Origin of the sequence: Coraliomargarita parva (assembly GCF_027257905.1) — a bacterium.
Classification (GTDB): domain Bacteria; phylum Verrucomicrobiota; class Verrucomicrobiia; order Opitutales; family Coraliomargaritaceae; genus Coraliomargarita_A; species Coraliomargarita_A parva.
Map to the genome: position 1 here is coordinate 1 of NZ_JAPZEI010000001.1, position 57,671 is coordinate 57,671.

49 protein-coding genes and 1 other RNA gene (1 of these 50 running past the window's edge) are annotated in these 57,671 nt (G+C 56.1%); 31 read left to right on the forward strand and 19 right to left on the reverse strand.

The annotated features are described in order from the left end of the window. The 3 genes from O2597_RS00005 to O2597_RS00015 form a co-directional block, all read left to right on the forward strand. Window positions 1–494 (forward strand): IS3 family transposase (locus tag O2597_RS00005; protein WP_269522078.1); only part of this gene is annotated, 494 nt, incomplete at its 5' end. Window positions 495–749: 255 nt separating this feature from the next. Further along, window positions 750–1,277, forward strand: a complete 528-nt coding sequence (locus O2597_RS00010) for a hypothetical protein (protein WP_269522080.1) — start codon at window positions 750–752, stop codon at window positions 1,275–1,277. Window positions 1,278–1,731: 454 nt separating this feature from the next. Then, entirely contained in the window at window positions 1,732–2,889 is a 1,158-nt protein-coding gene (locus O2597_RS00015) for a substrate-binding domain-containing protein (RefSeq protein WP_269522082.1), read from the forward strand. Between the two features lie 79 nt (window positions 2,890–2,968). Here the strand turns inward: O2597_RS00015 and O2597_RS00020 are convergent, their stop codons facing one another. After that, on the reverse strand, window positions 2,969–4,987 hold the full coding sequence (locus O2597_RS00020) for a GH92 family glycosyl hydrolase (RefSeq protein WP_269522084.1): 2,019 nt from the start codon (window positions 4,985–4,987) through the stop codon (window positions 2,969–2,971). A gap of 70 nt (window positions 4,988–5,057) precedes the next feature. After that, window positions 5,058–5,645: a hypothetical protein gene (locus O2597_RS00025; protein WP_269522086.1), complete on the reverse strand. Its 588-nt coding sequence runs from the start codon at window positions 5,643–5,645 to the stop codon at window positions 5,058–5,060. 498 nt (window positions 5,646–6,143) lie between these two features. Here O2597_RS00025 and O2597_RS00030 point away from each other — a divergent pair, with 498 nt between their 5' ends. Genes O2597_RS00030 through O2597_RS00050 form a run of 5 tightly spaced genes read left to right on the forward strand, consistent with a single transcriptional unit; the run spans window position 6,144 to window position 13,390 of the window. Further along, the gene (locus tag O2597_RS00030) at window positions 6,144–9,776 is read left to right on the forward strand and encodes a hypothetical protein (RefSeq protein ID WP_269522088.1); all 3,633 of its coding nucleotides are present in this window, start codon (window positions 6,144–6,146) and stop codon (window positions 9,774–9,776) included. 2 nt (window positions 9,777–9,778) lie between these two features. Next, window positions 9,779–10,555, forward strand: a complete 777-nt coding sequence (locus O2597_RS00035) for a hypothetical protein (RefSeq protein ID WP_269522090.1) — start codon at window positions 9,779–9,781, stop codon at window positions 10,553–10,555. A 58-nt stretch (window positions 10,556–10,613) separates the two neighbouring features. Further along, a complete protein-coding gene (locus tag O2597_RS00040; protein ID WP_269522092.1) occupies window positions 10,614–11,633 on the forward strand; it encodes a glycoside hydrolase family 130 protein in 1,020 nt (339 codons plus the stop codon). A gap of 9 nt (window positions 11,634–11,642) precedes the next feature. Next, a complete protein-coding gene (locus O2597_RS00045) occupies window positions 11,643–11,801 on the forward strand; it encodes a hypothetical protein (protein ID WP_269522094.1) in 159 nt (52 codons plus the stop codon). Between the two features lie 35 nt (window positions 11,802–11,836). Further along, on the forward strand, window positions 11,837–13,390 hold the full coding sequence (locus O2597_RS00050; RefSeq protein WP_269522096.1) for a glycoside hydrolase family 5 protein: 1,554 nt from the start codon (window positions 11,837–11,839) through the stop codon (window positions 13,388–13,390). Window positions 13,391–13,751: 361 nt separating this feature from the next. Here the strand turns inward: O2597_RS00050 and O2597_RS00055 are convergent, their stop codons facing one another. After that, window positions 13,752–14,594 carry a PEP-CTERM sorting domain-containing protein gene (locus O2597_RS00055; RefSeq protein ID WP_269522098.1) on the reverse strand — a complete coding sequence of 281 codons (843 nt, stop codon included), beginning with the start codon at window positions 14,592–14,594 and terminating at the stop codon, window positions 13,752–13,754. Window positions 14,595–14,796: 202 nt separating this feature from the next. Here O2597_RS00055 and O2597_RS00060 point away from each other — a divergent pair, with 202 nt between their 5' ends. From O2597_RS00060 to O2597_RS00070, 3 genes are all read left to right on the forward strand, one after another. Further along, window positions 14,797–15,417 carry a DUF445 domain-containing protein gene (locus tag O2597_RS00060; protein ID WP_269522100.1) on the forward strand — a complete coding sequence of 207 codons (621 nt, stop codon included), beginning with the start codon at window positions 14,797–14,799 and terminating at the stop codon, window positions 15,415–15,417. A gap of 511 nt (window positions 15,418–15,928) precedes the next feature. Continuing rightward, window positions 15,929–17,275, forward strand: coding sequence for a hypothetical protein (locus tag O2597_RS00065; RefSeq protein ID WP_269522102.1), 1,347 nt, complete (start codon window positions 15,929–15,931; stop codon window positions 17,273–17,275). A 47-nt stretch (window positions 17,276–17,322) separates the two neighbouring features. Beyond that, complete coding sequence (locus tag O2597_RS00070) at window positions 17,323–18,288, forward strand: DUF1570 domain-containing protein (protein ID WP_269522104.1); 966 nt, start codon at window positions 17,323–17,325, stop codon at window positions 18,286–18,288. Between the two features lie 29 nt (window positions 18,289–18,317). Here O2597_RS00070 and O2597_RS00075 read toward each other — a convergent pair whose 3' ends face one another. Together O2597_RS00075 and O2597_RS00080 are read right to left on the reverse strand one after the other, a co-directional pair. After that, window positions 18,318–19,091, reverse strand: a complete 774-nt coding sequence (locus O2597_RS00075; protein WP_269522106.1) for an RluA family pseudouridine synthase — start codon at window positions 19,089–19,091, stop codon at window positions 18,318–18,320. A gap of 23 nt (window positions 19,092–19,114) precedes the next feature. Beyond that, window positions 19,115–20,044 carry an SDR family NAD(P)-dependent oxidoreductase gene (locus tag O2597_RS00080; RefSeq protein ID WP_332108352.1) on the reverse strand — a complete coding sequence of 310 codons (930 nt, stop codon included), beginning with the start codon at window positions 20,042–20,044 and terminating at the stop codon, window positions 19,115–19,117. Between O2597_RS00080 and hpf the strand changes: the two genes are divergently transcribed. Then, window positions 20,033–20,398, forward strand: a complete 366-nt coding sequence (gene hpf / locus O2597_RS00085) for a ribosome hibernation-promoting factor, HPF/YfiA family (protein ID WP_269522108.1) — start codon at window positions 20,033–20,035, stop codon at window positions 20,396–20,398. The two genes, O2597_RS00080 and hpf, sit on opposite strands and share 12 nt — an antisense overlap. 959 nt (window positions 20,399–21,357) lie before the next feature. Here hpf and O2597_RS00090 read toward each other — a convergent pair. Beyond that, window positions 21,358–21,597 carry a SlyX family protein gene (locus O2597_RS00090; protein ID WP_269522110.1) on the reverse strand — a complete coding sequence of 80 codons (240 nt, stop codon included), beginning with the start codon at window positions 21,595–21,597 and terminating at the stop codon, window positions 21,358–21,360. 60 nt (window positions 21,598–21,657) lie between these two features. Next, window positions 21,658–22,896: an anaerobic sulfatase-maturation protein gene (locus tag O2597_RS00095; RefSeq protein WP_269522112.1), complete on the reverse strand. Its 1,239-nt coding sequence runs from the start codon at window positions 22,894–22,896 to the stop codon at window positions 21,658–21,660. Window positions 22,897–23,010: 114 nt separating this feature from the next. On the opposite strand from O2597_RS00095, the gene O2597_RS00100 reads away from it, so the two are divergent. Next, on the forward strand, window positions 23,011–24,522 hold the full coding sequence (locus O2597_RS00100; RefSeq protein WP_269522114.1) for a pyruvate carboxylase subunit B: 1,512 nt from the start codon (window positions 23,011–23,013) through the stop codon (window positions 24,520–24,522). A gap of 137 nt (window positions 24,523–24,659) precedes the next feature. Beyond that, window positions 24,660–25,994, forward strand: coding sequence for an apiosidase-like domain-containing protein (locus tag O2597_RS00105; protein ID WP_269522116.1), 1,335 nt, complete (start codon window positions 24,660–24,662; stop codon window positions 25,992–25,994). Between the two features lie 518 nt (window positions 25,995–26,512). On the opposite strand, the gene ssrS is transcribed toward O2597_RS00105, so the two are convergent. Next, window positions 26,513–26,691, reverse strand: a non-coding RNA gene (gene ssrS, locus O2597_RS00110) — 6S RNA. 160 nt (window positions 26,692–26,851) lie between these two features. Beyond that, window positions 26,852–27,094, reverse strand: a complete 243-nt coding sequence (locus O2597_RS00115) for a hypothetical protein (protein ID WP_269522118.1) — start codon at window positions 27,092–27,094, stop codon at window positions 26,852–26,854. 161 nt (window positions 27,095–27,255) lie between these two features. Between O2597_RS00115 and O2597_RS00120 the strand changes: the two genes are divergently transcribed. After that, window positions 27,256–28,605 carry an MATE family efflux transporter gene (locus O2597_RS00120; protein ID WP_269522119.1) on the forward strand — a complete coding sequence of 450 codons (1,350 nt, stop codon included), beginning with the start codon at window positions 27,256–27,258 and terminating at the stop codon, window positions 28,603–28,605. A 40-nt stretch (window positions 28,606–28,645) separates the two neighbouring features. Then, window positions 28,646–29,131 (forward strand): hypothetical protein, encoded by a 486-nt coding sequence (locus tag O2597_RS00125; RefSeq protein WP_269522120.1) that lies wholly within the window; start codon window positions 28,646–28,648, stop codon window positions 29,129–29,131. Window positions 29,132–29,349: 218 nt separating this feature from the next. Here O2597_RS00125 and O2597_RS18580 read toward each other — a convergent pair whose 3' ends face one another. Further along, window positions 29,350–29,652 carry a GxxExxY protein gene (locus O2597_RS18580; RefSeq protein WP_345782990.1) on the reverse strand — a complete coding sequence of 101 codons (303 nt, stop codon included), beginning with the start codon at window positions 29,650–29,652 and terminating at the stop codon, window positions 29,350–29,352. A 281-nt stretch (window positions 29,653–29,933) separates the two neighbouring features. Here O2597_RS18580 and O2597_RS00130 point away from each other — a divergent pair, with 281 nt between their 5' ends. The 3 genes from O2597_RS00130 to O2597_RS00140 all read left to right on the forward strand — a co-directional run bounded on the left by O2597_RS00130 (window position 29,934) and on the right by O2597_RS00140 (window position 31,433). After that, complete coding sequence (locus O2597_RS00130) at window positions 29,934–30,818, forward strand: DNA-3-methyladenine glycosylase family protein (protein ID WP_269522121.1); 885 nt, start codon at window positions 29,934–29,936, stop codon at window positions 30,816–30,818. Then, the gene (locus tag O2597_RS00135; RefSeq protein ID WP_269522122.1) at window positions 30,757–31,113 is read left to right on the forward strand and encodes a type II toxin-antitoxin system RelE/ParE family toxin; all 357 of its coding nucleotides are present in this window, start codon (window positions 30,757–30,759) and stop codon (window positions 31,111–31,113) included. The genes O2597_RS00130 and O2597_RS00135 overlap by 62 nt, the downstream gene beginning before the upstream one ends. Before the next feature lie 62 nt (window positions 31,114–31,175). Further along, window positions 31,176–31,433, forward strand: coding sequence for a HigA family addiction module antitoxin (locus tag O2597_RS00140; RefSeq protein WP_269522630.1), 258 nt, complete (start codon window positions 31,176–31,178; stop codon window positions 31,431–31,433). Window positions 31,434–31,435: 2 nt separating this feature from the next. Here the strand turns inward: O2597_RS00140 and O2597_RS00145 are convergent, their stop codons facing one another. Then, window positions 31,436–32,350 carry a phosphatidylserine decarboxylase gene (locus O2597_RS00145; protein WP_269522123.1) on the reverse strand — a complete coding sequence of 305 codons (915 nt, stop codon included), beginning with the start codon at window positions 32,348–32,350 and terminating at the stop codon, window positions 31,436–31,438. Between the two features lie 73 nt (window positions 32,351–32,423). On the opposite strand from O2597_RS00145, the gene O2597_RS00150 reads away from it, so the two are divergent. After that, window positions 32,424–33,872, forward strand: a complete 1,449-nt coding sequence (locus O2597_RS00150) for a hypothetical protein (RefSeq protein ID WP_269522124.1) — start codon at window positions 32,424–32,426, stop codon at window positions 33,870–33,872. On the opposite strand, the gene O2597_RS00155 is transcribed toward O2597_RS00150, so the two are convergent. Further along, on the reverse strand, window positions 33,869–35,248 hold the full coding sequence (locus O2597_RS00155) for a voltage-gated chloride channel family protein (RefSeq protein WP_269522125.1): 1,380 nt from the start codon (window positions 35,246–35,248) through the stop codon (window positions 33,869–33,871). The two genes, O2597_RS00150 and O2597_RS00155, sit on opposite strands and share 4 nt — an antisense overlap. A gap of 295 nt (window positions 35,249–35,543) precedes the next feature. Between O2597_RS00155 and O2597_RS00160 the strand changes: the two genes are divergently transcribed. Next, on the forward strand, window positions 35,544–35,702 hold the full coding sequence (locus tag O2597_RS00160; RefSeq protein WP_269522126.1) for a small basic protein: 159 nt from the start codon (window positions 35,544–35,546) through the stop codon (window positions 35,700–35,702). A 600-nt stretch (window positions 35,703–36,302) separates the two neighbouring features. On the opposite strand, the gene O2597_RS00165 is transcribed toward O2597_RS00160, so the two are convergent. Next, window positions 36,303–37,298 carry an adenosine deaminase family protein gene (locus O2597_RS00165; protein ID WP_269522127.1) on the reverse strand — a complete coding sequence of 332 codons (996 nt, stop codon included), beginning with the start codon at window positions 37,296–37,298 and terminating at the stop codon, window positions 36,303–36,305. A gap of 147 nt (window positions 37,299–37,445) precedes the next feature. On the opposite strand from O2597_RS00165, the gene O2597_RS00170 reads away from it, so the two are divergent. From O2597_RS00170 to O2597_RS00180, 3 genes are all read left to right on the forward strand, one after another. After that, window positions 37,446–37,934 (forward strand): EF-hand domain-containing protein, encoded by a 489-nt coding sequence (locus O2597_RS00170; RefSeq protein WP_269522128.1) that lies wholly within the window; start codon window positions 37,446–37,448, stop codon window positions 37,932–37,934. A 504-nt stretch (window positions 37,935–38,438) separates the two neighbouring features. Next, entirely contained in the window at window positions 38,439–40,067 is a 1,629-nt protein-coding gene (locus tag O2597_RS00175; protein ID WP_269522129.1) for an ABC-F family ATP-binding cassette domain-containing protein, read from the forward strand. Window positions 40,068–40,172: 105 nt separating this feature from the next. Next, window positions 40,173–40,652: a dihydrofolate reductase gene (locus O2597_RS00180; protein ID WP_269522130.1), complete on the forward strand. Its 480-nt coding sequence runs from the start codon at window positions 40,173–40,175 to the stop codon at window positions 40,650–40,652. 14 nt (window positions 40,653–40,666) lie between these two features. Here O2597_RS00180 and O2597_RS00185 read toward each other — a convergent pair whose 3' ends face one another. The 3 genes from O2597_RS00185 to O2597_RS00195 are packed head-to-tail and all read right to left on the reverse strand — an operon-like array spanning window position 40,667 to window position 43,578. Continuing rightward, the gene (locus tag O2597_RS00185) at window positions 40,667–41,731 is read right to left on the reverse strand and encodes a Gfo/Idh/MocA family protein (protein ID WP_269522131.1); all 1,065 of its coding nucleotides are present in this window, start codon (window positions 41,729–41,731) and stop codon (window positions 40,667–40,669) included. 10 nt (window positions 41,732–41,741) lie between these two features. Continuing rightward, the gene (locus O2597_RS00190) at window positions 41,742–42,416 is read right to left on the reverse strand and encodes an ABC transporter ATP-binding protein (RefSeq protein ID WP_269522132.1); all 675 of its coding nucleotides are present in this window, start codon (window positions 42,414–42,416) and stop codon (window positions 41,742–41,744) included. A gap of 1 nt (window position 42,417) precedes the next feature. Then, window positions 42,418–43,578 carry an ABC transporter permease gene (locus tag O2597_RS00195; protein WP_269522133.1) on the reverse strand — a complete coding sequence of 387 codons (1,161 nt, stop codon included), beginning with the start codon at window positions 43,576–43,578 and terminating at the stop codon, window positions 42,418–42,420. Between the two features lie 193 nt (window positions 43,579–43,771). Here O2597_RS00195 and O2597_RS00200 point away from each other — a divergent pair, with 193 nt between their 5' ends. From O2597_RS00200 to fbaA, 3 genes are all read left to right on the forward strand, one after another. After that, entirely contained in the window at window positions 43,772–45,280 is a 1,509-nt protein-coding gene (locus O2597_RS00200; RefSeq protein ID WP_269522134.1) for a DUF1800 domain-containing protein, read from the forward strand. Between the two features lie 9 nt (window positions 45,281–45,289). Continuing rightward, window positions 45,290–46,525 (forward strand): DUF1501 domain-containing protein, encoded by a 1,236-nt coding sequence (locus tag O2597_RS00205; RefSeq protein ID WP_269522135.1) that lies wholly within the window; start codon window positions 45,290–45,292, stop codon window positions 46,523–46,525. A gap of 655 nt (window positions 46,526–47,180) precedes the next feature. Then, window positions 47,181–48,212, forward strand: coding sequence for a class II fructose-bisphosphate aldolase (gene fbaA / locus O2597_RS00210; protein ID WP_269522136.1), 1,032 nt, complete (start codon window positions 47,181–47,183; stop codon window positions 48,210–48,212). Window positions 48,213–48,577: 365 nt separating this feature from the next. Here fbaA and O2597_RS00215 read toward each other — a convergent pair whose 3' ends face one another. Then, complete coding sequence (locus O2597_RS00215; protein ID WP_269522137.1) at window positions 48,578–49,927, reverse strand: endonuclease/exonuclease/phosphatase family protein; 1,350 nt, start codon at window positions 49,925–49,927, stop codon at window positions 48,578–48,580. Between the two features lie 312 nt (window positions 49,928–50,239). On the opposite strand from O2597_RS00215, the gene O2597_RS00220 reads away from it, so the two are divergent. The 4 genes from O2597_RS00220 to O2597_RS00235 all read left to right on the forward strand — a co-directional run bounded on the left by O2597_RS00220 (window position 50,240) and on the right by O2597_RS00235 (window position 54,642). Continuing rightward, window positions 50,240–51,370, forward strand: coding sequence for an NAD(P) transhydrogenase subunit alpha (locus O2597_RS00220; protein ID WP_269522138.1), 1,131 nt, complete (start codon window positions 50,240–50,242; stop codon window positions 51,368–51,370). Between the two features lie 100 nt (window positions 51,371–51,470). Beyond that, window positions 51,471–51,749: an NAD(P) transhydrogenase subunit alpha part 2 gene (locus O2597_RS00225; protein ID WP_269522139.1), complete on the forward strand. Its 279-nt coding sequence runs from the start codon at window positions 51,471–51,473 to the stop codon at window positions 51,747–51,749. A gap of 43 nt (window positions 51,750–51,792) precedes the next feature. After that, window positions 51,793–53,196, forward strand: a complete 1,404-nt coding sequence (locus O2597_RS00230) for an NAD(P)(+) transhydrogenase (Re/Si-specific) subunit beta (RefSeq protein WP_269522140.1) — start codon at window positions 51,793–51,795, stop codon at window positions 53,194–53,196. Window positions 53,197–54,102: 906 nt separating this feature from the next. Then, window positions 54,103–54,642 (forward strand): DUF4190 domain-containing protein, encoded by a 540-nt coding sequence (locus tag O2597_RS00235; RefSeq protein WP_269522141.1) that lies wholly within the window; start codon window positions 54,103–54,105, stop codon window positions 54,640–54,642. Between the two features lie 65 nt (window positions 54,643–54,707). Here the strand turns inward: O2597_RS00235 and O2597_RS00240 are convergent, their stop codons facing one another. Both O2597_RS00240 and O2597_RS00245 read right to left on the reverse strand, forming a co-directional pair. After that, window positions 54,708–55,526 (reverse strand): hypothetical protein, encoded by an 819-nt coding sequence (locus tag O2597_RS00240; RefSeq protein WP_269522142.1) that lies wholly within the window; start codon window positions 55,524–55,526, stop codon window positions 54,708–54,710. Further along, window positions 55,516–57,671: the 3' portion of a hypothetical protein gene (locus tag O2597_RS00245; RefSeq protein WP_269522143.1), read on the reverse strand. The gene runs 1,555 nt beyond the window's last position; the window shows 2,156 of its 3,711 coding nt (coding positions 1,556–3,711); its start codon lies beyond the right edge, outside the window — the gene reads right to left on this strand; it ends in the stop codon at window positions 55,516–55,518. Before O2597_RS00245 ends, O2597_RS00240 begins: the two co-directional genes overlap by 11 nt.

Below are 57,671 nucleotides of genomic sequence, written 5' to 3' on the forward strand. Positions count from 1 at the left end.
TCGAGCGCAGTAATCAGGTCTGGTGCACGGACATCACCTACATCCCCCTCGGTGAGACTCACGTCTACCTGACGGCTGTGATGGACTGGTCGAGCCGCTACGTGATCAGTTGGAAGCTCAGCAACAGTATGGACGAGGCCTTCTGCGTGGAGTGCCTGCAGCAAGCACTACAGGTCGAAGGTATCCCGGAGATCTTCAACACCGATCAGGGAAGCCAGTTCACCGGCGAGGCCTTCACCGGGGTGCTCAAAGCGCATGAGATTAAAATCAGCATGGACGGGAAGGGGCGCGCCCTGGATAACGTCATGATCGAACGGCTCTGGCGCACGGTGAAGTATGACGACATCTACATCCGGGGCTACGAGACGATGGCCGAACTCTATCAGGGGCTGTCCGCGTTCTTCCGCAAATACAACACACGCAAACACCAGAGCCTGGGAATGAGTCCCGAGCAAAAGTATCGCAGCGGATTTAAAATGGAGGATGCCGCGTGAGAAACAATCCGCCACAGCTGCCGTCGCTCCGCTCCGGCCTTGCCGCTCCGCGGCACCCCTTCGGGGACGGCCTCCACTACGCGAAGGCAGCTGCCCACCACCAATAACAACATCCAACAACCTTCCAGTCTGGACTTCCATCCGAAGCTCCACTGGACTACATCTAAACAATCACTGCAACCTGTCCAAGGTTCGGGTCCACTTCATGAGCCTACGGCTCAGCGCGTCTATCATCGACGTTCGGCATTAAATAGAATGAAAAAGATAATCTTGATAGTCGCAGTGGCCTTTATGGCTATTAGCTGCTCCAAAGAGGACTCCCATCCTGGAATTCAGATAAATGATTCCGAAATGTATATATCGGCAAGTCCCATCGTCGATAAGCCAGTCACCTTCTGGCATAGCCTTTCTGGCCCCCGTGTAGAAGTATTGAGAGAGGCACTTTCATTGCGTAATGGTCCACCTGGGATTAGCATCGCGCCAGAAGGAAAAGATCCTATCGATCTCTGGAAAGTCGAGGTAACAGATGCAAGGTTGAGCAGGAAGGTTGAAATCAAACAGGGAGACAATGTCCTGTATAGAAGAGAACAGGATATTACGCAGACGAATTTGAACAGCCTCACCTCATGCACAATTAGCTCACATGACTGGAATGAAATTACATTAAGCAACGAGGATATTTTGTTTTCGGTAGATTATTGGTGGTATTATGAGTCGCCGCATGGAAGCGGAGGTTATTCTGTTGTCAGTGATCTCGTGATGATACCTGTCCGCAAAGAATAAATATGAATCCGAACCAGAGTGAGTGAGCAACGGCATTCGCCGCGCTCATCACTTGAGTAGCCTTTACGATATGGGAAAGAATTGAAGAACCACAGATGACACAGATGGCACGGATCAGGGAGAAAACGAATGAAAGGAATCTGTGTCCATCCGTGTAATCCGTGGTTAAAAACGTAAGCCAGGGGTCGATATAAAAATCAGCAGCTTGGCAATAGAGGCCTCGGTGCGTCGGACGGATCAAGTCGTGCCTGCGGGGTGACGACAACATCAGCGCAGCTTAAGGCCATCTTCCACCAAATCAAACCCACAGGCGTAGTTCGCCTCGGGTCGGACCAACTCACCCGCCCAAATACCTCCACAAGCCACAACATCCCTTCCAGTTACACAGGAATGGCACAAATTCAGTTTACAGGCGGACGTGTAAACTATAGCAAAATTATCAATTGCTATTTTCATGAGCCGCAAACAACTCAAATTCGAACAAGTCGAAAAAGAGATTCGACAACTGACACGCACCCTGCCGATCGGCTCGAAGATTCCACCAGAACGCCACCTGGCCGTTTCCTACGACTGCAACTTCCTGACCGTTCGCAAGGCGCTGAAGACGCTCGTGGACGAGGGCATCATCACCCGCAAGATCGGAAGCGGCACCTTTATCGCCAAACACCCGAAGGCTACGCCTGTGGAGGTGATCAAGCCTCCTAAGCAGAACCACAACCAAATTGGGGTGATGGTTTACCGCAACGGCAATGCTTACGCTTACAAGGTCTTACAGAGCCTGGCCCACTCGGGCATGGAAATGGGCCTCGATCTGCGCCCCACCTGGGTAAAGGGGTATGGAGACGAAACCCTGAAGCAAGTGCAGTCCATGGCCAATGAAGGTTGCGTCGCACTCGTCCTCCCTTGGTTCCCCCATGACATGGCCGAAGAGATCAGGCAGTTCGTGGACAAGTGCCCGATCCCCGTCAGTATTCCCCTGCTCATCTCCGGATTGGAAGCCAACTACTTCGGAGACCCCGAGCAATTCGGGAAAAACCTGCTCCGCCCCACCCTAGCACTTTGCGGCTACCTCCATACTTTAGGGCATAGCAAAATCGCATTTTTAGGTCCAACGACACCGGAGGACCCGATTCTTCAGCGCATGCTCACGGCCTATTCTTATTTCACCTCGGAAAAAGACATGCCAAACCTCTCCGCCCTGGTAAAGCATGGGAGTGGGCAGATGGACAAATTCGCCAACAAGTTGAAAGAATATGCCGGCGATCTCGGCGTGCTTTGCTACGACGATGAACACGCGTTACGCTTCATGACCGCCATGCACAAAATAGGGCTGCGCGCACCGAAAGACTACAGCATCATTGGCCACAACGATACCGAGGCCGGCCGCTTCAGCGACCCTCCGCTGACTACAATCAGCCAGGACTTCGAAAACATCAGTAACGGCTTGCTTCGCAATGCCATTGCCTTGACCCGGAACTCCAGCGACCACTCGGAATCCACCCTGAAGCTGAAGCTCATCGTTCGCGGAACCTGCGGCGGTCGAGGCAAGATAACCGATGAATTTCACACAAAGTTCCCGGCCATCAGCTTTGTCGAAGACAGTGCAGACTAGCGGGTGTGCCCTATCCGGTTTTACACGATCCGGAATACAAGGAGCCACGCCTCCCATCGCCGTAATCCGCAAAGCGGAATCAGACGCCCGATCCGACGACGGAACGTTGCAGCAGTTCATCATGGCTAATGCGCAGCGTATCCGAATGATGGACTCGTCCGAGTAAAAGAGGCGGGCCGTCCGGCAGGTGTATTTTAAGCTTTTTCAGAAGCGGCTCGAAGCAGACATACTCGGCCTTCCCCGGGCATTGCGGAAAGAGCCCCAGACATGCCCAGATATACCACGCCGACATTTCGCCGTTATCCTCATCTCCTGGAAACTTATCCGGACTGTAAAGCTCTTTACAGACACGATGTACCCATTCGACTGTCTTTTCAGGCTGCCCCATTAAAGCGTAGAGGAAGAGAAAGCCATGCACCGGTTGGTTGGAATGCGCATACTGCCCGAAATCGGCCGCAGCCATCTCCGAAGCCTCGTGGATCTCGAAGTCATAGCTACCGGCCTCGAAGCGCGGTTCGATGGAGAGCATCGTGTCGAGCTTTTGGCACAAAGCCTCGGGACCTCCGAGGAGTTCGGCGAGGCCTTCCGGGTCATGCGGCACGTTCAAGGTATGTTGCCAAGTGCTGCCTTCGATGAAAGCGCCGCCCCATTCAAATTCACGAAACGGTTCCAGCCAGGTCCCATCGGCATTCCGACCACGCATGAAGCCCACCGCGGGATCGAATACATTACGGTAATTCCGAGCACGTCTCAGCAACATGTCCGCCTCCTCCGTTTTCCCGAGGAAACGTGCGACCTGGGCCACACAAAAATCATTGTAGGCATAATCCAACGTGCAAGCCGCAGCATGGTCATGACGATCGGCAGCAACATACCCCAAGTCGGAAAAGTCCTTCAGGCCTTCCCGCCCGAAATGCGGATCATCCGATTCCCTGGATGCATTTTTCCAAAGATATTCGAATGCGGCTTCCACATCCCAGTCAGTAATGCCCTTGGCCACCACATCAGCCACAAAGACATCGAAATGCGTGCCGATCATGCAGAGACGCGGGCCCGGGCTCGGCCACTTCGGCGCCCATCCGGACTCCCGGCAAGCACTCAACCAGCCATCCAACATGCGTCGCAACACCTCCGGATAGACAAGGACCAACAGCGGGTAGAGTGTCCGGTAGACGTCCCAGAAACCACTGTCTGCACACAAACTGCCTGAACGGACTTTACCATCATAAGGACTCCGGTGATACGTTTCTCCGGAAGCATCTAATTCATCGAGAAAGCGAGGAAACAAGAGGCAACGGTACAGACAGGAATAGAAAATACGCTCCTGCCTCTCGGATTCATCCTCAATCTCGATGCGCCCGAGAAGCTCATTCCAGATCGCTGCCCCGGTTGCTTCGATATCCTCAAAGGAACGACCGCCGAGCTCACGATCCATGGCGAGGCGAGCTTGGTCGGTATCAATGAAGGAACCGGAAAAACGCAGTTCGACACGACGCGTTCCCGCTGCGAATTCCGCATAGCCACCCCACCCGCACCTTACAACACGAACCGGCTTTTCGGAAAATTCACCGATAAAGGACAAGCCGTATCCCTCCGGAACAGGCTCCTTGCTATAACCACTGTAGCCGGAAACACCGAAATCTCCGACAGCCTGCAAATCATGCGTACCATCGAAATAAAATCCAACCTTCGGGGCATCATCCCCGCTGAATTCAAAAATAAAGATCGCGCCTCGCTCCGTCGGCGACATCTTGAAACGGACGCCGTAGCGCAACAAAGTCGCCTCCAGATAATTCGGCTGGATCACTGCATCTTTCAGACGGTATGATGACGCTTGCCTTTCGGCGCTATCATAAGCACGACCGCTGAAGGGAAGGATCGTCATGCAGGCATAGTCCTGCATCCATGGGCTCGGCTGATGCGTCAACCGGATGCCCTGAAGACGCTTATGCCGGCAATTGAAGACCCAGGGCGTGCGCCCGGACTGTAGGGACCAGTGGTGCATCCCCCAGGGACGAGCAACGATGGGCAATGTATTGCCGGTGGAAAAATCGTGGGCTGAATCGGTGCCCTGAAGCGGATTAACCTTGGAAATCATATATCAAAAATTCGCAGCGTTGTAATAACTGGCTCGGAGACGTCGCGCGGGAAGCCCACGACGACATCAGCTATGGCGTATCAGGTGTTACCGGTTTCACCGTGATGCTCGCGATATCGAGCGTGCCGGCATTCACTTGAAGCAATGAAGGCATGATTGCCATGAAGACAGCCCCATCGGGAACAGGGATCGTCACAGTGCGCTCCACCCATCCGTCCGTATCGCGCCCAAAAACAACCGGCTTGAAATCCTTGATCTTTTTACTGCCGGAGTCACGGAAGTCCCCCATGATCCGGACATCAAACCAACTCTTCGGCCCTTTCACTAATCCAGTGACCCGAGCCTTGATCGTCATTTCCACCGCCTGCGCACCATTCAGCCCGATCTGCTGGTAGAACAGCACGGTCTCAAGCGGTGTGGTGGAGGTCATCCGGATAAAACGTTCTCCGGCTTCATCTCCCCACTCATAGCTCCCCTTGTTCGGCTTGCCGATTTTAGCGGGCCAAGTCCCGGCACTGTTGGGTGTATTAAATTCGCCGTTTGGGAACAAATTACCGCTTTGGGCAAAGCCGATACCGGCAGTAAACGCCACAAGCACGGCCAGAATCATGGAACGGCTCATGGAAGATACGTAGAGGACTCGGGATGGAATATTCATAATATTGTGTGGGTTGAACAAAACAAGGGAGACTCCGCATCCGCCCTGCACGCCGCCACATGGCACTAATTGAGCAATAGGAGTATTCGAAAACCGGACAGTGAGGTGATAAATCAATTTTTCACACCGAGTTACATTGATTTCAAAAAGTATGCAACTAAAATATAGCATTTTGCTATTCTTTTAAATCTTACATTCCGACTCTACCCCCTCCCCACGGAACCAGCAGACATAAGGAAAAACGATGAAAACCGCATAAAATTGACCCCACAGAGAAAAGCAGCACATTCATGCAACACTAAAGAAGTTGCTAAATATTGCTTGATGATTGCTATGCTTCTTGACATACGATGCAGATTCGGAGAAGCAAGCCCGACTCCCCACAGACCGAAACCTCCCCCATGCATCCCGAGGCGCAGCGCTTTCACAAGCTAAGACTACCGAGCCAAACCCGGCAGGCCTTCCGCACCTCGTGAGCGACTCCCACACATGTGAACGATGCCATCCGCAAACAAGTTTTCGAACAATTCGACCCGACACCAGCTGACCAAGTCGACAAAGGGACAGCGTAGCGGCTTTGCGCTCATCGTCGCACTGAGCCTGACCGCGCTCGTCGTGCTTTTACTCCTTTCGATTACAGCAGTCGCGCGGATCGAGGTAGAAGCCTCATCGAATGCGAAAATACTTCTGAAAGCGCGACAGAATGCGCTACTGGGATTGCAAATCGCGCTAGGCCAACTGCAAAAGGCAACCGGCCCCGACCAACGCACCACCGCCACCGCCGACATCATCATTCCCGCCCCTACGAGCGTGACAAGAACGTCCACCGGCAGCGAAATCGCGGATAATTTAAATACCTACTGGAAAGCAAACCGCAACCGCTACTGGACGGGCTCATGGAGTAACGGAAACACCAGCAGCTTCGACCCGGAAAACCCTGCCGCCTACAACCCCACCCCAAGCCTGGAAGGCTGGCTGGTCAGTGGCTACTTCGAAAATCCAGATGATTTCCAGCCGACAACCCCAGTCAACGGCGTCACCGCAGCGAGCTCCCCGGGGGAAGTTTTTTACGACGCCAGCGGAAATGCCTATACCATCCTAGTCAAAAACAGTGCAGGCGTCAAAAGCACGGATGACCTGGACCGCCTCGTCACCGCCCCCGTCGTCGACATTGAGAACGCGAATTCAAGCGCCGACGGTTACGCATGGTGGGTTGGAGACGAGGGAATAAAAGCACGGGTCAACCTGATCGATCCGTTTGTTGACGATACAACCGACAATGGCCTCCTACGCCGGCGCTCAAGTGCACAACACGTCGCCATCGAAGCAATTTCCGAGAAGACCGGGGAAGGCTTCGACCTCTATCCGGGAAATGACACTATTCTCAGTAAAATTTCAACAAATCCACAGTGGGGCGATCTGATCGATAACACCTCCTGGAAAAACGCCACCGTGGAGCATTATCACGACACTACCATTTGGTCGAACAGCGTGCTCGCCGATATGCGGCACGGAGGACTGAAGCAAGACCTCAACTATATCCTGGGACAAAGCACACGGCAGGACTTTGCCAATGCACTCAATGCTGCTTACGGCGAAGCAATCATCACTTCACTCAGTGATACCCATAGCGTCATTAATGAAAAAACAAGTCCCTACGGAGAGCTCCCCACAAGCTATGGAAGCAGCCTTCTCACATACAGCGCCACCTGGGAGCAACTCTGGTCCTACTACAATATGGGCAATCAAAATACAGAGATCCCTGCCGGCATTTTCAACTCTGAAGGCGAGGTGATCCCCCGCCCACAGACAGAAGATGAACAAGGCATTAGCCCGCTCATCATCCAAGCCAAAATCTTTTATGCCCTGCGCATTGTGAACGGAGAAATTTTTGTGGATAGCATGCCAATGATTGTATTGGGAAATCCGTACACGGTTCCGCTCGCTGCGACTGATTATGTTTTCGAATTCAGCGACCCTTCCCCCTATCTAAGGTTTGGCGAAGAAAACCTGACAGGTCTCAGCGAACCGCTTTTAATGAAAGCATACAAAGATATTTTCGGCCAGAGCCCCAAGAGGCCGGAAAAAGCATACGTCTCGAAATTCACAAAAATGATCCTCAGGTCCGAGGGGATACCGGCCGGTGAAGCCCGCATTTTCTCCATCGATTCATCTAGCAGCGTCAATCCGGACATCAATGGCAGCTATCTTGAGATTCAACCAACCGACAACCCAGCGACGACAGTAATACTTACAAATTCCTATGATCCCAATATTTGGCTGAGCTATAATTTTTCGTCCGCCAACGGACTAGGCAACAAGTTGCCAACTTACACTTACACAGATAGTGACGGCGCCCCACAAAGCGTTCAAATGACACACGTCGCGCTCCAACTGAACAACAGGCCCGGCATAAGCGCGACTCTCAGACTGCCGGACTACTCGAATAAGATGGTCCATTACATATACGGACATGGCTACTCCAAAGATAAGAATGCATTCCTAGTAAACCCAACAAGCAATGGCACTCAGATTGGTGGTGGTCTATCACTCTATCTTAACGATATTCCAACCGGCGAGACCAGTTCACCACTACCACAGCAAGCGCCCTTTTCCCAAGTAAACTACCGAAGCACGATAATAAATTTTTATGGTGGCTCCAGCGGCTCTCAAGGTCACCTACTGGAATGGGCTTGGACCCATGTCAAAAACGGAGACAGCGCCGGAGGAGGCAATCTAAACCCATACCTGCAGTCGAATCTAATGTTCTCAAACGATGGGGATTCCGATTTCGAGAAGGTCCGCTGGGGCAGCGTGAATGTCGGTGCAGGGAACTACGAGCACACTGCACCAGAATCGATCGGGGGAGAGAGTTCACAAACCGGATTCGTCAATCTGCTTTACGATACACCTTCTCCAGATCAAGTGCTCAATTCAATCGGCCAATTACAGCATTTCAATACCGTCGGCTACATTCCATCCGGAACAAGTTGGTCCAGTTCCTCTATACTCGCCCACATGTGGCAAGTGAACTACCCGATCGCGAACTCCTATCCGCATCCACGCATTTCCCGCGAGAAGGTATTCGACAACCTCGGATCAGGCTATGGCACACACTATGACGGCTCCTATATTTGGAACGATATCTTATCAGACCGATTCTTTTTCTCCTCCTATCCGACAACCGGCGATTTCGACTTTGAAACGGATCACCTGGTGAACAGTCGCTATCGCCCATTCCGCGAAGAAGACGAAGTCGCATGGGATGATACGGAAGCATACCGAGGCGATGAAAACTCAAGCACAGCATCGAATAGCCGCATGGCAGCAACCAACCTGATGCTCGAAGGCGGATTCAACGTTAATTCCACCTCGACCAATGCTTGGAAGAGCATCTTGTCCAGCTTGCGTGAGGTCTCTGTCGGCGGCGAAACCAGCCTGGGCAACTTGACCGCCCCCTTTGCCAGAAGCCTGAACCAAACAGGCATGGCAACCGACGCGGACAAGGGTAACACAGCAAATTCCTGGAACGGCATCCGCAACCTAACTGACTCGGAAATCAACGAACTTGCAGAAGAAATTGCCCTTCAAGTTCGGCTGCGCGGCCCTTTCCTTTCATTTGCGGACTTCGTAAACCGCAAGCTGATCAGCAAAAACGAGGACACCTATGGATTGGCTTTAGGCGGCACACTACAAGTCTCGACGGACAAAGCAGTCAACAAGCTAACCAACCTCGATAAAGCCTATCAAACAACAGCTATCGATTTTGTCTCCGGCGTCAATTCCGCGAAAATGGCAGAGAAGGAATACGTCATGCCGGCATCAATCGCAGGCTTTCCGGGGCATCTATTACAAGCCGACATGCTGACAATCCTCAGTCCGTCCCTGACCGCGCGCTCCGACACATTTACGATCCGAGCCTATGGGGAAAGTCGCAATCCGGTCACCCAGGAAACTGAAGGACGGGCGTGGTGCGAAGCTGTCGTCCAACGCCTGCCTGACTACGTCGTTCAGAACGACGGGAGCAAAGGAAATGAAGCGTATGAAGACCCCACCGACCGCACCAACGCCACCTTCGGCCGCAGGTATACGATCCTTAGTTTCCGATGGCTCAACTCGGAAGAGATTTAAAGATGAATAAACTAGATTTATCCAAGACCTACAAGACCTTGACGATTCTGGGATGCTTACTGGGCGGAATGATCATGAGCACCGCGAAAGCGACTGCCCAGCCAGCGGATTCCGAATCACCGAAAATGGAGCTGCGCTTCCTCTTTTTAGACGAAAGCCCCGGAGCCTACTACCTAAAGAAAGAGGATACCTTTTCGGTCTTGAGCGACTCGCCTTATAAAATCAGCCCGGTCATCCGCCCGCTGACCGAAGAGCTGCTCGAAATCTACAAGGAGCTCCCCAACCCCGAAGCACCGGAAACAATGCAACGCATTCAGATCGGGAAGTTAACCGCATCACTTGAAATGGGCAGCTCACTCATCGTCCTAACTCCAATCAAGAACATGGCCGCAGATACTTCGCGACCAAAGTATCAAGTCAATGTGTATGGCAGTGACAGCAACGAATTTCCCAAAAATTCCATCCGCATCTTGAACTTATCCAATGCTCCTTTCGCCTGTGAATTCAATAAGGACAGGCAGCTCATCGCCCCTTATAGTTCAAACATAATAAAGCCGGATACGGATTCCAAAAACCGACTAAGATATAAGGTCGCGGCCCGAAAAGCAGAAGGCTGGGAACTACTGGACAACGGCGTGATGCTACTACGTGCCGATGAACGCGTAACGGGCGTCCTGATCTACTCCCCAAGCGGGATGCGCCATACGTTTTCAGAATCTGAAATGGAATTTTTCGGAGAACCTAAACCAGGCTACTACTGGCTGACTTACACCGACTAACATACACTTTTCCTATCGCACAGCAAACTAAGATAAAACGCTTTTCGATTACGCACACATGAACACAAAGCCACTGCTTCAACGCCGCAGCAATAACCCGATCCTGCAGGACTCAGACATCCCCTGGGACTGCATGTCCGTCTTCAATGCCGGCATCTCTAAATGGAACGGACAATATGTAATGCTCTTTCGAACCGACTCAGGACCGAAAGACGCACCAATCCCGGCGCTCACACGTATCGGACTCGCCCACAGCAAGGACGGCTATACTTGGGAAATCGAAAAAGAACCGGTATTCGACCGCGATAAGATCCGCGTGTGGCTGAAAGACCAATACGAGGAACGCTTCGGTAGCGAAGAAATCGTCCGCGTCTATGATCCCCGCATCACGGTGATCGACGGGGAAGCTTACTTCTGCTTCGCCTTCGATACGGAGCACGGCGTGCGTGGTGGAATCGCAAAGACTACAGACCAAAATCTCCGGTCATGGGAGCTGCTCCATCTCTCATTACCCGAAAACCGGAATATGGTGCTCTTTCCGGAACGTGTAAACGGTAAGCTCGTTCGACTGGACCGCCCCTTTCCACTCTACTTCAACGGAGGAAAAGAGTCCTTTGATATTTGGATGAGCAACTCCTCCAACGGCACTGAATGGGGCGACCACCGTTTGCTCCTTGCTTCCGAAGAGGTGCCCTTTGCCAATGCAAAGATCGGCCCGGGAGCACCGCCAATTAAAACCGAAAGGGGCTGGCTCACAACTTTTCATGCAGTTGAAATCAACAATGAAAAACCACTCAATGCCTGGAGCCCGCATCCGTGGACCAAGGAGTACATCGCCGGCCTCATGTTGCTTGATCTTGAGAATCCAGCCAAAGTTATCGGCATGTGCCGGGAACCGCTGCTACGCGCCGAAACCGAATACGAACTGGATGGTTTCCGTGGGGGAGTCATTTTCCCGGGAGGCTTCCTCCTTGAAGACGACGGCACCGTAAAAATGTATTACGGTGCCGCAGATACCGTCGTCGGCCTGGCCGAAGGCAAGTTGGAAGACCTCCTGAATGCGATCGAACTCTTTTAAGCGGACGCGATGCAATACATCCTAGACATGGTTCATGAGAACCCGGGAGAAGCTCCCTGCCCAACGGCTTTCCGTGATCCGGAAAATCTGGCCCGCTACCAATACAACGGGCTCGGAATTTCCATCGAAGATATCCGCACGACACTACTTTCAGCCAAGCATGACTAAACCACCTCGAGTCCACACATAAAAAGACACGGGATATGAATGCACCGACAAAAATCTTATTGCTGAGTGGCTCCATGTTCTCGTTCTTTCACTCAACACTGCCGGCCCAGGTGCTGACATTGCACGAAACCGAATTCGTCGAGCTCAATGGGGATTTTGAAACCGACAGCGATACGGATGACTGGCCCGATGGTTGGCCTCACCCCGAAGGCGCAAGTATTGAAGAGGAAGAAGGCAACCACTTCCTGCGCCTAAGCTACCGCAAGCCCGATGAACTGATCGGGCTGACACGCACAGTTGAAGTGCCTTCGAACCATCACGCTTATTTTTTCAGCTGCCGCGTTCGATACTCGAACATAAAAATGGGAACCGAACAGTGGCACGACGGCAGAGTCATCTTTAATTTCCGTGATGCGGATGGAAAACGTGTATCCAGCCCACCCCCGCCTTATTTCAAGCGGACATCGAAGGGTTGGATATCAAAGCACACGGAGTTTCCCGTCCCGGAAAACGCCGTTTCCCTGGATATCATGCTGGCACTCTTCAAGGTCCAATCGGGAGTCCTCGACTTCGACGACATCTACCTCGTCCCCATTCCGGCCGAACCCGTCATTCAGCGCATCGAAACCCGGGAAGCCGAACGTCTGGCCGATCAAGAGCGCCGGGCGGCACTGGTCAAACCCCGGATTGAAGCGCCCGCTCCGGAAGCGATGCCTCCTGCGTTGAAAGTCGTCGGCAATCAAATAGTCGATGCCAACGGAAATGCCGTTTGGCTACATGGACTCTCCGTTCCCAGCCTGGAATGGGTCTCGAATGGCGAGCATATATTTGAGTCGATCCGAACAGCCGTCACTCAATGGCATGCCAAGGTAATACGCCTCCCTGTCAACCTGGTGTTCTGGATCGGCAAAGGCCCGTACCAAAAGGACGGAGGTGCCGCCTACCGTCAACACATTGAGGATGCCGCCAACCTGTGTGCAAGCCTCGGAGTCCATATGATACTGGACCTGCATCAAAGCGGTCTTCCCGTTGACCAGCATTACAGTTTCTGGGAAGAGGCCGCCACGCGACTCAAGAACCATCCGGCCGTGCTCTTTGAACTGTTCAATACTCCGACCTTTTCCGATTGGAGCGTCTGGCAAGAGGATATGCAAAAAATGCTGGATGTGGTTCGTGCCACCGGTGCCGAAAACATGGTGCTCGTCGACGGGATGACGCCCGGCCAGCTACTCGCCGCCGTCCGGAACGGCTCTGCGCTCGAAGATCCCAGTGGTCATGGAGTTGCCTATTCCTTTCACCTCTACCCGGAAAACGAAGGTGAAAAGCAGGACATCGGCAAACTGGCGGAAACACACTCGATCTTCATTACGGAATTGGGAGCATGGAAAGCAGACTCCCCCAACGCGCCAAACAATCAAGAATGGGCGGCCAGTATTTTCCCGTGGTTGCAAGCCCAAGAAATCCACTGGGCCGCATGGTGTTTCCACCCGCTGGCCACGCCCCGCATGCTTGAGAATTGGGACTACACCCCGACAGCCAACTGGGGTGTATACGTGCAGGACGCACTCGGCGATACAGACGACCGGTGATCCTTGACGATTGAAAGCTGAACTTCAGGCCAAGCCAAAAGCGCCCGCACTCCCTGAGGGATATCAAGATTCATGTATTGCATGACCATTTGTTCCGGCTGATTGGCGAACAACCGGAGAAAAGTATTCCCGGACTCAGTCTCAAAACGGATCCCCTTGCCGGGACGACCCCAATGATCCGGACGACCGTCTCTGGAGAACCACCGCGCAAAGCGAGATTAGGCCTATTTTGAAGCGAACAACAAGCACAATTGCTTTAAAACAAACGCAATAGTTTTACTCACAACATAGCTTTCAGCGGTAAATAAAAAAAGGCAGACCATATGGCCTGCCTTCAATGCATTAAGACTAATGCCCGTAGCTATACTGCCCGACGGCGCAAAGCAACAAAGACCAAACCGAGCGCACCGGCAATCAACGCGTAAGTTCCGGGCTCCGGAACAGTTACGGCATCTCCCAGGTAGAACCCGAAATTATCTACAATTCCACCACCGTTGTTGGCATTAGAAAATCCCAGATAGGCGAAATCCTCATCCGCGAGAAAACTAATCGAAGTATCAGCACCACCATTATAAGTTTGGAGAACACCATCAACATACAATGAAATACTCCCGAAATCGGAAACCCCGTTGTGTGTGGTTAAGTCCAGAACCAAGGCGAGGGTATGCGTGACATTCACTCCGCTGAAATCGCCGACATTCACACCTGTCGTCGCACCATTCGAACCGAAAAAGTCATTATTTGTGCTACCTCCACCCTCACGAAATACGACAGTGCCCACGCCTTCGTTTTGAGAATAGAAAGCATCTCCGGTCGCAATACCGGGCTCGTAAAAACCCAAACTGATAAAGTCACTCGACGTGATACCATTTCCACCATCCACAAGCGTCACATCCAGCTTCAGAGTAAAAATGGCAGACGCATCCCCTTTAAGGGCGTTCACATATGACCCCAGAGATAAAAAGGCCGACCCATGACTTCCCCAATTGTCGACCGTTCCATCCTGTTGAAACTCTGTGCTGGCCGACCAAGTCGAGCTCCCTCCAGCAGTTGTAATATCAGAGGAAAAAACATCTGCGGTGGAACCGTTCAGGTCGTCCGCAAATACGCCACCGAAATCTTCAGTTATCAGAGTCTGGACTTCCGCCGAAGCAGTCAAAGCCAAAGAAGCACACATGAGGTGAAGGAGGTATTTTGTTTTCATAAGATTGAGTGGGATAAGCTAAACAGGAATTGCTATACATTTACCCCCAGGACAGAGTCAAGCAATTTATCTAAAATATAGCATTCAAGCCATGCAACGATGCGGCACGAATCCTCTCGAAACAAAGAGTACGTCCAAAAGCCGAAAAATTCCGAGATTCCGAGCTTGCTGCACCGACCCCGGATCTGGCTAAGGTGTCCATGTGGAAACAACCGTCCTTTTCATTCTCACGCCATTCATCACCGCCAGCATCGGCTGGTTTACCAACTGGGTTGCCATCAAGATGCTCTTCTACCCGCGCAAGCCCCTCCGTATCCTCTTCTGGAAGTGGCAAGGCCTGATCCCGCGCCGGCAGAAGGAAATGGCGGTCGAGGCCGCGGAAATCATAGAGCGTGAAATCCTGCAACAACACATGATCCTGCATGAGATCCGCCGTATCGAACTGGGCCCCTACCTCGACGATGCCGCCCATAAGCTCGTATGGGAGCGCATCGGTCCGCAATTGAAAGCGATCCCGCTGCTGGGCAGCTTTGTCAATGACGGGATACTCGCAAAGTTTGAAGTCATGGCCAAGAGCGCGATGCAGGATGAGGCCGGCCCGCTCATGGAAAAAGTGGCCACACAGTTTGAAGCCTCGGTCGACCTGAAACAGATGATCGAGGACAACATCGCGGCCTTCGACCTCGACCGCCTGGAATCCATCGTCAACCAGGTCGCCAAGCGCGAGTTCCGGACCATCGAGCGTCTCGGCGCGGTCCTGGGCTTCATCATAGGTTGCGTCCAAATGCTGATCTTCTGGGCGACCGGCACCATTACCTTCTAAGGGAACACGCCCCTTGCTTGCGGTTCATTAGGCCTGGAAGGGAAGCATCTGCGGGAGGGCGATTGTCCCCGATCGCCGCACGACGGGTTAAGTGCTCTGAATCCTCCACAAGCTTACCGCGCCGCGAAAGTAATGCGTATTGACCGGACAGCGTCGCCAAATCGCAGTGGCGTGCGACCTTGGTCGCGCTTTGGTGGATAGCATGGCCGTGGACAGGTGACTCCTCCTAATTCTCGCAGCCTCTGGGCAGATGGCAGGCAGCCGGTGAATCAGCGAACCCGCTCTCGACGGCGTCAAGTCCAGCGCGAGCAAGCTCGCACGCCACCAGGAAGACGCAGAGAACGACCTCAGGAGTCTTTAAAAGTCTCCTTTGGGTAGTATCGTTCCCACTTTAGATTCATAATTTAAACCGTATTCATAGAAAGAGGATTGAACCCTATTTACTTTTGGCACTAGGCTTACAGCCTACGCAATGATTACCCCCCCCAGTATAAAGCGTAAGCTGAACCCAATGCTCTTAAACGTCCTGCTGATTAGCGGCGGCGTTCATGCCTTGGCACTCTTCATTTTGGGCGGCATCACGATTGTAAAATTCGTGCTGCCCGACGAAGCCGAATTCGAGGAGCCTCCGGCGATTGAGGAAGTCGAGCCGCCCAAGGATGTCAAAGTCGAGATCAAGCAGCAGCCCACGCCTCAAATGGATGCGAGCCGCAACCTGAGTATGCGGAGCGTAGGCAACATTGCCGTCAGCAGCGTGAATGTGAACCTGCCGTCGATGGACCAGTCCTTCACTGTCAGCAGCGGGCTCGGCGACTTTAGAGCCGGCTCTCTAATGGGTAGCTCACGGGGAAGTCTCAATTTCGGAGTCTCCAATGTGAGTATTTTCGGCCTTAAAACCAAAGCCGAACGTCTTCTCTTCGTGATCGACACGAACCGGCACATGGTCACCGACAAGAAAGGCGGCCTGAACAGCTATCGCGTGATCAAGGAAGAGATCACCCAGATGGTGGGCAATCTCGGCGCCGGCACGCTCTTCAACGTCATGGTCTACGACCGCCGGAAATCCATCCTCTTCAAACCAAGCCTCGTCCCCTCCGGCACGGAAGTCCACCGCGAGCTCGAACGCTGGATGGGCCCCTTCAATGCAAATGCCGACAAGGTCGGACTCGAAGGAAACAGCAGCGCGAAGGTCCAAGCGATCCATGCCATGGACGGAGACCCCATCGAGGACGCGCTTGCCTATTCCGGCGACCGCGGCAACGAAACCGCTTATCTCACCCAGCTCGCGCTCGAACAGCAAGTCGACGGAATTTTCTTCATCTCCGGTTACCATTCAGGTTTTGAAAGAATACGCCGCAAACCAACCGATAAGGAAAACGAGGAATGGAAGAAAAAGAGCAGCGACAAAAAATACCAGGAGCAACTCGCGGAACATAAGCTGGAAATCCCGAAAATGGAAAAGCGGGTACGCGAAGAACTCGCTCGGATTAATAAGGAGCGTGCGGCGAAAAACATGCCCCCGCGCGTACTCGGCCAGCGCTATGGCGTCTATTCCAATGCCCAAGAACTGGGGTTGAAATGGGAGATTCCGCACCCGGGATGGCAGCCCGCCCATTTCTATGAGCCCCGGGAGACCGAAAAGTACTTCAAGGATCTCGTCGATAAGATGTATACCGACAAAAATCTGAAGTCCCCATCCGTGAATGTCGTGCTCTTTCTCGCGGGCGACGAGTCCTTCAGTAAAGAACAGGAAAGCCGCCTGAAAGACTACGCCCGTTTCTTCTCGGGAAAATACCGCATCATCCGCGGGGAAGACGAAATCAAGAGCGCACGTAGCGCACAGGGAACGAAAAACTGAGCGATCCGGCATATGGCACTCTTCTCGCTAAAGGCGGGAGAGCTACCATGTCACGGATCATTGCAGTCATTTTCCTTCTTTCATGTCTGAACCTCCTCTCGGCAGACGAACACAAGGACCACACCGGCAGCCGCCTCAGTGACCGGCGGCAGGCGGTCCGCATCCATGCCATCGCGCCCGCACACCTGTACCTCACGGAGCACTTCCAATTCACCTCCGATGTCCCCTTGCCAAACGCTTTGGCACAGCACTACGCGCAAACCTTTGAAGGGACCTACAAGACCTTAAGCGAACTGCTCCCGGGAATCTCTGAAACCAAGAAATCCTACCGGACCGACTTTTATTCGGACAAGAAGCAGTTTCTCGAAGCCGGCGGCATTGAAGGAACGGCGGGACTCTTCCTGCCGTCACAGAACCGGATCATTATTAATCTGCCTAGCGGGAGCCGCCGTAATATTGAATCCGGACACATCAATGGCTTGCTTGAGAATCCGGTCCTTATCCATGAATTGACCCATCAGTTACTGCATGCGGAATTGGGCAAACTCCCCCCTTGGTTGGTTGAAGGCCTCGCCGTCTATATGGAATCGATCCCCTTTCAAAACGGGCGTTTTCAAATGGATCGAATCGACTTCAAAACTTCACAGCCCCTACGCAAACAGACCGAAAACTTCGTACACTCGGTGCGTCTGAAGACGCTCTTGACGATGGAAGCCCCACAATGGAATCAAGATTTCGACTACAACCCTCATGGCGTAAATCGCAACTATCTGACGGCATATCTTTTGACCTATTTCTTGATTCATCTGGATCGGTCCAATTCCGGAAATAGTTTGGCCGACTTTTTGGGCACTTTGAGCCAAAATCGCACGCTCACACACCGGCTGGATTTGATCCTGCGCGGTCGCAGCCCCGCGGAATTGGAGCGTGCCATGATACAGGCCTACCAGCTGGCGGGTTTTCAAATCGATCCGCTGGGAGGCTTTAACCTCAATACCGGCAAGGCCATCTAGGCAGCCCAGGCCCGCAACGGAACTTCAGCCTATAGAGGCAGGGAATCCAGCCCCATCTGCTCGCGGCAGAACAACGACATGTCCTCAAGCAGCGGCGCTGTCAGAACCACGGGTGCGCCGGGAAATTCGAAAGTATATTCGTAGCAATGCAAGGCCTGCCGTTTGAGCGGCAAGGCCGCAGCCAGGCGCTCCGTCCATCCGTGCTCGATGAACTCCAGGTAGAGCGTTTCATCCGGACCATAGATCTTGTCGGCGGCAATTCGATGCCCCAACCACTCGGCATGCACCCGGATCTGATGCTTGCGCCCGGTCTCCGGCTCCACCCGGCAGAGGGTGTAGCCGCCGCCATGTGCCAAAGGCACGAACTCCGTCACGGCGGTCTGTGAGCCACGGATGTAACTGACCTCGTTTTTCACATGGACCGGGCCGACCTTGCGCCGTGCGATGTTCTGGTCCACGCGTACGGGTTCAGACAGCTCCCCCTCCAGGATGGCGAGATAGGCTTTCTTCACGATCCGGTTCTGGATCGCCATCTGGTATTTGCGGGCAAAGGCAGGACGCTTTGCAAATACCACCAAACCACTGGTTTCACGGTCGAGTCGTGCCACCAAGTGCAGCTTGTCCGCACCGGTATATTCCCGGACCGCCCCCACCAGGCTCGAAAGCGGGCCGTTCTTCGACGGATGACAGACCAGCCACCCCGGCTTATTGAAAACCAGCAGCTCCTCGTCATCGCGTAATATCCAATCCGGCAGATCGTCCAGATCCACCAGAGGCGCTTCTTCACTAAAAGGGTCCTTCATACCATGTACAGGCTAGCCGGGATTTATGATTTTGCCGCCCCGGCACGGTGTTGCTCCAGCCTTAGCTTGCCGAGAATGCGTCGTCCCATCCGGGCCGTAAATACCTTGGGTAACTTGCCGCCGACGAGTGCGATCAAGCGGTTCTTCCAGCCCGTCACGACGACCGACTTCCCCGAAGCGATCGCCCGCCAAGTCAAAGCGGCCACCTCGTCGGCGCTCATGTCCAGCCAGCCGTTGACTCCGCCCTGCATCGGCGGTGTCTCGAAACCGGCCGCCTTGAAAAAATTGGACCGGGTCGGCCCCGGACAAACCGCCAGGGCCCGCAAGTTCGTCCCGCGAAAATCCTCGTTCAGAGCCAGGCTCCAATGGAGCACAAATGCCTTGCTTGCCCCATAGGTCGACATGTAGGGCGTGGGCTGAAAGGCCGCCGTCGACGCAAGATTCACCACCACGCCACCGCGGGCTTGCAGGGCCGGCATCAGGCGGGCCGTCAGATCGACCAGCGAACGAACATTTAAGTCGATCATCTTCAATTGCTTGGAAGCGTCCAGATCCCCCATCGGGCCATAATCCCCGAATCCGCTGTTATTGACCAAAATCAGCTCTCCGGAAGGTGCCTGACGGACCAGTTGCAGCACCCGATTCGCCGAAGATTCTAGTGCTGAAGGACTTGTCAAATCAGTCGGCAAATGATGGCCATTTTCGCCCAAAAAAACGTCCGGTTTCGACCGAGAAAGGTTGCATATGGTCAGGTTCGGCTTTAACCTCAAACTTGCTTTGATAATGGAGCGGCCAATTCCCGAAGAACCACCTGTAATGACCATTACAGACGTATGTGAGATGTATTCTGAAGGGGTTGGCATTTTTTGTGCACCGATACAAAGCGACGGAGTCATTCCGGCTTCGTCAATGTGAACCAAGAACAGAAAAGGAATACAACTATGAAACAGCATGACGTCATCATCAGCGGATTGAACATGACCCTTACCGACTCGATGAAGCACATGGTTCAGCAAAAAGCAGAGAAACTATTCGAACATGAGGAGCGCATCATCCGAATGCGCGTAGAACTTGAATACGATAGCCACCAGACGTCACACCAACGGGAATTTATTGCCAAGGGGCACCTGGAGGTACGCGGCAACGATCACGTCGCATCCGCGGCCACCGACGACCTCTATAAATCCATCGACCTGATGGTCCAGAAACTTGACCGGATGCTGCGCCGCCGCTCCCGCCTGCACAAGGTGAAGCGGAAGGACACTCATGTGATCGACATCCCGGCCGAGATCCCCAAGGCCAGCTAAATCACATAGCTCAATTTCAGCCCGGCTTGCCCTGCATGCCGGGCTTTTTTGTGGGGGATCGACGTCGTTGTACAGAAAAAGCTCCTCCTCTTATCAAGGGGAGGTGGGATCCGCAAAGCGGAGACGGCATGTCCGCCGGAGCCTTGGCGTAGGAGGGAGGGGTCCACAGCGACAGGACTAAAACCCCTCCGTCTTTCGCACTGCGAAAGACACCTCCCCTGGAAAGAGGAGGAGCGGTTTCTCTACAACCGCGTAAAGACACAGCTCCTCCTCTCTCCAAGCATATCCTTATACACATCTTTTGAAGTCGTCCTTGAGGTTTTTCCAGCGTAGCTGGAGACCGCTTATGTCCGCTAAGCGTCGCTTATCTGAACATTACAACCTGATAACTGAAGGATGTTTTCGGTGCAGACATAGTCAAATTGATGGGAGATGTATGATCGTGGCCGCTAGGCCTCATGCCCATAAGCGTTTATAAGAGCATATAAGCGGTTCCCAGCTCTGCTGGGTCTGTTCCGCAGCAGCACCAGAGTTCAATTCAGGCCACTCCGACTTGCGTATAAGGATATGCTTAGTAAGGGGAGGTGGATCCGCAAAGCGGGACGGCATGTCCGCCGGAGCCTTGGCGTAAGAGGAAGGGGTTTTAGTCCTGTCACTGTGGACCCCTCCGTCTGCGTCTAGCGCAGCCACCTCCCCTGCCTGCAGGGGAGGAGTTGTGTGGGCTCGGCGTGTGACTTTACGTCGTTGTACAGAAAAACTCCTCCTCTTTCCAAGGGGAGGTGGATCCGCAAAGCGAGACGGCATGTCCGCCGGAGCCTTGGCGTAGGAGGAAGGGGTTTCAGTCTTGTCGCGACGGACCCCGCCGGAGCCTTAGCGCAGGAGGGAGCGTCCCTCAATCAAGTCGACCTCCAGAATGCCAAATGCCGCTTTCAAGGAAGCCCTCATTCAATCGATACGGCCTAATAATGCGGCGGCTTTTCGTTCGCCGGCATGTCGCCACCCGTCTGGGAAGCCAGGGCATCCATTTTCAAGCGCTGCAACTCATACGCCTTGGCCAGATCATCGACACGCTTCGACAAGCGATAGATCTCACTATCCTGCTCGGCGATGTGCTGCTCCAAGTGCGTGATCCTGCGCTGTAGTTCGTAGATGCTCTCCTCGTCGCTCATATTACCTGCACAGCTTTGGCGCAGATCCATCTCCTGTCAGTTGAAATCTTCAGTCGCCGCGTCACACTTGTCACATGCTTGGGAAGCGCCCTAGCCTTTTTTCATGCTCATGATTTCAGCGGGAGACCGGCGATTGCGGTAAAGATCCGCCATCGTACGCATCGCGGGAGCCGAATGGGTAAAGAACTGGTAGAAGCCTTCGCACAAGTAACTCAGGCCCGGCTCACCGTCCTTGGTGTAGGCAAACCGGTGCTTCGGACAATCTCCGTTACAGGCGAAGCGGACCTTGCACTCCAGACATTGCTTGGGCAGACGGCTGCGTTTCTGCTCCCCGAAGTCACGCATGAATTCACTGTCGGCCATCTCGGCAATGGACTCATTCAGAACATTCCCAAGACGATAGCGCGGATAGACGTAATGGTCGCAGGCATACAAGTCACCATTGTGCTCCAGAGCCATGGCACGGCCGCAGGTCTCCGAGTGCATGCAAACGCCACCGGGCGCGCCCACCCATTTGCCCAGAGTCACATCGAACAGCTGCACGTACACCTTCCCCACGTCCCGTGTCACCCAGCGATCGAAGATCTTACAGTAGAAGTCCCCGAATTGCTTCGGCAACACGGACCAGTCGGTCACTTCCGGTTCAAAAGTCATCGCGGCCGCTCCGGTCAGATCCGGAGGATGCGAAAGCCCCAGGCCGATCGAATTCGAGGCATCGTCCGCCTTCCGCTCGACCAGCGGAATGAACTGGATAAAGGTCGAGCCGATCTCGCGGAGGAAGCGGTACACCTCCAGCGGGTGAGCCGCATTCTTCCGGTTCACCACCGTAAGGGTGTTGAACTCGACCCGGTGCTTTTTGCAGAGTTCGATGCCCCGCACGACTTTCCGGTAGGTGGGCGCCCCCTTGCGATCGACCCGGTAGGCATCATGCAAGTGCTCGGGGCCGTCGATACTGATGCCGACGAGAAATCCTTCGTCACGGAGAAAGGTGCACCACTCGTCGTTCAGCAAGGTCCCGTTCGTCTGGAAGGCATTCTCGATTTGTCGCCCCGCGCCGTACTTCTTCTGTAAATCGATCACTTTGCGGAAGAAACTGATGCCGGCCAAGGTCGGCTCCCCGCCCTGCCAGGCGAAGCTTACCTGCGGACTCGGCTGTGCCTCAATGTACCCCTTAATGTAGGCTTCCAGCACCTCGTCGGTCATCTTGAAGGAATGGTGCTTTGGGAAGAGTTTCGTCTTCTCCAGGTAAAAACAATAGCTGCAGTCGAGGTTGCAGAGCGGCCCCGCCGGCTTGGTCATTACGTGAAAAGGTGCTTTAGCGCGTTGCATGAAAAGACAATCAGAAATAATAATACAAAACTTCAAAGCCACTTCTAGACAGAAATAAGCCTCCATTAGACTTGCTGATACATACCTAAATTGTCAAAAGTATTTCTTATTACTATGAAACCCGTTCAGCTAAATAACAATGTTCTCCGTGACGGCCACCAGAGCCTGGCTGCCACTCGTATGACCACCGAGCAGATGCTACCAGTCTGTGAGCAGCTCGACAACTGGGGCTTCGGTGCGCTGGAGACCTGGGGCGGCGCGACCATCGACTCCGGCCTGCGCTTCCTCGACGAGTTCCCCTTCGATCGTCTGGACGCCCTGAAAAAAGCCTGTCCGAAGACCCCGCACATGATGCTGCTGCGCGGCCAGAATATCGTCCAGTACGCACACTTCCCGGATGATGTGGTCGAAGCCTTCATCAAGACCAGTGCCGATCACGGCATGAACATCTTCCGTATTTTCGACGCATTGAACGACACGCGCAACATGAAGTGCGCGATCGATGCGGCCAAGAAGGCCGGCCAGCAAGCCCACGGCACCATTTGTTTCACCAGCAGCCCGGTACACACGGTAGAAAAGTTCATCGAAATGGGCGTCGAGCTCGAGAAAATGGGTGCGGATGCCATCGTCCTGAAGGACATGGCCGGCCTGATTGCTCCGATGGATGCGTACAAGATCATCAAGGGGCTGAAGGATAAGCTGAAGATTCCGGTTTGGATCCACACCCATGACACTGCGGGTCTGGGAGCCAGCACCTATGTGTCGGCCATCGATGCGGGCGTGGATGCGATCGACCTGTCCATTTCCCCCTTCGCCAACGGTACCGGCCAGCCCGACACCACCCGCATGCTCGCCATGCTGAAGGACCATCCGCGCTGTCCGCAGGTCAGCGAAGCGCAGCATAAGTCGCTCAAGGACATCCGGATGCATCTGGAAAAGGTCTATGCCGAACTGGGCGCCTTCACCGGGCACAAGAACGAAGTCATCGACGTGGACACCTTGGAATACCAAGTCCCCGGCGGGATGCTTTCCAATTTCCGCACCCAGTTGAAGGAGCAGAAGATGGAAGACAAGTTCGAGGAAGTCTTCCGCGAGATCCCGGTGGTCCGCGAAGCGCTGGGCTGGATTCCGCTCGTCACGCCGACCTCCCAAATCGTCGGCATGCAAGCCTTCCTCAACGTCAAGTTCGGCCGCTGGAAGCAAATTTCTCCGCAAGCAGCCGACATCGCGCTCGGTTACTACGGCCAGTGCCCGGCCCCGGTCGACCCCGAAGTGCAGGCACTCGCGGCCAAGCAGTTCGAGAAGACCCCGATCACTTGCCGTCCGGTCGAATCGCCGCAGGCCAAGCACAAGCACATGGACGACCTGAAGAAGGAACTCGATGCCAAGGGCTTCCCGAGCGATCCGGAACACTGCGTCATCCATGCCATGTTCCCGCAGCAGCTTGAAGCCCACATCAAGGGCACCAACAAGCCGAAGCCGGTCGTGGTACCTGCCGACACGCCAAAGGCCGAAACGCCCGCCGCCCCCGCGGAAGCGCCCGCCGGCAATGGAGGCCCGTCCAAGAAGTACGGACTGACCATCGACGGTAAGAGCCTCGAGGTCTCGGTCGAAGAGATCGTCTAGGATTTCCCCAACCATTACATACGCATACCTGAAAGGCAGACTCGAAAGGGTCTGCCTTTCACTCTGTTGAGAGCCGTCGCGGATGCGCCACTGGTAATACCGTTTGCGATTCCCCGAATCCCGCTTAGGCTCAGAGCATGCGACTTCCCCTCCTATCCCTGGCCTTCGCGATCGCCGCGGTTCTTTCGGCACAGGCATCGACGCCCGGTCTGGAGGTCTCCGCCAACGGCCGCTACCTGCAATGGAGCGACGGCTCCCCGTTCTACCCCGCCGCCGACACGGCATGGCGCTTGGCCACCGCCTACACAGAAGTCGAACGGGAGGCTTACCTCGACCAGACCGTCAAGGATGGCTTCAGCGCGGTACTATTCAGCGCAGTCTTCCCGACCGGAGAGGCCGGCGGTCTCTCGACCGGATTCCACGATCAGGATCTCACCCAACCGAAGGAAGCCCACTGGGCGAAAGTGGACGCGACGGTGCGGGCCATCACCGATCGCGGGCTGGTTGCGATCGTCAGCCCATTCTGGAAACGGGGTCTGGACGACATTCTGGAGGGCTTGGAGCCGGAGGTTTGCTACCGCTTCGGACAATGGTTTGCCAACCGCTACAGGGAAAACCCGAAGGTCATCTATTTTATCGGAGGGGACCAGCGTCCCGGCCGCGGGCATACCGCACTCGTCGCCATCGCAAAAGGGATCCAATCCGTTTACGAAGGACAAGCCATCCTCGCCTACCACGCCAGTTCCGATTATTCCAGTGTGGAGGCGTTCAACGACACGCCCGACTGGCTTCGCTGGAATTGGACCTACGCCTATTCCCCAGCCTATAAAATCAAATATCCCTTTGCCCATAACCATGCGAACTACAACGCCGCCGCACTGCCGATTTTCTATTCCGAAGGTTACTACAGTGCCGGCCCCGAAATCCGTATTGCACAGGGGAAGACAACCGACCGCTGGGGCTCCCGCTATGTACTCCGGCGACAGGCGTGGTGGGCGAGCTTTTTGAGCGGTGCCGCCGGCCAGGCCTATGGGGCCGAGGCCATCTGGGCATACCGGCGTCATGGTATCACCTGGCAAAAGGCCCTCAAGGATCCCAGCCGGGACGATTTCCAGCAGTTGATTCGGCTCGTCAACCAAGTACCCTGGTGGACTTTCAAGCCCGACATCGAAGGGGAATTGCTGATCCGAGAGCCAGGGGAAGCCGGCGACAAGCAAGCCATCGCGGCGATTTCCGAAGGCGGCACGATGGCCTTGGTCTATACCCCCGTCCAACAGGCCCTGCGCCTGGATCCATCCGCCCTGGGCACAGGCCCCTGGGAGGTGGAATGGGTGGACCCGGTCAATGGCGACACACGCCCGGTTCCCGAAGCGCTCTGGAACACAGGCGAGGCCGTCGAGATCAGGTCGCCCCGACGCAACCATGCGGGCGACTCCGACTTCCTGCTGCGCCTACATGTCGTCGCACAATGATCCGAATCCATTCCGGTACAACCACGTAAAGACACACGCAGTCCCCAACAACTCCTCCCCCATGCCTCGGCGTAGTTCTTAACGAAGACGGGTGCAGGCAGGGGAGGCCTGTCACGGCGTATCGGAGAGAAGTCGGATGGACCGGCCTGCCGGGACGGCATGTCCGCCGGAGCCTTGACGTAGGAGGGAGGGGTCCGTTGCTACAGGACTAAAACCCCTCCGTCTCCGCTGCGCGGATCCACCTCCCCTTGGGAAGAGGAGGAGCTTTTTCGGTACAACCACGTAAAGACACACGCAGTCCCCCAATAAACTCCTCCCCCATGCCTCGGCGTAGTTCTTAACGAAGACGGGTGCACGCAGGGGAGGCCTGTCACGGCGTATCGGAGAGAAGCCGGATGGACCGGCCTGCCGGCACGGCATGTCCGCCGGAGCCTTGGCGTAGGAGGGAGGGGTATGGGTACACGAAACAGATCAATCCACTTGCGTCGCGTTCCCACATTCCGACCCGATAAAAATAAAAAAGCCCCGCCTGTGCCGTATTGGGGGAGTTCTTGGCCTTTTGTGCCTTAGGTGGGTGCTCTCTCTGCGGCTTTTGTCTTCCGATTGACGGCTGGACAGCCACCGCCGAGGGTCAAGCTCCCGTTTGCTGAAGAGTAAAGGACAGAACTCCGTTAAGTCTCGAACACTGCAGGGTTCAGTAAATTGGAGTGCAGTTTTCTCCCAAAATCAACAGGAAAGCATGTTTTTCAGACCCATGCGGCGAGAAACCCCTCCGTCCCGGTCAAGCCGGGACACCTCCCCTTTTCAAGAGGAGGAGCTTTGATCTCACAACCGAACCCCATCGAAATGGAATCGACTCAAACTCCTCCCCTCGCGAAGCGGCCTGTCTTGAGCTTGTCGAAACGGCCTGTCTTGAGCTTGTCGAAACGGCCTGCCTTGAGCTTGTCGAAACGGCCTGCCTTGAGCTTGTCGAAACGATGGAGGGTCTGAAGTCGCACAAGACCCAGGCATATTTTCGGCGCTTTTTCCCCTCCCAGCGAAATAAGGTTTGAATTCTGCTCCTTGCGGCACATCACATCCAGACCGATGCATTTCGTCACCGCAATTATGTTTAACAAAACCTGTGCCCCGCTGAAGGGCATTGGCTCCTTTGGCGCGCACCCATGCCCAGGCGGTTGGTGAATACGGAAGAAATCGATTCAAGAGAACTCACCCGAATTCAAAAAACCGCCGCACACAACGGCGGTTTTTTTGTCGAGACATGAACACAATCCTACAGGAAACCAAAAAGACATTCACCTTGGCCACGCCCATCATCGCCGGCCAGGTGAGCCAAATGCTGCTCGGACTGGCCGACACCATGATGATCGGTCGGGTCGGCACGGTCGAACTGGCCGCGGCCGCCTTTGTGAATGTTCTCTTCCACTTCCCCTTTGTGGTCATCATCGCACTGTACGTCGCGGTCTCGGTTAAAGTGTCCCACGCCTATGGCGCCGAGCGTCAAAAGGAAGCCGCCGAATCCTTCCGTACCGGCTTCTGGCTGACTGTCATCGCCGGCATCATCCTTTCACTGGCTCTCATCGCGCTGATCCCCATCCTGCCCTGGTTCAACCAGCCGGAAGAAGTCGTGGCCATCGCACCGAGCTACCTCGTCTGGGTCAGCTTGTCGATGATCCCCTTGTCTCCGGCCATGTGTATCAAGTCGTTTGCCGAAGCACTCAACCGGCCGTGGACCGTGTTCTGGATCATGCTTGGCAGTGTGCTGCTCAACGTCTGTCTCAACTGGATGCTCATTTTCGGGCATCTGGGCATGCCGGCCCTCGGCCTTCCCGGGGCCGGCATCGCCACTTTCCTCGCCCGCCTCACCACTGTGCTGGTCCTGTGGTGCTATGTAAACCGTTCCATGGACCTGGCCCCCTGCCGACCACCCCGATGGTTTGCGCGGATGCAAGGCGGAGAGGTCCTCAGTATGCTCAAGATCACCGGTCCGATCTCGGGACAGTTGACCATGGAGTTCGGGGCTTTTGCCGTCACCGCCCTCCTCATCGGGTTCTTTGGGAGTGCCCCCCTCGCCGCCCACCAAGTCACGATCAGCTGCAGCGGAACGGCCTTCATGATCCCCCTCGGGCTGTCCATGGCCCTCACCATCCGCGTGGGACACAGCCTGGGCTCGAATGCGATCGCGCAATGCAAGCGTATCATCATCGGGGCGCATGGCGCTTCGACCCTCCTGATGGTGATGACCGCGCTGACCTTCGTCTTCCTGGGCGAAACCTTGGCCTCACTCTTTACGGCCGACCCTGAAGTGATCCGGATCGCGGCCAAACTCCTGCTCGTCGCCGCCTTCTTCCAGATCGCCGACGGCGCCCAGATCATTTCGAACGGCGCGCTCCGTGGAATGGAGGATGTGAACACGCCCGCACTCATGCTCTTTGTCAGCTTCTGGATACTGGGACTGCCCTTCGGCGCCTTCCTCTCCTTTAAGCAAGCCGTCGGGCCGATCGGCATGTGGACGGGTCTGGCGATCGGGATCAGTCTGGCCGCGACCGCCCTCACCTTCCGGACTTTCCAACGACTGAAGTTGAAAGCCGCAAGCCTTGCGGCCGCCTAGAGCATTGACAACGCGCATGGGCTGACGAATCTACAAGCCCATGCGCTTTTTCCTGCTTAGCCTAGTCTGCCTCATGGCGGTTTCCTGTGCCTCCAGCCGCAAGGAACCGGTTCGCTCGGTGTCGATCGTGGAGATCAAGCCCCGCTACATCGAAACGGAGCAGTTCAAGCGGATCAGCGAGTACATGACGGGCAAGGAAAACCAGGGCGACCGGGTCATCCTTCGCAGTCAACCGTTGGAACGTACCGGCTATTATTTCGCACTGATCCTTGACGAGAATGTCCGCCGCCTGCCGCGCGGCAGCAAACTGGTCGCCGAGTTCTACACGCCCAAGTCACTCGACGCACAGGTGCATGAATTCACGCTGCCTCCCAAGCTGCCGAAGTCCAAGGAGGTCTTTGTCGGCTTGACCGGTGAAGACTGGACCTACGGAGACACACGAGTCCCGTCCGCGTGGAAATTCACCTTCCAGGACGCGAACGGTGAAGTGCTGGGTGAAGCCAAGAGCTACCTCTGGAGCTTCTAAAACCGGAATCATTTATTAAAAAGGAGAGGCCGTCACACCTCTCCTTTTTTTGGGGGCATAGTCATTTACCAGGAAGATGGTGCCTAGAACCAACTCATTTAGCGGACTTCGCACTCAGCTCCTTTGACGGAGCTACGTAATTTTTGGACAACCGCTGGCGCTAGAGGGCCCTACGGGCGAGGTTGAGGAGAGGCATAAGCCTTGGCGGTTGAAACCGGTTATTTTGAAAGCGACAGACGCCGGATACCATCTTTGAGTCGAACCACATTGAAGCTAATCAGTAATCCAACATTGCAGCCTGTTAACTTCATATACGCCATAAGTTGCGCCTCGTGTATAGGGGTGAGCTCTTTGACTACTTTGAGTCCGACGATCACATTTTCATTAACAATGAGGTCTAGCGCATAGTCGTCATCTAATTCCAAATCCTTGTATTTGAGCTGAAGTTTGACCCGACGCCTCACTTGGACTTTTCGTCGCGTAAGCTCATGTTGTAGGTTTTTCTCATAAATACTTTCTATGAGTCCTGGCCCTCAAAAATTGTGCACTTCCATTGCTGCGCCAAAATAGTGCCAGTTACATGTGTGTAATCATCCATGACTACACACATGTTCTCCAAGTGATTACATCGCAACCTACACCTCCCTAATCTCGCCCGTAGGGCTCTCTAGCGAAGCGGTTGTGAAAATAAAATGGTGTGTATGAGACTTGCCCTATATCCTTAGCATTATTGAGGGGAAATGTTTATTGAACCCTTCCCCGCTAATCGACTAAGAGCCTCTTTTTTTGAGCCCGAAACACGATGCCAAGCGAAGTCAGTTTCAGTCCATGGACCGCACTCCCGGACATCCCCCTCGGCCAAGAAACAAGCCTGGCGGAGACCCTCGACGGCGGACAGTCCTTCCGCTGGACGAAGAACCCTGGCTACTACGAGGGCCGCTGGGCAGATCAGGTCTGCCGTTTGCGCATCCGCAACGGGCAACTGGAGTGGAGCCGTCCCGCAACAGTCCAAGGCCCACCGGCACAGGCGGCACTGCGGCACTATCTGGCGGCCGAGACGGATTTCAAAAGGCTCACCGACGAATTGCCCTGGCGCAGCGACCCGGTGCTCCAGGCCGCCATCGCGGCCTTTCCAGGCCTCCGGATCCTACGTCAGCCCTTCGCCGAGACCCTCTTCTGTTTTCTCTGCAGTTCCACCAAGCAGATCGCCCAGATCAAGGCGATCTGTGAATTGGTGGCGCAGGACCAAGGGGCGCCGCTGGCGGACGGCAGTCACGCCCTCCCGACCTGGGCGCAGATCGCCGAGGCCGGGGAAGCGCGCCTGCGAGCCGCCAAGCTCGGCTACCGCGCGCGCTTTATCCATCAAACCGCGCTCTTTCTTCAGTCGAATCCCGGCTGGCTCGAGGCAACCGAAGTACTGCCTACTGGAAGCGCCCGGGAACGCTTGTTGCAGCTGCCCGGGGTCGGCCGCAAGATCGCCGATTGCGTTCTGCTCTTCGGGGCCGGACGACTCGAGGCCTTTCCCATCGACACCTGGGTGCAGAAACTTCTCAGCCGCGCATACGGCTTGTCCGACTGGAACCTCGCCCATCTGCAGGATTTTGCCCGGATCCATTTCGGCCCCAATGCCGGACTGGCCCAGCAGTACCTCTTCGCCGCGGCACGCGCCGGAATCATTGCCGCTTGAGGCGTGGTATATTCCGAGTGAACGCAGGGCCGATAAGAAAACACAAAAAATCAACGACGGCACGATCAAGAAAGGCTTCCCTCCACAGCTGGTTGCGCGAGCCCAAGTCAAACTCGACCAACTGGATGCTGCTATGGATATCAACGACCTCCGACTTCCACCCAGTAATCAGCTCGAGTCATTGGGAGGCACTCGCAAGGGACAACACAGCATTCGCATCAACCAACAATGGCGCATTTGCTTTCGCTTTACAGGCGGCAATGCCCAAGATGTTGAAATCACAGATTACCATTAACCTGTCCAAAGCACAGGAGCACAATCACCACAGTCAACGCCGCCTCAGAAACGCTTCGGGAAATCCTAGAGGAACTACCCATCACGCAAAAACAGTTTGCGCAAGCGACCGGCATTCCCGAGGCGCATCTCAGCGGGCTGAAGAAGGGCAACAGCCGCTTTACCCCGGAACACGATCTGCGCATCACCCGCTACCTCAAACAAAGCGAAGGGTTCTGGTTGCGCCTGCAACTCCGCGCCGACCTCCGTAAAGCCAAAGCCGGAAAATCATTTGACCGGAACAAGATCAAGCCGATCGACGACAAGCTGCTGACAGTCTAAAGTCAGTCGCCGAGAATCCCACAGCGTTCCCCCATCCGGGCGTAGACTTCAAGCCCCTGCGCACCAAATTCAAGCAGGTCAGCATCGAAGCGAATCGCGCCTTTCGGAAAAATCGTCGTCACACAGGAGCCCCCAAAAGAAAAGTAGCCCTTTTCCATGCCCTTCGTGACCATACCGGGAGCGTAGGTCTGGTGGATCCCGCCGACGCAAGTCGCACCGATTTCGAGCACCAGAACGGGGCCGAAAGCTTCGCTCTCCACCTCCGTCAAGACCCGGCGGTTCTCCCAGAGGATGGACAGGCGCCGACGCAGCGCCAGCGGACTCACGGAACGCAGGCTGCCCGGTAATTCCCGGGCCTCTCCGGCAAGACCGGCCACGGGAAAATGGAAGCGATGGTAATCCACCGGGCAGAGGCGAGAAATCAGCATCGATCCGCCCGCATACTTCTGCGCCAGAGCGGAGTCGCCGACAAAAGCCTGAAGGTCGAAACGCTGTCCTTTGATATAAAAGGTCTCCGCCCGATCGATATCCGCGATAGCCAGGTGACGCCCGTCGGCAGGAAAAACCGCGCCCTGGGGATCCGGATCCACCGGCCGGGCGTGCCCTTTCAGTTTCCGGTAAAAGAATTCGTTGAAGGTCTTGAAACGCTCGACCGGCTCGGCGAATTCCTCTGAGTCCAAGCCATACTCACTTATAAACGGAGCCACCTTCGACTGGCTCGAGGGCCGGTCCATCCGCCATCCATACCAGCGTGAAAACCACAGACGCTTGACCGCCAGCGAAACCGTCAACCGGCCCAACGGATTCCCATAGGCCCAGCGCAGGAAGCCCTCGCCGTAGATCGACTCGATCTCACGCTCGCCGGAATAGCGGTTGTAAAATTCTATAGGTGCGTTTGGACTGACCATCGTATTCATGGGACTAAATAACCAGCACAACCAAGTGTAGAGCCCGAATTTCTCCTCAACCTAAGAATTTTCCTCTATAGCTATGAGAAGCATCAGCCTTCTGCTCCTCCTGGGATTCCTGCCTCTCGTTGCGCTGGCAAACAATGACGAGTTGTCGGACGCCAAGCTTGCGGCAGAGCGCTATCGTAGTTCCGCAGCTAGCTTGGAAGCTAAAGTCGACGCACTCGGGAAAAAGCATATGAGTATTCTTGACCCCGACAGCGAGGATGCGGTCCCAGTCAGCCAAGAAGAACGAACCCAATACAAAGAGAGCCTGGGCGAGATACTGAAGGAGATCCGGGATCTACAATCCATTCAAAGCGTCAATTGGAGCAAAGCGGCAAATTCGGACGTACCAGACATATGGGAGAACCTGTCAGAGAGCTTCTCGATTCGTAAGCTGAGTCGAAATGCAGTTTGGTATGCCGAGCAGACTTGGAAAGAGAATCAAAGCGAGGCACTCGACGCACTCTTCACCGGCTGGAGCGCAGCGCGGCATCGGAACCAGGCACCGAACTTAATGACCGGACTGGTTGATATCGCAGCAAGCAACATCTGCCTCAGACAGTTAGCCAAGTTTGCACCAGAGATGACTTCCGAAGAAAGAAAACAGACACTCACGCGCATCCACTCGCTCCCGCCCACATCAAGATTATCCAATGCAATCTTGAGTGATCGGGATGGCTTTTCCGGGCTCTTGCTGGCGAAACTGGAAAGTGCGATGGCAGATTGGGAAGCCGAACACCTCGGAAAGGATGGCTTTCGTTTTCCCTCCGACCTGAGATTAGCCGGCATCATGCAACTGCCAGAAGCAGCGCCCAAAATCAGCCTGCGTAATATGCGAAGCCAGCAAAGTTTCTGGCTCTCCGAAAACCAGGATGCCTACGAGATTCATCTAGAGAGGATAGATCTCACCAAGCATAAAGCATGGCTTCGCTACAAGGATCGCACGGCAGTGATCAATTTACAGCATGAGACCATAGAAAGCCGCTATGTGCCGTGGGAGGTGATTATTAAGGTATTTGCAGGACTGTCTTACAGCGAACAGTCCTCGCAGGAAAAACAAATCGAAGCCTTGAGGGAAATGGGCCTCACTCCCGAAAATGTGCTCGATCAACTGGAGATGCATTATCGCTTCTACGATGCATTGGTGGAGCGTATCGACCAACCGATTGCCGAAATCAGGAAGTTTCAGTCCAATTACATCAAGGGATATGATGAAGATAGCTTCATCGGCATGACGCTGGATGTACATTACGATCATATCATCGAAACGAGCCGTATCGTTGAGCAGAAACAGGAGGCACTTCGTCTCGGCTTCGAACTACTGGATGGAAGCCGGACAATTACCGAAGGCCCACTGACCTATAATGGTCACACTTATCAGGTCCGCGAAACGGGAACTGGCTTCCAGATAGAACTCACCGGGTTTGAAGAAAGAAGTCGCGAAGAAAATCCGATCACCACTCTTCTTTTCGAACCACAAATTTAGAGTTCATTCGGCCCGGATGAGGGATGTGTACGCCCGAAGCGCCGCTTCTTGGCTTTGACCTCCTTGAGTGTTTCTGCCTCTTCCTCGTGACTGGTATGGAATTTTGAAACGACCACCCGTTGGGAAGCGTAGATGCCCGTATGCCCGCTGAAGTAGTAGGCGGCAAAACAAGCAACCGCATAATAAACGACATTGGCCGCACCGAAGAGCTCGATGCCCATCATGACACAGGCGAGCGGCGTATTGGTGGCACCGGCAAAGACAGCGATGAAGCCAAGTCCGGCAAAGAGGTCGACCGGTGCCCCCATGAGCAAGGCCAAAGAGTTGCCCAGTGTCGCCCCGATGAAGAACAAGGGGGTCACTTCCCCACCCTTGAAACCCATGCTCAGCGTAATGGCGGTGAGCAGCAGCTTCCAGAACCAACTGAACGGATCTGCTCCGCCCTCGGAGAAGGCATTGACAATACTCACCCCATCCGGATTGGCGGAGGTCACGCCGAGGCCCAGATAGTCCGAAGTACCGAGGAGAAAACTGATCCCCAGCACCAGGGCGGCACCGATGACCGGAATCAGCCATTTGACGGCGATCCATTGCTGGGCCCTGGCCTTGATGCCGTGTGAAAGCTCCGCAAAGAGGAAGCTGGCCAGGCCGAAACAGGCACCGGCCAGGGCAACCTTGACCAACATGACCAGATCGAAGGCGATGAAGGGGAACGGCAGGAAGTTGCCGGCGTCCGAGAAGGCGATCGAGTAATGCGTGTGATGGATCGGAAAGGAACGGCAGGTGATATCCGCCAGCAGGCTCGCAGCCAGGCAGGGAATCAGGGCGTCGTACTTGATCCGTCCGATGGTCAGGACCTCGAGGGCAAAGATCGCCCCGGTGACCGGGGTGCCGAACACCGCGCCGAAGCCGGCAGCCATCCCCGCCATGAGCAAAATCCGCTTATCCTCATGTTTCAGCCCCAGCTTCTTCGCGACATAGTCCGCCATGCTGCCCCCGATCTGCACGGCTGTTCCCTCACGACCGGCGGAACCGCCAAAGAGGTGGGTGATGACGGTCGTGGCCAGAACCAGCGGAGCCATCCGGAAGGGAATGCCGCCCCCCGGCGTATGGATCTCATCCATGATCAGGTTGTTGCCGGCTTCGGAATTTTTCCCGAAACGGCTGTACAGCCAGTAGATAAAGATCCCGGAAAGTGGCAGGAGAGCGAGGAGCCACATATGGTGCTCACGGGTCTGCGTGGCGACGTCCAACAACCAGAGGAACAGCGCCACCATGCACCCGACGGCCACGGCAACCGGCAGGACCAGCACGGTCCAGCGGAGTACGTGGACCGCGATCCGGAATTGCTCGAAGGAATATTGAGTTTTTTGCATGGGCCGGCGGTATCGGATCAAAGCGCTTCTTAGAGAACGCGATACGCTCCCACTCTTGCCTGAGCTTCGAAACATTGTAAAGCCCCGCGTGAAACTGCACCGTCAGGGAAAATCCGCAGTTTGCCCGCTCAATCCGGAATGACTCGTCGAGACAGCCCCTTCAGCCCCGGTAAAAAGCCCTCAGGCAGCGCAGCCACCACTCATTTCGCCCCGGTCCTTTTTACAAAATAGTCCTTGATCTTTCCACCTAGCCCCCCTTTATTCCACCGCTTTCATTTTCACAAAGGATCCCACTATGTCACAACACAACAGCTTCAAGGCCTCCGGCGGCGGCGGCAAAAAGAACCGAACTGTCCTCAAGCGTTTCGAGCGCGTTGACCTGCTCCGCAAGCGCGGCGAGTGGGGCGACGGCAACCGCGTGGTTGGTCTGAAGAAGACCAAGCCGGAAGAATAAGCCGGGACAGTATCCGCAATTTTCAAAAAGCCCTCCAATCCGGAGGGTTTTTTTGTGGATTATCGTCACTTGCCGTGAGTCCTGGTCTGCCCGGCCCCCTCCGTCTGCGACAAGCGCAGACACCTCCCCTTGAGAAGAGGAGGAGCTGTTTCTCTACAACCGCGTAAAGACACACGCCCCCCCGAATAAAAACTCCTCCCCCATGCCTCGGCGTAGTTCTTAACGAAGACGGGTGCGCGCAGGGGAGGTGGATCCGCGCAGCGGAGACGGAGGGGTCCGCCGGAGCCTTGGCGTAGGAGGGAGGGGTCTACAGCGACAGGACTAAAACCCCTCCGTCTTTCGCCCTGCGAAAGACACCTCCCCTTGAAAGAGGAGGAGCTGTTTCTCTACAACCGCGTAAAGACACACGCAGAACCCCAAAAAACTCCTCCCCCATGCCTCGGCGCAGTTCTTAACGAAGACGGGTGCAAGCAGGGGAGGCCTGTCACGGCGTATCGGAGAGAAGCCGGATGGATCCGCGCAGCGGAGACGGAGGGGTTCCGATCACGGTGCATGCGGCAGATCCCACACACCCGCCGAGCGGCCCGGCACCGAATCAGATCACTTGGCCAACGCTGCGTCGACTTCGGCCATCCATTTCGCTTTCTGGGCCGATCCGACCGACGCCACCTCGAAGCCGTTTTTGGCCAGTTTGGCGAGTTCCGCATGACCGAAGCCAAGCGCGCTGCTAAGGGCGACGTACTCATCCTCCACCGAGTTCCCGAAAGAAAAGGGATCATCCGTACTGATGGTACAGCGGAGGCCGCGGTCGAAGAACTCACGGAGCGGGTGCACGGCCATGGTATCGATCACGTCGAGCTTCACATTGCTGATCGGGCAGATATCGAAAGTCGCCCCCGAATCGATTGCCAACTGCAGCACATCGGGGTCGTCGATGGCATGGATCCCGTGCTGGATGCGCAGGGCGCCGAGCACTTCGATCGCCTCCCGCACATGACCGGACGGGCCGAACTCGCCGGCGTGCGCCTTGGTCACCAGACCGGCGTCCTGCGCCTTCGCCCAGAGTTTCGGGGTCCAGGCTTCCAGTGGCAGATACTCGATACCGTGCAGGTCGATCCCGGCCAGCCCCTCCCAATTGACACAGTCCTCAAGGACCGGGGCCAGGTAATCGTTGTAGCAATTGCGGGCCATCCCCATGAAGACACGCACCTCCAGCCCCTTGGGGGCCGCGCTCAGGATGGCATTGAGAATTTCCGGACCGGGAATCTTCAGGGCCTCGACCACCCCGGCGTGAAAGGACAGCTCCACATAGCGGACATTTTGCGCCACATGGTTCCGGAAGATGACCTTGGCCGCCTCATGATAGCGCTCGGCCGAGGTGTACCACTGCAGGGCATGCTCCAGCAGGTGGTTTTCAAAGTCCTCGAAACACTTCCACTTAAAGTCCTGGGCCCAGCATTCCGGAAGTTCCCGGAATTTCTCCGGATCCATCTGCTGGAGCAACTCGTAGGGCAAGGCCCCCTCAATGTGCAGGTGCGTCTCGGTCTTGGGCAGACGGTGAATGAAGTCGGCAGTGCTTTCAGATACTTTGTACATGGGTAGCTTATATGGAAAGACTCGCATCAGCGCGAGTCAGAGAGCGATTTTTCAAAAAGAATTCCGGCAATGCAACTTTAGTGCCGACTCGTCGATTTTCAGGACAAGCAACCACCTGAGCGTTGCGAAACCACCAATACAGCTATCATGAAAATCAAGCAGCTACTGTTAGTCGCCATCGCGGCCACCCTGATCCCCGCCCTCAGCCATGCCGAACCCGGCCAAGGACCGGACGGTCCCGGAGGCCCCGGCAAGAAAGGCGACTTCTTCAAAAAACTCGACACCGACGGTGACAAGCAACTTTCCAAGGAGGAAGTCGCCGACGCCAAGCGCCTGTCCGAAAACTTCGACAAGATCGATGCCGACAGCGACGGCTACCTCACACCGGAAGAGCTGCGCGCCCATATGAAGCAAATGCGTGAAGAGCGCGACGGCGGCGAGCGCAAGAAGCTCGATACCGACGGAGACGGCGTCATCACCAAGGCGGAAGCCGAAGAAGCCGGTGCCAAGCGCCTGCTCGAGAACTTCGACAAGATCGACACCGACGGAAACGGTGAAATCAGCCGCGAGGAAATGATGGCCGCCCGCAAGGAACGCCGTGGCCCTCCCCCACCTCCCCCGGCCGACGAGGAGTAAGCGATAAGTTTTAGCCACAAACAACAAACACAGCCCGATGCGAAAGCGTCGGGCTTTTTCTTTACCCTACAACTGCATGGATACCCCTCCACCGCTTCGACAAGCTCAAGGCAGGCCGCGTCGACAAGCTCAAGGCAGGCCGCTTCGCGGTTCCCCTCCCCTGCAAGCAGAGGAGGAGCGATGTGAAACAGTCTGCATGTCCGCCGCACGTGAAGAAGAGGAATTATAACCTCATAAATTCCCCTCCTGATTCAGGAGGGGAATGTTGAATGGGAAGACTCAAAGCGCCATCGCAGGAGAGGTGGCTGCGCTTGTCGCAGACGGCATGTCCGCCGGAGCCTGGGCGACGGAGGAAGGGCTTCCCGTCCCGCCAACACCAGAACTCATCGCACCAGCCTCATAAGACTTCGGCTTTTTCTTTGCCAGCAAGGGGCAAGCCTGTTTCATTCCCGCGCTTTCAACTGACATTAGTTCACAGAAACCCGCCAGAAAGGCCCGTTTCCCATGATTACAATCAACCAAGTCTCCCACAATTTCGGCAAGAAAACGCTCTACAAGGGCATCAACTGCGTGATCGGTGCCCGTGACCGCATCGCACTCGTTGGCTCGAACGGATCGGGTAAGACCACCCTGCTGCGCATGTTGATGAACGAGACAGAGCCGGACCGAGGTTCAATCGACATGCCGGACTACGTCGATGTCGGCTACCTGCCGCAAGACGGGATCTCGGTTTCGGGAAAGACCCTGTATGCGGAAGCGGAAAGCGCCTTTGGCGACGTGCTGGAGCTGCAGGAAAAACTGGCCAAGGCGGAAGACGAGATGATGGAGATGGACACCTCCGCGGAGGAGTACTACGACCTCATCGACGCCATGGGGGAATGGGAGCAGCAGTTGGAGGAGCATGAGCCCGCCCGCATGAAATCGCGGATCGAGCGTATCCTGTTGGGCATGGGCTTCTCCATGAGTGACATGGAGCGCGATACCGGTGAATTTTCCGGCGGCTGGCAAATGCGAATCGCGCTGGCCAAACTACTGCTGCAAAACCCATCACTGATTATTCTGGACGAACCGACCAATCACTTGGACATCGTCTGTCAGCACTGGGTCGAGCAATACTTGAAGCACTATCAAGGTGCGATCATCGTCATTTCCCACGACCGTGCCTTCCTCGACGAAGTCACGAACCGCACACTGGAACTCAAACTCGGCAACCTGACCAGTTTCAAGGGCAACTACTCCTACTACGTCAAGGAGAGCGAACAACGCCTCGAAACCCTTCGTAAAGCTGCCAAGAACCAGCAAAAGGAAATTTCCGAGATCAAGGACTGGATCAACAAGTTCCGCTCCAACGTGAAGAAGGCCAGCATGGTGCAAAGCCGGATCAAGCAGCTGGAAAAGATGGAGATCATCGAGATTCCCCGCGATGAAAAGAAGATCTTCTTCCGCTTTCCCGAACCGCCCCCGGCCAGCGCAAAGGTCATCACCATCACCGACCTGCATAAGGCCTACGGCGACAATGTCGTCTTCAACGGCCTGGATCTGCGCATCGACAAAGGCGACCGCATCGCAGTCGTCGGGGTCAACGGCGCGGGTAAATCCACCTTGGCCCGCATCATGGCAGGCATCGAACCCTACCAGAGCGGTGAAGTCGAAAAGGGCATCAATACCGTGATCAGCTACTTCGCCCAGTCGCAGGCGGAAGAACTCAACCCGGCCAATAGCGTGCTGGAGGAAGTCGAGGCTTCGGCCATCGGCAACAAGGACGCCAACCCGCGCGCCGCGCTCGGTGCCCTGCTCTTCAGCGGCGACGAAGCGTTGAAGAAAACCGCCGTCCTCTCCGGGGGTGAAAAGAATCGTGTGGCTCTGGCCAAAATGCTCATGCAACCGGCCAACTGTATCATCCTCGACGAACCGACCAATCACTTGGACATCAAGTCGAAGGAAGTCCTGCAGGACGCGATCAACGCATTCGATGGCACCGTCATTCTCGTCAGCCACGACCGGGCCTTCCTCGACGGCGTGGTCAACAAGGTGCTGGAAGTCTCGAAGGGCAGCATGCGCATGCTCACCTGCAACGTGACCGAATACGTCGAACGCCTCGAACAGGAACTCGCCGAAAAGGAAGGCCGCTAAGGGCGCCGTCAAAACTTGTAGAGAAGCGACGATAGACGCTTCTTCCTTAGACGCCTCAAGCACTCACGTGTTGCCAACAGTCCCCCGGCCGCCATTCCTAAACGCATGACACAGTCCCACAACCTCAAGGCGATTGCCGCCATGGCCGAGAACCGGGTCATCGGGAACGGCGGCAACATTCCCTGGTACCTGCCGGAGGACTTCAAGTGGTTCAAGAAGGTCACCATGGGTGGCATCCTGGTCATGGGGCGCAAGACCTACGAATCCATCGGCAAGCCGCTCCCCGGCCGCGAAACCTTCGTGCTGAGCCGGCAGCCACGCGAAATCCCGGGCGTCCACTGTTTCACCGACCTCTCCATGCTCGAACACATGGAGGATACCGGGAAAACCGTCTGGATTGCCGGGGGTGGTGAAATTTACAAGCAAATGCTCCCCTACTGTGACGAACTTTTTCTGACTCGAGTCCACCGTACAGTGGAAGGCGATGCCTTTTTCCCAGACTTTGAGACTGCTTTCAGCCTGAAGGAGACGGTCCTTCAAAATGAGGATTTTACGGTCGAGCACTGGGTCAGGAACGAACCGTAACAGTCAAGACAGGCTCACGAGCTCACATAATCCTTCCAATAAACCCGTTTGGAATCGAGGGCGAGCGAATCTGCCACCATCTGGGTAAATGTCATGTAACATAGCCCTTGGTCAAAACCCGTCAGCGTCACCGGCTTTTCCTCGCGAATGGAGGCGACGAAATCCGCCTCGACCTGCCAGCCGCGGCTCTGCTGCCGTGACAGGGTGATTTTCTTTTCTTCGCTTTCACCGGCAGCCGCATAAAGCAACTGCATTTCGGTAGCATCGAAACGGAGCGCGCCCTTCGACCCGTTCAAGCGGAATTCCATACGTGGCTTCCCGGACTCCACCCCGCTGAAATGATAGATCATGCGCGCACCATGACGCCCGAAGCGCCCGAAGATACTGAGACTGTCCGGAACCTCCACCGCGACGGGCTCCTTGCTTTCAGGATAGCAGCGTTGCGCTTGAAAAACCGCGCCGTCCGCAATCAGCCACTCCGGCTCGTCATCCACCCAGCGTTCAACGGTCTCATGCATGATGCCCATGGTCAGGACATTGAGCCCGCTCAAGCTGCGATCCTGACGCCATGTCATCGGCGCGTCCGGGCTGGCACATTGCCCGCCGGTATGCACAAGGCGCACCTCAAGCAGCTCACCGAGATCGCCATTACGAACCATTTGCGAGATCGTGGCATCGAAATCGAGTGAAAAAGGCGCCGGTACGATCTGGGACACCAACTCCGGATGGGCCTTTGCAGCGGCATACATGCGACGGGCTTCTTCCAGATTGCAGGCCATTCGGGCCTCGCAAAGTACGTGTTTCCCGTGCTCCAAAGCGGCTATTGTCGCCTCGGCATGCAGATAGGGCCAAGTTCCAATACAGACCGCATCCACTGTCGGGTCCTCGACGATTTCCCGCCAGTCCTTCGCCACCCGTTTAATCCCATCCTGTTTGGCGACCTTCCGGGCCGAGGCCTCCGTCCGGTTCGCCACCACCGATAATTCAACCCCTTCGATCTTGTGAAAGCCTGGGATGTGCATTTTGCGGGTGTTGCCGCCCGCGCCGATAAAACCGATGCTCAGTTTCTTCAAACTCATAAAATCACGGTTACTGTAGGCGCCCAAGGTGTAAGGTCAACTGTCGCCCGGTCCGGGCGGCAAATTCAGGGTTGTGGGTGACCAGGACGAGGCTTTTCCCCTCCCCGGCGGTCAACTCCATCAGCAGGTCCATCACGGCTAAGCCGGTGGACTCGTCCAGGTTCCCGGTCGGCTCGTCCGCCATGACCACCGGCGGGTCGTTGATCAAGGCCCGTGCCACCGCCACCCGTTGACGTTCGCCCCCGGACAACTTGGTCGAGGCATGCCTGAGCCGGTGCCCGAGACCGACACGCTCCAAAAGCGATGCCGCCTGGTCCTTGACGCCGGCGTCGATCCGGCGGCCCGCTACACGGGCCCCCAGCAACACATTCTCGATCGCATTGAGTTCCGGAGCCAGATAATAGGCCTGAAAGACAAAGCCGATAAAACCGGTGCGCTTGGCCGCCAGCCGGGAAAGGGAGCGGCCCTGCATCGCCTGCCCCTGCCAGAGCAACTCGCCTTCGTCCGCCAGTTCCAGACCGGACAGCACGTTGAGGAGCGTGGATTTACCACTGCCGGACTCGCCGCGGATACTGACGGATTCGCCGGCTTGAATCTCCAAATCGACACCATCGAGCACAGGTATCGGCTCCTCCCCTCCGGGGAAGCTCTTTCTCAAAGCACGGGCAACGAGCAGGTGTTCCATCTTATTCACTCCGGAGTGCATCCGCCGGCTTCAAGCGTGCCGCACGGATTGCGGGCAACAAGCCGGCCAGGGTTGAAATGACCACCGCAAAGCTGGTCACAATAATGAAATCGGACATCATGTAGTACACGGGGATCTCATACACATCGTACTGCCCGAGAAAATCGACACTGGATCCGGTCACGCGCGCATAGGCCGACAGGATCGGCGTCCGGTAATGCAGGCAGACCAAGGCCATGGCGATCCCCAAGCTATTACCGATCACCCCGATGACAAAGCCCTGGAAACAGAAACTGTAGGCGACCTGCAAGGGCCGCGCGCCCATGGCCACCAACAGACCGATTTCGCGTGTCTTGCGCAAAACCGCCATCATGAGCGCGATGGCGATCGAGAAGGAGGCGACCAGAATGATGAAAATAATGATGAACGAGATCACCCGCTTCTCCTGCTCCACCACAAAGAGGAAATCCTGGTTCGACTCATACCAACTCACCGCATTGAGACCGGGGCGCAGTACATGGTTTTCCAATTCCCGCGAATAGGTCAGCGCATCGGCACCGGGACGTAGTTTCAGGGTGATGCCATGCACGCCCTCGTCCAGACCGTAGAGCTCCTGCATAACGCGCAGGGTTGAAATCATGGTGTTGCCGTCCACTTGGGGGGATCCGGTACGGAAGAGGCCGACCACCTTGAACTGGCGGGGAAGCAGGACCTCGTCCTCCTTCAAACGCTCCAGCATGAGCGGCGTGAACACCTCCACCACCGACCCCGGTCCGGCACGCAAGGTATAGGCCAGGCCTTCGCCGAGAAACACACCCTCGTCATCGAAATCCTCCATGCTGCCAAGGGTGAGGAATTGCTGCATCGGAATGACATCCTCCTCAGACCAGGGCTCAATCCCTCGGATCATGGGAAATTGAGGACGATTCAAGTGCTGCAGCATGACCACCCCTTCGGCAAAGGGTGCCGCCCCGATGACCATATCCTGAGCCCGGAGCGCCTCCAGTTGCGCTTCCCAATCGTAAATGATCTGGTTGGAGCGAATCCTGATATCCCCTTGGGTCTCGACGATGCGCGAACGAATACCTTCACCGAACCCGTTCATCACGCTCTGCACGATAATCAGCACGCAGACCCCCAGCATGACCCCAATGATCGACATGCAGGAAAAGAAGGAAAAGAAGCGTCCGGAGGGGAACAGCTGTTTAAATGCGTGATAGAGATACCAGGGCACGCCCTCTTTTCCAACATCCGGAGGAACTGTGGAAGCAAAAACAGTAGGGGAAGTCGATTTGATCCGGATTTTGAAACTTTCCAGATCTTAATTACGATTGTATCTTCAACCTCTAACTACCATGTCGATCCCCCCGCCCGACCCTCTAACTTTCAGTGTCGAGAAGGCCTGGAAACCCCTCCACGAAACCCATTGGGGCGAAGAGGAGGCGGCCCACCTGCTGCGCCGCATGGGCTTTACTGCCACCCCGCAGGCAGTGAAGGCGGCCCTCCGGCGATCTCCCGCGGCCTGTGTGGCGGAAGCCTTCGCGGAAAGCGAGCCCCTGCATAAGCCGGACAAGCTCAGCGAGTTCGAGGCCGGCATCCACGAGCGCATGCGCCACATCTACCGGGAGATCAAAGATCCCGATGAAAAACGGCGCTTGCAACGGGAAGCCCGCCGGGAGGAGCAATCCCTCTTCGATGACTTTGCCCTGCAGTGGTTCCGGACCGCAATCGACCCCGCCTACAGCGCTCGGGAAAAATTCGTGCTCTTCTTGCAGGATATCTTCGTGGTGGAACGGCAGAGCATCAAGAGCACCCCGCACCTGTTCTCCCTCCAAGCCTGCCTGCGCAGCGGCATTCAGGGCGCCTATCCCGAGCTGTGCAAGCAAGTCAGCCGTGAGCCGGCCATGGCTCGCTACCTGGACCTGGACAAAAACAAGAAACAGAAGCCCAACGAGAATTTCGCCCGCGAGCTGTTTGAACTCTTCACCCTCGGCGAGGGGAATTACACCGAAAAGGACATCAAGGAGGCGGCCCGCGCATTCACCGGCTACTATATCAAGGAACGCCGGGAAGTCGCCTTCGCCAAAAACTCGCATGATTATAGCCTGAAGACCGTCTTCGGCGAGATCGGCACCTGGGATGGCGACGAAGTCATCGACATCACCTTCCGCCAAGCCGCCGCAAGGACCTTCCTCGTCCGTGAACTGATGAAATTTTATTTGGGCGATACACTTCCGCATGAAGATTATATCGTCGCGCTGGGCGAGAAGTGGGCCGCTCGGGACTACAGCCTGCGCGGACTGCTTGAAATCTTCTTCCAAAGCCACCTTTTCTACCACCCGGCCTACAGGGGTAATATGGTCAAAAGCCCGGTACAGTTCTATCTGGGACTCTGCCAGGACCTGCAGCTCGACATCATTCCCTTTGAGGGCCGCTTGCTCCGCAGCATGACGGCCATGGGCCAGTCCTTCATGGACCCGCCGAATGTGCGGGGCTGGCTCTACGGCCAGAATTGGATCAACGCCACCACCATCAGCGCCCGACGCCAGGTCGTGGACTACCTGTTCACCCCGCTGGAGGAAGACAAACTCAACGGCAACGAGAAGCGTGAGCTGCAACGGGCCCGTGACGCGGGAAAGGACCGGTTCCTCGTCAGTCCCGAACGGCTCGCCCAAAGCTTGGACATGGGACCGGAGGAACTCGCCCGTCACCTCCTCACCTACTTCATCACCGCCCCCTCGCGCCCGACCTACAGCCGAATCCTACCGGAACTGATCGGCGACACCGCCGCGCCGGAAGCATCCGAGCGCGTACGCAATGCCGTGATCGCCCTCCTTCAGTCCCCGGCCTATAACCTCTGCTAAGCACCTGCCATGAAATCGCTCCCTCTCACCCGCCGTGAATTTATCCGTCGCAGCAGTGGAGGCCTCGGCTTCCTCGCGTTCAGCGGATTCGCCCCCTCTTTCCTCACCCAAAGTGCCATGGCGCAAACGCCGGCCCCCGAGCGTAATCGTACCATCCTCGTGATCATCCAACTGGCAGGCGGCAATGACGGACTCAATACGATCGTCCCCTACGCCGACGACCGCTATTACAACTTGCGCCCGAAGCTCGGATTGAAAGACGGCCTCCTCAAGCTGAATGACCAAGTCGCACTCAATCCCGCCTGCAACGAACTCTACAAGCTCTTCGACAGCGGACAGCTCTCCGTCATTCAGAATGTCGGCTATCCAAACCCGAACCGCAGCCACTTCCGGTCCACCGAGATCTGGGAAACCGCGGGCGATGGCGAGCAGATGCCTCGCACCGGTTGGCTTGGGCGCTATCTGGACAACGCCTGCTCGGGTAGTCCGGATGAGACACCTAAGGACGGACCGGATGCGGTTCATGTCAGCGACCTCGTCCCCCAATCCCTGCTCTCCGACACGCCTCACGATATCTTCGGGATCCGCGCCCGGGGCCGCACCGGCACCCAACCCGGTTCGGCCGACGAAGCCTATGAAGCTATTCTACAGGCCGAGCATGGTGAGGGCCCCGGCAGCTACCTGCAACAGGTGATGATGAATACGCTCGTCACGGAGCGACGGGTCGAGCGTATCATCTCGAAGTACAGGCCCTCCACAAACTATGCCGGCAATACCCTGGCACAGTCCCTCAAGCGCGTAGCCGCACTGATCCACTCGGACTTGGAAACCCGGGTCTATTTCGTCTCACAAAGCGGATATGACACCCATGCCAACCAACTGAACAACCACGCCCGGCTCCTTGGAGAACTGTCGGATGCCATGCAGGCCTTCCAACAGGATTTGAACGCACACGGAAAAGCGGACCAAGTCCTGACTATGACCTTTTCCGAGTTCGGGCGCCGCCCCGCAGAGAACGGGAGCCAGGGCACCGACCACGGCACAGCCGCCCCGCTCTTCGTCATGGGTGCCAAAGCCAAGGGCGGGATCATCGGTTCCGCCCCGGACCTCGGGATCGGCCCCAAGGAAGATCTCAAATTCTCCACCGATTTCCGCAGCATTTACGCGACGGTTCTCGATCGCTGGCTGAGCGCCGATGCCGCCGCAATTCTCGGCAAGCAATTTCAACCGCTCCCCTTCGTCTGACAGCACCTCAGTCACCAGGCGGGAATGGCGCCACCTTAAGGGAGGGCGGCTGTCCCAGCCTCGAATGGCACTACTTTAAGCTTCTTATCGTAGTGGCGACTTCAGTCGCCATCGAGCCGAGGTGGCTTAGGATGCTGAATATGGCAGCTAAAGCAGCCACTACGAGCGACGCTTTGTTGCAATAGGAACCCCTCAATTTGTCCTTAAAGTAGTGCCATTCGTCCCAGCCGCCGCGATTCGGCAGACCGGGCCCAGATTAACACAACTTGTTTACGCAGCGCGGCAAACTGATGAAGGCTTCGCATCACGAAGTACGTGGCACGCCGGCTGGGGACAGCCGCCCTCCCGAACTGACTTCATCTCAAGTCCAGCAAGCGACTCAAAGAGCACTCTCTCCTCTCAAATCTCGCTTAAGCTAGTGCCATTCGTCACCAGACGGAGACTCAGCGGACACCGCGGCAGTGAACCGCCCGATTGACTAGGCCAAACAGCCTAGAATCCAGCTTCAATCGCCGTCCCGGATCGGGTCCGGATCAATTCAGTGGTTGAAAAAAGACCTGAAAGGGGAATTATGGCTTGCCTCAGTCGATAGAGCAAATTAGCAGAACTTACGCTAACGCAACTCATCATAACATCAACTAATCAATATACGATTATGCCAGTAGCAACACCCGCACAATACGCAGCGATGCTCGACGCCGCCCAAAAGGGCAACTACGCCTACCCGGCCGTTAACGTTACATCGATCGCCACGATCAATGCCGCGCTCAAAGCATTTGCCGACTCGAAGTCCGACGGGATTATTCAGGTTTCCACCGGCGGTGGCCAATTCGCATCCGGACTGAACGTGTCCGACGCCGCTTTCGGAGCCATCGTTCTCGCTGAAGCCACTCATATTCTGGCCGAGAAATACGACGTCCTCGTCGCGCTGCACACCGACCACTGCCACCCGGAGAAGGTCGAAGGTTTCCTCAAGCCGCTGCTTGAAGCTTCCCGCAAGCGCAAGGCCGAAGGCAAGGGCCCGCTCTTCCAATCCCACATGTTCGACGGTTCCGTCGTGCCGCTTGCCGAGAACCTTGAAATCTCCAAGAAGCTGTTGGCCGAGTGCGCCGAACTCGACATCATCCTCGAAGTCGAAGCCGGCTGCGTTGGTGGTGAAGAAGACGGTCACGACACTTCCGGCCTGCCCGCCGAAAAGCTCTACACCACTCCGGAAGACATGGTCGAAGTGTACGAAGCACTCAAGCCGCTCGGCCGCTTCCTCTTCGCCGCAACCTTCGGTAACGTGCACGGTGCCTACAAGCCCGGCGCCGTGAAGCTCAAGCCGACCATCCTCCGCGACGGCCAAAAGGCTGTGACCGACAAGTACGGCATGGAAGCCACCATGGACCTCGTGTTCCACGGCGGTTCCGGTTCCGAGCTCAGCGACATCCGCGAAACCCTGGAATACGGTGTGGTCAAGATGAACATCGACACCGACACCCAGTACGCCTTCTCCCGCCCGATCGTGACCCACGTCTGCGAAAACATCGAAGGCATGCTCAAGATCGACGGCGAAGTCGGCAACAAGAAGGTCTACGACCCGCGCAGCTACCTGAAGAAGGCTGAAAAGAACATGGCTGCCCGTCTGGTCACCGCAGCAGAAGACCTCTGCTCCACCGGCAAGACCATCTTCGGCACCGTCTAAGACAGCGAGTCTTTTCAATTTTCAAAGCCGTATCCGGATTCCGGGTACGGCTTTTTTTTGGGGGAAGGCCTTGTTGAGGTGGACGGATTCCGTGGGCTCAGGCTTGCGTAAAGGTTATCCGTGGACTCGATCCAGCCGAGTGATTCCGTGGGCAGGATTGATGGTGGACCCCTCCCTCCGCGACAAGCGCGGACACCTCCCCTGCTGCCCGCAGGGGAGGAGCTTTTTGGAGCTCTGCCTGTGTCTTTACGTGGTTGTACCGTCAAAGCTCCTCCTCTTACCAAGGGGAGGTGGATCCGCAAAGCGGAGACGGAGGGGTTTGGGTCCACGAGGCAGATCAGGCCAATCCCTGACAGCCCCAACCGTCAGTCCGATGCCCCCGCGGCTCTATCCTCCAAATCCAGATCGACCACCACCATGCGGTGATCCGACGCCTCCAACAGCGGAAACAGGGGATCCGCTGTCGTCGGCCAGAAGACATACGCCTGCTTGAGCGCGAAACCGTAGCGGGAGGGCAAGACATAGTCCGCCCGTAAATTAAACGAAGCCGTCTTTTCTTCCGGCAAAATAAAATCAGCGGTTTTCTCCGGACGCGACTGCCCCTGGTTGACCTGCTCGCGAGCCCCGTCACTCGACGGCGACATGCTGCTATCGACCAGAGGGTTGTTCAGCAACAAGCGGATACCGTTGAAGTCCCGGCTCCCATCGACCGGATCGCAGTTCTGGTCACCCAGAATAATAAAGCGCGTGCTTGCACCCAGTCCCCCCGTCCGGTCGGACGGCGGTTTTCGACCGGCCTGGAACCACTCGGCATCATCGTAGATGTAAGCGGACTTTTCCGGATCGATGTAATCCGCCCAGAAACGGATCTCATCATGGTTACGTAAGCCATTCCAGTCCGACACGTTGGAACCGGGGTAACGAAGGGCCTCCCCGTCATCGAAGACCGGCGGAGTGGGATGACTTGCCAAGAGGTGGACCAAGTGGCCATTCACCTCAAACGGGACATCCCAGTGGCTTTTGGAGGACAAGCGGTAGAGCTCCAACTCGGCGGCATTGAAAAAGCTGCGGGTCTCACCATCCCCATCGGAATCCTGGGGATCTTCCGGCAAGTAAGCCCCGGGCATATCCTTCCACCGGAAGAAACGGAAGGTCCGTACCCCATCGATCCGGATCGGATACTTTGATAACAGGACCATGGCATACTCCCCCGGATACACCCCGTAGCCGAAGCCGTCCGCAGGGTCCGTCGTACTGCCGTTGTTATTCAAATCCATGCCGGAGGGCAGCCCGGTATTGCAGGGCGCCACGAAATGATAGGGATAGCTCACCGCCTCCACGCCTTCGGCCTGAGGGACCGACAAGTAATTTGCACGGAAGGCATCCAGTAGCGCCACCATCCCTTTGACATCATAGACCCCGTCTGAATAGGCATGGTCAAATTCATTGAGCAAGAGGATATCCGGCGCATTCCTCTGAATGACCTCCGCCACCTTGCGGATTTGCGGATCCTCGCCTGTTTCAAGCGCGGCCAACAGGCCGCCACTCGACTCCCGGTACATCGAGACATTGAAGGTCGCGACACGCAGCTCTCCGGCACGCTCGGGCGACACCACGGCGCCCTCGGCACAAGCGGCTTGCGTCAGCCACAGAATGAGAAAGCCGCAACACCCGGCAGCCGTTCCCACTGCCCCAGATAAGTCCAATCGCTTCACTGCCGGCCAGCTAATCCAGCTTCCGCCCATGCGCAAATTACAATCAATGCTATCTCGCAAAAAGCCGGCAGATTTGTTCTAGTCATGCTCCCCAGCCCCTTATGCCCCAGGTCACCCCTACTTATATCGAATCCACGGGATGTGTTTTGAATCCCCAAAGGCAAGACTTGACCGTTATGACAATCCTCTTTGAAGCGTCATCGACAAGGCCTCAGCTCCTCCAAATTGATTAGCTTTGCACTTGCACTCCTTAATTAATTTTCCCTTTAATTAATTTATCCCTGATAATTTTCGTAAACAATAAATAATATCATGAAGCGTTTCTTCGCTCCCCTGGAAACAAATCCTGCAGAAACCCGTGCCTCCGTGGCACCGGCAACCGTCACAAAACTCGTCAACCTCGGCATGGAAGTGCTCGTACAATCGGGCGCCGGGTTGAAGTCCGACTACAGCGACGCCGACTACACCGCAGCAGGTGCCAAGATCGTTCCCGATGCGGCCAGCGGCTATTCCCAGGCCGATATCGTCGCCCGAGTGCGCAAGCCCGAAGCTGCGGATCTCGAAATGGTCAAGCCCGGCACCCTGCACCTGAGCTTCCTGGACCCGTTCAACGAGAAGGCGCTGATCGACGACCTGGCCCAACGCAAGATTTCTGCGATTAGCCTGGAGATGATTCCGCGCAGCACCCTTGCCCAGAAAATGGATGCCCTCTCCTCCCAGGCCAACTTGGCAGGCTATGCCGCGGTCATGATGGCGTCCGACCGCATGCGAAAGATTCTCCCGATGATGATGACCCCCTCCGGCACCATCTCGCCGGCCCGCTTCTTCATCATTGGCGTCGGTGTCGCCGGCCTACAGGCCATCGCAACCGCCAAACGCCTGGGGGCACGGGTGGAAGCCTTCGATACCCGCCCGGTGGTCGAGGAGCAGGTCAAGTCCCTCGGTGCCAAGTTCGTCAAAGTGGACCTGGGGGACACCGGCCAGACCGACCAGGGTTACGCCAAGGAACTGACCCCGGAGCAACTCGAGAAACAACGCCTGGAAATGGCCAAAGCCTGCGCCCGCGCCGACGTCGTGATCACCACGGCCAAGCTCTTTGGCCGCAAGGCGCCTTTGATCCTCAATGCGGATGTGCTCAAACAAATGCAGCCCGGCAGCATGATTATCGACTTTGCCGTCGAATCCGGCGGCAATGTGGAAGGCTCCAAGGTAGGCGAAGAAGTTGTCACCGAGAACGGTGTCCGCGTCATCGGCCCCGAGAACCTCGAAGGGTACTACCCGAAGGATGCCACCCTCATGCTCGCGTCCAACTTCTATAACCTGATCGAGCACTTCTGGAACGAGGAAAGCAAGGATTTCGAATACCGCATGGACGACGAAATCCTCCAGGGCTGCCTCATCACCAAGGACGGCCAGATCGTCCACGAAAAGTTTAAGGCTTAGCGTTTGCGATTGCTTGTTGCGCGTGGATCGAACCGGACCACACAGACCAACAAGCCAAACCCACAACGATCAACAGACATCTTTCAACTCACAACACACCATGGACCTCATTCTTCTTCTCTTCATCTTCGTGCTCGCCGCCTTCCTCGGCTTCGAGTTGATCGCCAAGGTGCCGTCTCAATTGCACACCCCGCTGATGTCCGGTTCGAACGCGATTTCCGGCATCACCGTGGTCGGCGCGATTGTCGCGGTCCACGCGGATTCCGACGGACTCGCCATGTGGCTCGGCTTTGCGGCCATCGTACTGGCCACCGTCAATGTGGTCGGCGGCTACATGGTCACCGACCGCATGCTCGGCATGTTCAAAAAGAAGAAATAACGCCACCTGCCTCGAACGCTGAACGTCCAAATTTGAACTTCCAATGGAACAACTCGTAAACCTTTCCTATATCGTCGCGGCGATTCTCTTCGTCTTCGGGATCAAAATGCTTGGCCGGGCCGAAACCGCCCGCAAAGGCAACATGATCTCCGCTATCGGCATGGCCCTCGCCGTCGTGGTCACCCTGCTCAACAAGGGCCTGGACTTCCGTCTGGTCCTCGGCGGACTGGCACTTGGCGCAGCCATCGGTGCCGTCGCCGCAAAACGTGTGCAAATGACCGGGATGCCGGAACTCGTCGCGCTCTTCAATGGCTTCGGGGGCCTCGCCTCCCTTCTGGTCGGCTGGGCCGAATACCAACGCGCCACCCACTTGGGCGTGGTCGAGGGCCTGACCGCATCCGTCAGTAACTTCACGGCAAGTGTCACGGTCGCCGCCATCCTGATCGGTGGTATCACCTTCACCGGTTCCATGTACGCCTGGGGCAAACTCTCCGGCAAGCTCGGTGGCACCGCCCTCACCTTCCCCGGCCAGAAAGCGTTTAACGCCCTGCTGGCACTCGGCATCCTGACCGCAGGCGTCCTTTTCAGCATCACACCGGAAGGCGATGCCGCCTACACGATGCTGACCGTGGTCATTGTCCTCTCCCTCCTACTCGGCATCTTCGCGGTTATGCCGATTGGCGGCGGTGACATGCCGGTGGTCATCTCACTGCTGAATTCCTTCTCGGGCTTGGCTGCCTCGGCCGCCGGTTTTGTCATCCAAAACAACGTGCTCATCGTGGCAGGCTGCTTGGTCGGAGCCTCCGGCGTTATCCTGACCGTCATCATGTGTAAGGCTATGAACCGTACCCTGGTCAACGTGCTCTTCTCCGGCTTCGGTGCCACCACCCAGAAGGCGAGCGGCACCAGCACCGGCGAGCTCAAGCCGATCTCGGTCGACGACGCCTACTACATCCTGGAAGCGGCCAAGAGCGTCGTCGTCATCCCGGGCTATGGCATGGCCGTCGCCCAGGCGCAACACGCGGTCAAGGAACTCGGCGAACTGTTGGAAGACAATGGCTGCGAGATCCGCTACGCCATCCACCCGGTCGCCGGCCGTATGCCCGGACACATGAACGTGCTCCTGGCCGAAGCCGATGTACCCTACGAGCAGCTCGTTGAAATGGATGACGTCAACCCGACGATGGAAATGGTCGACGTCGCCATCGTCATCGGTGCCAACGACGTGGTCAACCCGGCAGCCGCAGACGATCCCAGCAGCCCCATCTACGGCATGCCGATCATCCAAGCCCACAAGGCCAAGACAACCTTCTGCCTCAAGCGCGGCAAGGGCGCCGGCTTCTCCGGCCTGGAGAACGGCCTATTCACCGCGCCCAATACGCGCATGCTGTACGGCGACGCCAAGTCAACCGTCACCGGACTCGTCACGCAGTTCAAGGACAGTTAGACCAGTCCGCCACAGATCCATTTGAAAATCCGCAGGTCCATCCTGCGGATTTTTTTTGCTTATCTTCGTTTAGCGGAAAACTGCAGTATTTCGAGGGTACTGCGAAGCGCCTGAACCCCTCCGTCTGCGACAAGCGCAGACACCTCCCCTTGGTAAGAGGAGGAACTCTTGACGGTACAACCACGTAAAGACACACGCAGAGCCCCCACAAAACTCCTCCCCCATGCCTCGGCGTAGTTCTTAACGAAGACGGGTGCTCGCAGGGGAGGCCTGTCACGGCGTATCGGAGAGAAGCCGGATGGACCGGCCTGCCGGGACAGCATGTCCGCCGGAGCCTTGGCGTAGGAGGGAGGGGTCCACAGCGACAGGACTAAAACCCCTCCGTCTGCGACAAGCGCAGACACCTCCCCTTGGTAAGAGGAGGAACTCTTGACGGTACAACCACGTAAAGACACACGCAGAGCCCCCACAAAACTCCTCCCCCATGCCTCGGCGTAGTTCTTAAAGAAGACGGGTGCTCGCAGGGGAGGCCTGTCACGGCGTATCGGAGAGAAGCCGGATGGACCGGCCTGCCGGGACGGCATGTCCGCCGGAGCCTTGGCGTAGGAGGGAGGGGTCCACAGCGACAGGACTAAAACCCCTCCGTCTGCGACAGGCGCAGACACCTCCCCTTGCCAAGAGGAGGAGCTTTGACGGTACAACCACGTAATGACACACGCAGAGCCCCCAACAACTCCGCCCCCATGCCTCGGCGTAGTTCTTAACGAAGACGGGTGCGAGCAGAGGAGGAACTTTGACAACTCCGCCAGTATAGAAAGTCGTTCACTTTCGAGGTTGCACAAACCGGAACAAGCACAGATAGATAACGCTCTTTAATCACAGACAATACTCCGATTGAATTTCATTATGTCACAAACCGCCAAAACCTGCGGCATGGCCGTTGCCAGCTTTCTCTTCGGGATCCTCTTCTTCGTCCCCTTCGGCTTCCTTCTCGCCATTATCTTTGGCTTTATCGCCCTGAGCCGGATCAAGGACAGCAACGGCGAACTGAAGGGCAAAGGCCTCGCCATTGCAGGTCTGGTGCTCGGCTTCGGGTGGGTCGCGATCATCCCGATCGTCGGTCTTCTCGCCGCCATGGCGATCCCCGCCTTCCAGAAGGTGCGCGAAACCTCCATGGAAAAGATGATGGAGAACAACGCCCGCATGATCAGCAGTGCTTCCCAGCAATACATGCTTGAGAACGGGGTCTCCTCAGTGGGTTTTGATGCACTCCTTCAGGAATACCTGCCCGAAACCTTCTTCAACGAGTTGAACCAACCCGGCGCGGATACCACGGTCGAACTTCAGAACGGCAGTTTCGAACTGATCAACCCGCAATTCGGTCGCCGTTACGTTTTCGATAGCGATGGCCGCTTGATCGAGGTATTCGAACTCTCTCAATTCTAGTCGACGTCCTGCTTGGGGGAACACGAAGCTCTCTCAAAGCAAGGCGCTGACACCGGATGTGTCGGTCAAATTGAAGCAGGTGCCTGGACCGGTGTTCGCAGCTCAACTTTCCCACCGTCACGGACAAAGACAATCGTCGGCTTCCGGACACGCGTGTTGAAGTAGGCAACTGCCGTATACCGGATACTGGGAAGATAGCGGACCTTCGACTGTTTCAGGATATTCCACTGGTCCTTCGTCTGGTAAAAGAAACTGACATCCGCCATGTTGAATTTGTCGACGCTGCTGACCTCGTCGATGAGGATCGAGTCCCCCCCGGGAACGACCCGCTTTTCCTCACCGATCTTCAACACAATCTGTGTCGGGAGAAGATTGACCACACATGTATGTGAAAGCGGGAACGCGTCCAGGCTGCTGTCCATCACACGGACTTGATAGTGCTGTCCGCCGTTCCGGCTACCGGTCAGGATATCGTTCGGGATGAGCATGAAACCGGCTTTCTCGATGCCCTTCGGGATCGCCACGGATGCGATGACTTTGTAGCGCGGCACACCGGCCTCGTCGACACCGTCCTTGACCCCGAAATAAGTCACATTGTCATAGGCGATGCAGGCAAAAGGCCGGCCATACATAAGGGATCGAAGGCGTATCTTGCCATGGGCTTCTTTCAGCGGATCGAGAATGTAAAGCTCGTCCAACCCGGGAATCACATCGACGGCCATTGCGATACCGACATACGACTGTTCGACCCAGGCCTTCTCTTCGCTCTCTTGGGCATTCAAGGAATGAAGACAGGAGCTCATAAAAACAAGGAGGCAGGCGGTCGTCCTGCGGAGTGTACGGGTACGGTTCATCATCGCGTCAAATGCTTGGTTAAATTTCATCTTCACTGAGCCAACGGAGACCGATCACTTTGAAGCGCCGTCCCAGATCATCGGGGTTCGGCGTATCCCATGGGTCGAGGTCGGGATCGATGTATTCGGTGGTGCGTTGGACGATTGCCTCGCAATAGGCCCGGTAGGTCTCCCCTGAAACCGGATTTCGGCTCTCGCCATAAGTGCGGATACGGAAAGTGTCGGAACGCGCGGCCAGACGCTGCCCGATTTGCTGCAACACATCCGCCTGGGTCAGGAATCCGGGAATGCCCTTGGCGGATGTATCGCTGTTGTAAGCTTGGTTGTCCAAGCCCAGCGATCCGATATTCACCTCGACGCCCATCGCATCCGAGACCTCTTCATTGATGTCGGTCTGCGCGATGGCGCTATCGATCGCCCCCATCAGGTTGCGGTCGTCGGCGGTGCTCGTGCCGAGACGGTGATTAATAAATTCCCCCAGAGAGAGGAAGGGACCGCGACGCTTGACCTCGTCCACGATGGCCTGTGCCAGCGCATCCAGCTGCGCCTCCGTCAAGTCACGGTAACCCTGCCATGCCGCATGATCGGCCGACGACGAACGTGTCTCGGACGGTGTGGTATTCGAGGAATCTTCATCGTACGAACGGTTGTGATTCGTCACTCTGAAACGGGAAAAGGTATACCGCTTGGGCGTATCATCGTCCCGTACGACCGTGTTATAAGAGAGATCGAAATCGCTAGAATCGACATCTGTAGTGCTAGTATCGGCCTCACTAATATATGGCGGCGCATCGATCGCTTGTAAGGCAGCTGAAGTCAGCAGTGCTTTCCAAGCGTCTTTGGAGGTCGAGTTGATATTAAACGCCCCCGCCGAGTACTGGAACGAGGCGATTTTACGGAAGGCGTCCGCTTGCAGGCTGTCCCCTTGCAGTAGAAGACTGCGAACCGTCGCCGCATCCCGGTCTTCCAGGTTCAGGCTCAGGTTCGGATTCATCAAGGGCATTCCGGAAAGGTAGTTGTCCAAGGTTTCGGACAGGCTCGGGGCTTCGGAGTCAAACACGCTTTCGTAGGTTGCCAACGTGGACAGGTAGTAAGCGTCCCACAGCGAGTCATTGGCCAGATAGCTATGGTCCAGAAGCGTATAGCCCAGTTCCGCCGAATGGCTTACCGCACTGCCCGAGGGCAGCAAGGGACTGGCAAAGGAACTGCCCACCACGTAATCCACCTTCGGCAGGTAGCCACTGGATGCGAGATTCGCATGCTGCAGGCTGGCGAGGGATTGCAGCGGCTGCAGAGGCTGCTCGAAGTGGGTCCCGAACTTGATGCCTTCCAAACTGGAAATCCCGGTGAAAGAAAAGCCGTGATTCTCCGAATCGATGTCAATCGACGGGGTGGAGCCCTCCCGAAGCGTGATCTGGTACGATTGGTTAAAGGTCGAAACCGCATCCAGCTGGTTGACCCCGGCCAAGGTCGTCGGATTACTGAACGCCCAAGGCATGGTTGGATTTGTGTTTGCGAGCGTCGTCTGTGAAAACACATCGAGGACCGCAAGCGGAGTCGGCACCAATTCGCTCACCGTTAGCGTCCCCTGGATCGTGCGACCATCCAAATCCAAATTAGAGCCCGGGATCAAGTCTTGGGTCAGTGGAAAAGAAACACTGGTAAAGCGCTCTGCTGCTGCCTGAAGCGCGTCGACGTCTTCGTATTCAAAACGGTAGTCGCCGAGCAAGTGAGCGTCCTCCTCTGCACTATCCAGGGGATGTTTATCAAAGAGCTGAATCGTGACCGGCTTGTCGTCCTCCCCCTCTGGAAAATGCGGCTTTACAAACTCCACATCCACCTGGATTTCATCCTGATCATCCAAGACGACCAGATAATAGGTATTCAATCCCAGATTCACCAGCGCATTGGACATCGTTTGCTCATCATCCCCGATGATCGTGATCTGGTCCGACTCATTGCTGTAATTGTAGTTTGCATGCGAATTGCTCCTGACCGGGTTCAAATAGTCATACACTAAGCCGGCACCTTCAATATAGCCGCCCTTCCCCTGCATAAAGCTGCGATCGGTTTGCCGGTCGGCCGTATGATTCGACAAAGAATTGACCGAGGCATCTTCCGCATCGGAAAAAGGCGAAATCACCATGGTCTCCCCCGGCGCCAGGATAAAGTCAT

What these genes read in the sequence shown, in the direction of transcription:
- O2597_RS00010 (WP_269522080.1), top strand. Translation starts at nt 750, where the DNA reads ATGAAAAAGATAATCTTGATAGTCGCAGTGGCCTTTATGGCTATTAGC.
- O2597_RS00015 (WP_269522082.1), top strand. Translation starts at nt 1,732, where the DNA reads ATGAGCCGCAAACAACTCAAATTCGAACAAGTCGAAAAAGAGATTCGA.
- O2597_RS00020 (WP_269522084.1), bottom strand. Translation starts at nt 4,987, where the DNA reads ATGATTTCCAAGGTTAATCCGCTTCAGGGCACCGATTCAGCCCACGAT.
- O2597_RS00025 (WP_269522086.1), bottom strand. Translation starts at nt 5,645, where the DNA reads ATGAATATTCCATCCCGAGTCCTCTACGTATCTTCCATGAGCCGTTCC.
- O2597_RS00030 (WP_269522088.1), top strand. Translation starts at nt 6,144, where the DNA reads ATGCCATCCGCAAACAAGTTTTCGAACAATTCGACCCGACACCAGCTG.
- O2597_RS00035 (WP_269522090.1), top strand. Translation starts at nt 9,779, where the DNA reads ATGAATAAACTAGATTTATCCAAGACCTACAAGACCTTGACGATTCTG.
- O2597_RS00040 (WP_269522092.1), top strand. Translation starts at nt 10,614, where the DNA reads ATGAACACAAAGCCACTGCTTCAACGCCGCAGCAATAACCCGATCCTG.
- O2597_RS00045 (WP_269522094.1), top strand. Translation starts at nt 11,643, where the DNA reads ATGCAATACATCCTAGACATGGTTCATGAGAACCCGGGAGAAGCTCCC.
- O2597_RS00050 (WP_269522096.1), top strand. Translation starts at nt 11,837, where the DNA reads ATGAATGCACCGACAAAAATCTTATTGCTGAGTGGCTCCATGTTCTCG.
- O2597_RS00055 (WP_269522098.1), bottom strand. Translation starts at nt 14,594, where the DNA reads ATGAAAACAAAATACCTCCTTCACCTCATGTGTGCTTCTTTGGCTTTG.
- O2597_RS00065 (WP_269522102.1), top strand. Translation starts at nt 15,929, where the DNA reads ATGCTCTTAAACGTCCTGCTGATTAGCGGCGGCGTTCATGCCTTGGCA.
- O2597_RS00070 (WP_269522104.1), top strand. Translation starts at nt 17,323, where the DNA reads ATGTCACGGATCATTGCAGTCATTTTCCTTCTTTCATGTCTGAACCTC.
- O2597_RS00075 (WP_269522106.1), bottom strand. Translation starts at nt 19,091, where the DNA reads ATGAAGGACCCTTTTAGTGAAGAAGCGCCTCTGGTGGATCTGGACGAT.
- hpf (WP_269522108.1), top strand. Translation starts at nt 20,033, where the DNA reads ATGAAACAGCATGACGTCATCATCAGCGGATTGAACATGACCCTTACC.
- O2597_RS00080 (WP_332108352.1), bottom strand. Translation starts at nt 20,044, where the DNA reads ATGCTGTTTCATAGTTGTATTCCTTTTCTGTTCTTGGTTCACATTGAC.
- O2597_RS00090 (WP_269522110.1), bottom strand. Translation starts at nt 21,597, where the DNA reads ATGGATCTGCGCCAAAGCTGTGCAGGTAATATGAGCGACGAGGAGAGC.
- O2597_RS00095 (WP_269522112.1), bottom strand. Translation starts at nt 22,896, where the DNA reads ATGCAACGCGCTAAAGCACCTTTTCACGTAATGACCAAGCCGGCGGGG.
- O2597_RS00100 (WP_269522114.1), top strand. Translation starts at nt 23,011, where the DNA reads ATGAAACCCGTTCAGCTAAATAACAATGTTCTCCGTGACGGCCACCAG.
- O2597_RS00105 (WP_269522116.1), top strand. Translation starts at nt 24,660, where the DNA reads ATGCGACTTCCCCTCCTATCCCTGGCCTTCGCGATCGCCGCGGTTCTT.
- O2597_RS00120 (WP_269522119.1), top strand. Translation starts at nt 27,256, where the DNA reads ATGAACACAATCCTACAGGAAACCAAAAAGACATTCACCTTGGCCACG.
- O2597_RS00125 (WP_269522120.1), top strand. Translation starts at nt 28,646, where the DNA reads ATGCGCTTTTTCCTGCTTAGCCTAGTCTGCCTCATGGCGGTTTCCTGT.
- O2597_RS00130 (WP_269522121.1), top strand. Translation starts at nt 29,934, where the DNA reads ATGCCAAGCGAAGTCAGTTTCAGTCCATGGACCGCACTCCCGGACATC.
- O2597_RS00135 (WP_269522122.1), top strand. Translation starts at nt 30,757, where the DNA reads ATGCCGGACTGGCCCAGCAGTACCTCTTCGCCGCGGCACGCGCCGGAA.
- O2597_RS00145 (WP_269522123.1), bottom strand. Translation starts at nt 32,350, where the DNA reads ATGAATACGATGGTCAGTCCAAACGCACCTATAGAATTTTACAACCGC.
- O2597_RS00150 (WP_269522124.1), top strand. Translation starts at nt 32,424, where the DNA reads ATGAGAAGCATCAGCCTTCTGCTCCTCCTGGGATTCCTGCCTCTCGTT.
- O2597_RS00155 (WP_269522125.1), bottom strand. Translation starts at nt 35,248, where the DNA reads ATGCAAAAAACTCAATATTCCTTCGAGCAATTCCGGATCGCGGTCCAC.
- O2597_RS00160 (WP_269522126.1), top strand. Translation starts at nt 35,544, where the DNA reads ATGTCACAACACAACAGCTTCAAGGCCTCCGGCGGCGGCGGCAAAAAG.
- O2597_RS00165 (WP_269522127.1), bottom strand. Translation starts at nt 37,298, where the DNA reads ATGTACAAAGTATCTGAAAGCACTGCCGACTTCATTCACCGTCTGCCC.
- O2597_RS00170 (WP_269522128.1), top strand. Translation starts at nt 37,446, where the DNA reads ATGAAAATCAAGCAGCTACTGTTAGTCGCCATCGCGGCCACCCTGATC.
- O2597_RS00175 (WP_269522129.1), top strand. Translation starts at nt 38,439, where the DNA reads ATGATTACAATCAACCAAGTCTCCCACAATTTCGGCAAGAAAACGCTC.
- O2597_RS00180 (WP_269522130.1), top strand. Translation starts at nt 40,173, where the DNA reads ATGACACAGTCCCACAACCTCAAGGCGATTGCCGCCATGGCCGAGAAC.
- O2597_RS00185 (WP_269522131.1), bottom strand. Translation starts at nt 41,731, where the DNA reads ATGAGTTTGAAGAAACTGAGCATCGGTTTTATCGGCGCGGGCGGCAAC.
- O2597_RS00190 (WP_269522132.1), bottom strand. Translation starts at nt 42,416, where the DNA reads ATGGAACACCTGCTCGTTGCCCGTGCTTTGAGAAAGAGCTTCCCCGGA.
- O2597_RS00195 (WP_269522133.1), bottom strand. Translation starts at nt 43,578, where the DNA reads ATGTCGATCATTGGGGTCATGCTGGGGGTCTGCGTGCTGATTATCGTG.
- O2597_RS00200 (WP_269522134.1), top strand. Translation starts at nt 43,772, where the DNA reads ATGTCGATCCCCCCGCCCGACCCTCTAACTTTCAGTGTCGAGAAGGCC.
- O2597_RS00205 (WP_269522135.1), top strand. Translation starts at nt 45,290, where the DNA reads ATGAAATCGCTCCCTCTCACCCGCCGTGAATTTATCCGTCGCAGCAGT.
- fbaA (WP_269522136.1), top strand. Translation starts at nt 47,181, where the DNA reads ATGCCAGTAGCAACACCCGCACAATACGCAGCGATGCTCGACGCCGCC.
- O2597_RS00220 (WP_269522138.1), top strand. Translation starts at nt 50,240, where the DNA reads ATGAAGCGTTTCTTCGCTCCCCTGGAAACAAATCCTGCAGAAACCCGT.
- O2597_RS00225 (WP_269522139.1), top strand. Translation starts at nt 51,471, where the DNA reads ATGGACCTCATTCTTCTTCTCTTCATCTTCGTGCTCGCCGCCTTCCTC.
- O2597_RS00230 (WP_269522140.1), top strand. Translation starts at nt 51,793, where the DNA reads ATGGAACAACTCGTAAACCTTTCCTATATCGTCGCGGCGATTCTCTTC.
- O2597_RS00235 (WP_269522141.1), top strand. Translation starts at nt 54,103, where the DNA reads ATGTCACAAACCGCCAAAACCTGCGGCATGGCCGTTGCCAGCTTTCTC.
- O2597_RS00240 (WP_269522142.1), bottom strand. Translation starts at nt 55,526, where the DNA reads ATGAAATTTAACCAAGCATTTGACGCGATGATGAACCGTACCCGTACA.